At 52.3% G+C, this 57,671-nt stretch carries 48 protein-coding genes and 1 pseudogene (1 of these 49 only partly in view); 33 read left to right on the top strand and 16 right to left on the bottom strand.

All coding sequences use genetic code 11. The features are described from left to right. Positions 1-258: 258 nt before the first annotated feature. The gene (locus EK22_RS10040; protein ID WP_036250552.1) at positions 259-2,370 is read right to left on the bottom strand and encodes an AAA family ATPase; all 2,112 of its coding nucleotides are present in this window, start codon (positions 2,368-2,370) and stop codon (positions 259-261) included. 537 nt (positions 2,371-2,907) lie between these two features. On the opposite strand from EK22_RS10040, the gene EK22_RS10035 reads away from it, so the two are divergent. The 5 genes and pseudogenes from EK22_RS10035 to EK22_RS10015 all read left to right on the top strand — a co-directional run bounded on the left by EK22_RS10035 (position 2,908) and on the right by EK22_RS10015 (position 9,580). Beyond that, positions 2,908-3,936, top strand: coding sequence for an ABC transporter substrate-binding protein (locus EK22_RS10035; RefSeq protein WP_051961839.1), 1,029 nt, complete (start codon positions 2,908-2,910; stop codon positions 3,934-3,936). After that, entirely contained in the window at positions 3,920-5,884 is a 1,965-nt protein-coding gene (locus EK22_RS10030; protein WP_036250547.1) for a SpoIIE family protein phosphatase, read from the top strand. The genes EK22_RS10035 and EK22_RS10030 overlap by 17 nt, the downstream gene beginning before the upstream one ends. Continuing rightward, positions 5,877-8,138 (top strand): ABC transporter permease subunit, encoded by a 2,262-nt coding sequence (locus EK22_RS10025; protein ID WP_036250544.1) that lies wholly within the window; start codon positions 5,877-5,879, stop codon positions 8,136-8,138. Before EK22_RS10030 ends, EK22_RS10025 begins: the two co-directional genes overlap by 8 nt. Further along, positions 8,135-8,860: pseudogene (locus EK22_RS10020) on the top strand (amino acid ABC transporter ATP-binding protein); the annotation flags it as partial. The gene EK22_RS10025 and the pseudogene EK22_RS10020, both read left to right, overlap by 4 nt. A 384-nt stretch (positions 8,861-9,244) precedes the next feature. Next, positions 9,245-9,580, top strand: a complete 336-nt coding sequence (locus tag EK22_RS10015; RefSeq protein WP_036250538.1) for an STAS domain-containing protein — start codon at positions 9,245-9,247, stop codon at positions 9,578-9,580. Positions 9,581-9,593: 13 nt separating this feature from the next. Here EK22_RS10015 and EK22_RS10010 read toward each other — a convergent pair whose 3' ends face one another. From EK22_RS10010 to EK22_RS09995, 4 genes are all read right to left on the bottom strand, one after another. After that, positions 9,594-10,085 carry an ATP-binding protein gene (locus EK22_RS10010; protein WP_235209280.1) on the bottom strand — a complete coding sequence of 164 codons (492 nt, stop codon included), beginning with the start codon at positions 10,083-10,085 and terminating at the stop codon, positions 9,594-9,596. Positions 10,086-10,224: 139 nt separating this feature from the next. Next, the gene (locus EK22_RS10005) at positions 10,225-10,785 is read right to left on the bottom strand and encodes an REP-associated tyrosine transposase (protein WP_036250535.1); all 561 of its coding nucleotides are present in this window, start codon (positions 10,783-10,785) and stop codon (positions 10,225-10,227) included. 890 nt (positions 10,786-11,675) lie between these two features. Beyond that, on the bottom strand, positions 11,676-12,353 hold the full coding sequence (locus tag EK22_RS10000; protein WP_036250534.1) for a TSCPD domain-containing protein: 678 nt from the start codon (positions 12,351-12,353) through the stop codon (positions 11,676-11,678). A 14-nt stretch (positions 12,354-12,367) separates the two neighbouring features. Then, the gene (locus EK22_RS09995; RefSeq protein WP_036250532.1) at positions 12,368-15,643 is read right to left on the bottom strand and encodes an LAGLIDADG family homing endonuclease; all 3,276 of its coding nucleotides are present in this window, start codon (positions 15,641-15,643) and stop codon (positions 12,368-12,370) included. Between the two features lie 411 nt (positions 15,644-16,054). On the opposite strand from EK22_RS09995, the gene atpD reads away from it, so the two are divergent. From atpD to EK22_RS09945, 10 genes are all read left to right on the top strand, one after another. Then, a complete protein-coding gene (gene atpD / locus EK22_RS09990) occupies positions 16,055-17,449 on the top strand; it encodes a F0F1 ATP synthase subunit beta (protein ID WP_036250527.1) in 1,395 nt (464 codons plus the stop codon). Then, positions 17,446-17,844, top strand: a complete 399-nt coding sequence (locus tag EK22_RS09985; protein WP_020160340.1) for a F0F1 ATP synthase subunit delta/epsilon — start codon at positions 17,446-17,448, stop codon at positions 17,842-17,844. The genes atpD and EK22_RS09985 overlap by 4 nt, the downstream gene beginning before the upstream one ends. Then, positions 17,841-18,113, top strand: a complete 273-nt coding sequence (locus EK22_RS09980; protein ID WP_036250524.1) for an AtpZ/AtpI family protein — start codon at positions 17,841-17,843, stop codon at positions 18,111-18,113. Before EK22_RS09985 ends, EK22_RS09980 begins: the two co-directional genes overlap by 4 nt. Positions 18,114-18,255: 142 nt before the next feature. Beyond that, on the top strand, positions 18,256-18,921 hold the full coding sequence (locus EK22_RS09975) for a F0F1 ATP synthase subunit A (RefSeq protein WP_020160342.1): 666 nt from the start codon (positions 18,256-18,258) through the stop codon (positions 18,919-18,921). Between the two features lie 2 nt (positions 18,922-18,923). Continuing rightward, positions 18,924-19,190, top strand: a complete 267-nt coding sequence (locus tag EK22_RS09970) for an ATP synthase subunit c family protein (RefSeq protein WP_020160343.1) — start codon at positions 18,924-18,926, stop codon at positions 19,188-19,190. A gap of 15 nt (positions 19,191-19,205) precedes the next feature. Next, the gene (locus tag EK22_RS09965; protein ID WP_036250522.1) at positions 19,206-19,955 is read left to right on the top strand and encodes a F0F1 ATP synthase subunit delta; all 750 of its coding nucleotides are present in this window, start codon (positions 19,206-19,208) and stop codon (positions 19,953-19,955) included. Next, positions 19,942-21,438, top strand: coding sequence for a F0F1 ATP synthase subunit alpha (locus tag EK22_RS09960; RefSeq protein WP_036250520.1), 1,497 nt, complete (start codon positions 19,942-19,944; stop codon positions 21,436-21,438). Before EK22_RS09965 ends, EK22_RS09960 begins: the two co-directional genes overlap by 14 nt. Continuing rightward, on the top strand, positions 21,435-22,259 hold the full coding sequence (locus EK22_RS09955; protein ID WP_036250517.1) for a F0F1 ATP synthase subunit gamma: 825 nt from the start codon (positions 21,435-21,437) through the stop codon (positions 22,257-22,259). The genes EK22_RS09960 and EK22_RS09955 overlap by 4 nt, the downstream gene beginning before the upstream one ends. Positions 22,260-22,516: 257 nt before the next feature. Then, positions 22,517-23,689, top strand: a complete 1,173-nt coding sequence (locus tag EK22_RS09950; protein ID WP_036250515.1) for a zinc-dependent alcohol dehydrogenase — start codon at positions 22,517-22,519, stop codon at positions 23,687-23,689. Positions 23,690-23,701: 12 nt separating this feature from the next. Further along, positions 23,702-24,241, top strand: a complete 540-nt coding sequence (locus tag EK22_RS09945; RefSeq protein WP_036250512.1) for a DUF421 domain-containing protein — start codon at positions 23,702-23,704, stop codon at positions 24,239-24,241. A gap of 150 nt (positions 24,242-24,391) precedes the next feature. Here EK22_RS09945 and EK22_RS23625 read toward each other — a convergent pair whose 3' ends face one another. The 3 genes from EK22_RS23625 to EK22_RS09935 form a co-directional block, all read right to left on the bottom strand. After that, positions 24,392-24,658, bottom strand: coding sequence for an RNA recognition motif domain-containing protein (locus EK22_RS23625; RefSeq protein ID WP_081917838.1), 267 nt, complete (start codon positions 24,656-24,658; stop codon positions 24,392-24,394). 110 nt (positions 24,659-24,768) lie between these two features. After that, positions 24,769-24,972 carry a cold-shock protein gene (locus tag EK22_RS09940; RefSeq protein WP_020160348.1) on the bottom strand — a complete coding sequence of 68 codons (204 nt, stop codon included), beginning with the start codon at positions 24,970-24,972 and terminating at the stop codon, positions 24,769-24,771. 336 nt (positions 24,973-25,308) lie between these two features. Further along, on the bottom strand, positions 25,309-26,922 hold the full coding sequence (locus EK22_RS09935) for a LysM peptidoglycan-binding domain-containing protein (protein WP_020160349.1): 1,614 nt from the start codon (positions 26,920-26,922) through the stop codon (positions 25,309-25,311). Between the two features lie 97 nt (positions 26,923-27,019). Here EK22_RS09935 and EK22_RS09930 point away from each other — a divergent pair, with 97 nt between their 5' ends. Further along, entirely contained in the window at positions 27,020-27,739 is a 720-nt protein-coding gene (locus EK22_RS09930) for a class I SAM-dependent methyltransferase (protein WP_020160350.1), read from the top strand. Next, on the top strand, positions 27,726-28,178 hold the full coding sequence (rnhA, locus tag EK22_RS09925; RefSeq protein ID WP_198014716.1) for a ribonuclease HI: 453 nt from the start codon (positions 27,726-27,728) through the stop codon (positions 28,176-28,178). Before EK22_RS09930 ends, rnhA begins: the two co-directional genes overlap by 14 nt. Positions 28,179-28,297: 119 nt before the next feature. Here the strand turns inward: rnhA and EK22_RS09920 are convergent, their stop codons facing one another. Next, positions 28,298-28,678, bottom strand: a complete 381-nt coding sequence (locus EK22_RS09920) for a YajD family HNH nuclease (RefSeq protein WP_020160352.1) — start codon at positions 28,676-28,678, stop codon at positions 28,298-28,300. A 233-nt stretch (positions 28,679-28,911) separates the two neighbouring features. Between EK22_RS09920 and EK22_RS09915 the strand changes: the two genes are divergently transcribed. The 5 genes from EK22_RS09915 to EK22_RS09895 all read left to right on the top strand — a co-directional run bounded on the left by EK22_RS09915 (position 28,912) and on the right by EK22_RS09895 (position 36,339). Continuing rightward, positions 28,912-30,777 carry a hypothetical protein gene (locus EK22_RS09915; protein WP_020160353.1) on the top strand — a complete coding sequence of 622 codons (1,866 nt, stop codon included), beginning with the start codon at positions 28,912-28,914 and terminating at the stop codon, positions 30,775-30,777. A gap of 825 nt (positions 30,778-31,602) precedes the next feature. Continuing rightward, positions 31,603-33,036: a cytochrome c oxidase subunit II gene (coxB, locus tag EK22_RS09910; RefSeq protein WP_020160354.1), complete on the top strand. Its 1,434-nt coding sequence runs from the start codon at positions 31,603-31,605 to the stop codon at positions 33,034-33,036. Positions 33,037-33,091: 55 nt separating this feature from the next. After that, positions 33,092-34,705 (top strand): cytochrome c oxidase subunit I, encoded by a 1,614-nt coding sequence (gene ctaD, locus EK22_RS09905; RefSeq protein ID WP_020160355.1) that lies wholly within the window; start codon positions 33,092-33,094, stop codon positions 34,703-34,705. Positions 34,706-34,920: 215 nt separating this feature from the next. Continuing rightward, complete coding sequence (locus EK22_RS09900; protein WP_020160357.1) at positions 34,921-35,463, top strand: cytochrome c oxidase assembly protein; 543 nt, start codon at positions 34,921-34,923, stop codon at positions 35,461-35,463. Between the two features lie 12 nt (positions 35,464-35,475). Further along, positions 35,476-36,339 carry a cytochrome c oxidase subunit 3 gene (locus EK22_RS09895; protein ID WP_020160358.1) on the top strand — a complete coding sequence of 288 codons (864 nt, stop codon included), beginning with the start codon at positions 35,476-35,478 and terminating at the stop codon, positions 36,337-36,339. 71 nt (positions 36,340-36,410) lie between these two features. On the opposite strand, the gene EK22_RS09890 is transcribed toward EK22_RS09895, so the two are convergent. Continuing rightward, positions 36,411-36,662 (bottom strand): twin transmembrane helix small protein, encoded by a 252-nt coding sequence (locus EK22_RS09890; protein WP_020160359.1) that lies wholly within the window; start codon positions 36,660-36,662, stop codon positions 36,411-36,413. Between the two features lie 80 nt (positions 36,663-36,742). Here EK22_RS09890 and EK22_RS09885 point away from each other — a divergent pair, with 80 nt between their 5' ends. The 6 genes from EK22_RS09885 (at position 36,743) to rpoH (ending at position 42,801) form a co-directional block, all read left to right on the top strand. Then, positions 36,743-37,480 carry an SURF1 family protein gene (locus tag EK22_RS09885; protein WP_020160360.1) on the top strand — a complete coding sequence of 246 codons (738 nt, stop codon included), beginning with the start codon at positions 36,743-36,745 and terminating at the stop codon, positions 37,478-37,480. After that, positions 37,473-38,069, top strand: a complete 597-nt coding sequence (locus EK22_RS09880) for an SCO family protein (RefSeq protein ID WP_020160361.1) — start codon at positions 37,473-37,475, stop codon at positions 38,067-38,069. Before EK22_RS09885 ends, EK22_RS09880 begins: the two co-directional genes overlap by 8 nt. Before the next feature lie 20 nt (positions 38,070-38,089). Then, entirely contained in the window at positions 38,090-40,090 is a 2,001-nt protein-coding gene (ftsY, locus tag EK22_RS09875; protein WP_036250510.1) for a signal recognition particle-docking protein FtsY, read from the top strand. A 7-nt stretch (positions 40,091-40,097) separates the two neighbouring features. Beyond that, the gene (gene ftsE, locus EK22_RS09870) at positions 40,098-40,754 is read left to right on the top strand and encodes a cell division ATP-binding protein FtsE (protein ID WP_020160363.1); all 657 of its coding nucleotides are present in this window, start codon (positions 40,098-40,100) and stop codon (positions 40,752-40,754) included. Positions 40,755-40,841: 87 nt separating this feature from the next. Further along, positions 40,842-41,861 carry a permease-like cell division protein FtsX gene (gene ftsX / locus EK22_RS09865; protein ID WP_036250508.1) on the top strand — a complete coding sequence of 340 codons (1,020 nt, stop codon included), beginning with the start codon at positions 40,842-40,844 and terminating at the stop codon, positions 41,859-41,861. Between the two features lie 82 nt (positions 41,862-41,943). Next, the gene (rpoH, locus tag EK22_RS09860) at positions 41,944-42,801 is read left to right on the top strand and encodes an RNA polymerase sigma factor RpoH (protein ID WP_020160365.1); all 858 of its coding nucleotides are present in this window, start codon (positions 41,944-41,946) and stop codon (positions 42,799-42,801) included. A 277-nt stretch (positions 42,802-43,078) separates the two neighbouring features. Here rpoH and EK22_RS09855 read toward each other — a convergent pair whose 3' ends face one another. The 3 genes from EK22_RS09855 to EK22_RS09845 form a co-directional block, all read right to left on the bottom strand. Continuing rightward, on the bottom strand, positions 43,079-43,315 hold the full coding sequence (locus EK22_RS09855; protein ID WP_036250505.1) for a TIGR02647 family protein: 237 nt from the start codon (positions 43,313-43,315) through the stop codon (positions 43,079-43,081). A 100-nt stretch (positions 43,316-43,415) separates the two neighbouring features. Continuing rightward, positions 43,416-44,021: a DUF3313 domain-containing protein gene (locus EK22_RS09850; RefSeq protein WP_036250502.1), complete on the bottom strand. Its 606-nt coding sequence runs from the start codon at positions 44,019-44,021 to the stop codon at positions 43,416-43,418. 169 nt (positions 44,022-44,190) lie between these two features. Beyond that, complete coding sequence (locus EK22_RS09845; protein WP_036250500.1) at positions 44,191-44,568, bottom strand: hypothetical protein; 378 nt, start codon at positions 44,566-44,568, stop codon at positions 44,191-44,193. Positions 44,569-45,004: 436 nt separating this feature from the next. Here EK22_RS09845 and rapA point away from each other — a divergent pair, with 436 nt between their 5' ends. The 5 genes from rapA (at position 45,005) to EK22_RS09820 (ending at position 55,053) form a co-directional block, all read left to right on the top strand. After that, positions 45,005-47,776: an RNA polymerase-associated protein RapA gene (gene rapA / locus EK22_RS09840; protein ID WP_036250498.1), complete on the top strand. Its 2,772-nt coding sequence runs from the start codon at positions 45,005-45,007 to the stop codon at positions 47,774-47,776. Between the two features lie 162 nt (positions 47,777-47,938). Continuing rightward, on the top strand, positions 47,939-48,766 hold the full coding sequence (locus tag EK22_RS09835) for a CvfB family protein (protein WP_020160370.1): 828 nt from the start codon (positions 47,939-47,941) through the stop codon (positions 48,764-48,766). 467 nt (positions 48,767-49,233) lie between these two features. Next, positions 49,234-52,140, top strand: a complete 2,907-nt coding sequence (locus EK22_RS09830; protein WP_036250495.1) for a PAS domain S-box protein — start codon at positions 49,234-49,236, stop codon at positions 52,138-52,140. Then, positions 52,137-52,574 carry a response regulator gene (locus tag EK22_RS09825; RefSeq protein ID WP_020160372.1) on the top strand — a complete coding sequence of 146 codons (438 nt, stop codon included), beginning with the start codon at positions 52,137-52,139 and terminating at the stop codon, positions 52,572-52,574. Before EK22_RS09830 ends, EK22_RS09825 begins: the two co-directional genes overlap by 4 nt. A gap of 25 nt (positions 52,575-52,599) precedes the next feature. Beyond that, complete coding sequence (locus EK22_RS09820) at positions 52,600-55,053, top strand: EAL domain-containing protein (protein ID WP_235209276.1); 2,454 nt, start codon at positions 52,600-52,602, stop codon at positions 55,051-55,053. Positions 55,054-55,360: 307 nt separating this feature from the next. Here EK22_RS09820 and EK22_RS09815 read toward each other — a convergent pair whose 3' ends face one another. From EK22_RS09815 to EK22_RS09805, 3 genes are all read right to left on the bottom strand, one after another. Continuing rightward, positions 55,361-55,567 carry a hypothetical protein gene (locus tag EK22_RS09815; RefSeq protein ID WP_020160374.1) on the bottom strand — a complete coding sequence of 69 codons (207 nt, stop codon included), beginning with the start codon at positions 55,565-55,567 and terminating at the stop codon, positions 55,361-55,363. Positions 55,568-56,079: 512 nt separating this feature from the next. Beyond that, entirely contained in the window at positions 56,080-57,036 is a 957-nt protein-coding gene (locus EK22_RS09810) for a CobW family GTP-binding protein (protein ID WP_036250490.1), read from the bottom strand. A 14-nt stretch (positions 57,037-57,050) separates the two neighbouring features. Further along, positions 57,051-57,671, bottom strand: the 3' portion of a protein-coding gene (locus EK22_RS09805; protein ID WP_036250488.1) for a TonB-dependent receptor. The gene runs 1,479 nt beyond the window's last position; the window shows 621 of its 2,100 coding nt (coding positions 1,480-2,100); the start codon falls outside the window, past its right edge; its stop codon occupies positions 57,051-57,053.

The following is a 57,671-nucleotide window of genomic DNA, read 5'->3' as shown; positions in this document are numbered from 1 at the left end:
CCCCATCCATGGGATTATGGAGGCGGCTGAGTTGGTCTGGAACAGCAATCGAGAACACGAAGTCTTAAGTTATTGATTAACTCTTCGTGTCCTCGGAGATCTTCGCGGTAAATAGGCTTTTTATGACATTTTCGCTAACTCTTTCACGGTCTTGTTGCGATAGGCCATTTTCCGGGATTTTCCCGACATTCAAAGGATATCCGGAATCGTCCGCTTATGCCGTGAACGGTCAGTTTGTGATCCGGCCCAACGCCAGCGTCAAACACTTTTGATCTCAGACTCAATCTGAAATTCCTGACACATTCCTGACACAGTGCAGGCCGCATCGAAGCTGCGGATCTCGAACAGCGCCTCGCTCAGGCTCATTTCGCCGGCTTCCAGGAGCTTGCCGACCAGATGCTCGGTCAGCGGCATGAGCCTGGCCAGCACGGCCTTGGTTTCGCCATACAGGCGCTCGCTCTGCGCTTCCATGATGCTGCGCGTTTCCTCGTCGACCTCGCGGCTCTCGCTGGAGAGCGCGCCGAAGTTCAGGCGGGTCTTGCGGTACATGCCCATCTCGCCCACGGCGTGGTGCAGCAACTTCGTCACGCGGGTGATGTCGTTGTGCGCACCGTTGGTCGTGCCTTCCTCGCCAAAGAACAGTTCCTCATTGGCCATGCCCCCCAGCAGCACGCGCACATCATGTTCGATGTCGCCCTTGGTCTTGAGCAGGTTGGTCCCCTGTTTGTGGAAGACAAAGCCCAAGGCGTTGGTGCGCGGGTTGGCCTTGAGCGAAATCTTGATGGTCTTCATGTCGTCCAGGATCTGCTCCCAGTTGTCGTTGGTCAGCTGGCGCTCGCGCGCGAGATCCATCAGGAAGTGGCCCCATTCGTGCACGGCGATGATGCGGCGGTCGCGCTCGCGTTCCTTCGTGGCGTTGGCGTTGACGTTGCCCACCAGCACGCGCTCGGCGGCCTGCATCAGGGTATCGGCGCCGATCATCCCGCCCGTCTGCACGGCCGTGATGCCCGCCTGGTTGACAATGGTTTCCAGATCGGCCGGGCTGCGGCCTTCGGTCACTTCCACCAGATGGCGCAGGTCCAGATCGGGCAGCACCTTATCGGCCCGCTGGCCCAGGTAGTGGCCGATGATAGCCAGCCGCTCCGCCCGATTGGGCATGCGAAAGTCCACTTTCATCTGAAAGCGGCGCAGCATGGCCTCGTCCATCTCCATGGTTTCGCTGTTGAAGTTGCTGGCCACGATCCAGATGATTTCCGCTTCGTTCCTGCTGCGCACGCCATCCAGCACAGACAGAAACGTGTTCGCGGTGTCGTCGTCGAACTTGCGGCGGCCGCCGCGCTTCATGAACAGATCCTGCGCCTCGTCCAGGAAGATGATGCAGTGCTTGCGCCGCTTGGCCATGGCCACGATACGGCTGAGTGTGTTCGAGCCGCCGGACACGAAGCCCGTTTCCAGATTGGCCGCGGAATGAAACAGGATGGGCAGCCGCAGTTCCTTGGCCAGGTAGCTGGCCAGCTTGGTCTTGCCGGTACCCGCCGGGCCGCTGAACATCACATTGAAGGGCTTGAATATGCCGTACTCGGCATATTCCGCGCGGCGTTCATATTGATCCTTGATCTGGGCCACCTCGGCCTTGATGTCATCCATGCCCACCAGGTCGTCGATGGAGCCGTGCACCTGTGCCGGTTCGATGAACTTGAGCGACTTGTGCTGGCTCTTGAGCTGGAAGTACAGGAAGCCCAGCACGCCGAGCGTCAGTACGACCGTCAGTCCGCCGCTGACGCGGGCCTTCCAGTTGTCATTCTCGGACTGCGGGCGGGCACTGGCAAAGCGCTGATCCAGGAGTTCGAACAATTCAAGGCTGCCGGGGTCGAGCTCTGCGCGCGGGATGAAGGCCAGCTTGCTGCCCCAGGGCGCAGTGACGGCCTTATCGGCGAAGATCTTGGCCTCCATGTCGCTAGGGTAATAGGCATGCAGTTTGTCCTGCGATTCGACCAGGATGATGCGCTCCGATACGTTCCACAGCAGCGGTTCGTAGACCACGGTGATGCGCTCGACCGGGTTCGTTTCCAGGAAGCTCAGCACCGAGCCGGCACCGAACACCACGGGCAGCTTATCGTTGAGAGTCCACGCCTCCTCGCCCGCCGTCATGGACTTGACCTGCTCAGCCACGGCGGCCTGTTTCTGGATGAGTATGAACGAATAGATGCCGGTGACCGGAATCAGGAGGGCAACGGCCAGCACCGTCAGCTTGATGGTTATCGATTGGATCACAAACCAGTCCTGTAGCCGGCTGGCAGACTTCTTGATGGCGAGCCTAAGACGCGTTGCGGCCGGAGCCGCATCGCTGGGATTAGACAAATCTGACATGAAAGTTCCTCAAAGCGGGCGCTAGTCATATTCCGGAGCCGGAGCATGATCACGCTGAACAAAAGTCCTTTAGATCCTGATTCAAGCTCGAGGTTCCGTTGCTTTTGTGCGAATCCAGAGAAACCGGAGCAGCAAGGCTGGAAGAAGAGCTGGTGAATAAACCCGGATGTTTTATGAAATATCCGGGTTAGGTGCCGGAGTCAATTGTCAGCGTGACATCAGTCACTCATTCTTTCACAGTCTCGTATACCCTAACGGGTTCAACCCGGCGTTGAGCGATCAGGCCGATCAATGCTGCTGTGCAGTAGATAGAGCAGTAACGGTCATTGTTTTGTTTCTTGTGAAACAAACCTCAGCATTTCTTTATCTATGGTTTATGTACTGATGGGGCTTGCTGACGGTGAGGGCGGAATCAGGCAACAGATCGCTTTTATTGCCGGCGCATGGTGCGGAGATCACTGTAACTCAGCTGATTGGCCGGTTATGCAGCCGCTCCATGGGATATTACCTTTGTCCGAGTGTCAAACAGAAATGGTCATGAGCAAGATGCGGCATAAGAATTATCTTCAATGTTACAAGCGTTCACTCATCGCAGTGATGTCCGTACTGCTCATGACAGGTGTCGTTACGCTTCCTCTTGGCGCCGCCGAAGCGCCGCTGAAAAGCGCCTCCCTCATGCCGCTATGGAGTCCTCAGGCCCAGTTTGCCGGCTATTACGTGGCGCTGGACAAGGGCATCTATGCCCGGCATGGGATTGATCTCGAAATCCTCAGGGCCGGGCCCGGCTGTTCTCCTGCTGAAGAGCTCAAGAACGGCACGGCCGATTTTGCCATTCTTTGGTTGACAACCGCCCTGCAGCATCGCGCCGAGGGCGCTGAACTCGTTAACCTGGCCCAAATCATCCAGCGCTCGGCGATGATGCTGATCTCGAAAAAATCGGCCGGCATCGAAACCATCGAAGATATGAACGGCAAGAAAGTGGGGTTGTGGGAAGGCGACGTGTCGATACCGCCGCGCACGCTGTTCGCCAGGCACGGCATCAAGGTTCGGGAAGTGCGCCAGTCCCACACCGTCAATCTCTTCCTGCGCGGCGGCATCGATGTAGCTTCCGCCATGTGGTTCAACGAGTACCACACGCTGCTCAATTCGGGCATCGATCCCGAGGAATTGAACGTCATCTTTCTCAGGGACCAGGGCATGAATTTTCCGGAGGACGGGATCTACACGATGGAAAAGACGCTGCGCGACGCTCCTGTCATGGTGGAAGCCTTTGTCAACGCATCGCTGGAGGGATGGCGCTATGCCTTCGACCATCCCGACGAGACGCTGGATATCGTCATCAAACACATGCGCGAGGCGCATTTACCGGCCAACAGGATGCACCAGAAATGGATGCTGGAACGGATGCGGGACCTGATGAAGCCTGTCGATCCCCAGGCAACACCCGGCTATCTTGTCGAGCAGGACTATGAAGCCGTAGCCCGCGCCATGCAAAAACACGGCCTGATTCAAGGCTACCCCGACTACAGCGTCTTTGTCTGGAGGGCCGATGCCGGGCAAAGATAGCATTGTCATCAGGCTCGTTCTGGTTATCACGCTCTTCAGCGCCGTCATCTTTGCCGTCACGCTCGGCTATAACTATTACCGGTCCCGCGCCATTCTGCAAAACGAGCTGGAAAGCAATGCGCACAACCTTGCCATGTCACTGGTGCATCGGGTAGAGGCCCAGCTGACAGCGGTTGCCAAAGTGACGGCGGGAGTAGCCCTCTCGCTGGAAATCAGCCGGCATACGGAGCGGGAACTCCTCGATCTGATCAGAGCCACCGTCGAAAACAATCCCGAAATTTACGGATCGGCCGTCGCCTTTGAGCCCTATGCCTTCAGTGCAAGCAAGCGCCTGTATGCGCCTTATTATTACCGCGATAAGGGCAAGATCGCCTTTAGCCGCCTGGAAGACTCCTACCTCGACGTGCCTTATCTGTACTGGGACTGGTATCAGATTCCGCGCGAGCTGGGCAGACTCGAATGGAGCGAGCCGTACTTCGATGAAGGCGCCGGCAACATTCTGATGTCGACCTGTTCGGTCCCTTTCTACGAGGGCACCGGCGCTGCCCGGCAACTCAAGGGAATCGTGACCGCCGACGTTTCCCTTGAGGCGCTGACGAACTATATCTCCTCCGTCAAGATACTCAGGACCGGCTACGCGGCCCTGCTGTCCCGCAACGCGATGATACTGGCCCACCCGTTAAACGAGGCCATCATGAACGAAACGTTCTTCAGCATCGCGGAGGCGCGCAATAATCCTTACCTGCGGGCGCTCGGCAAGAAAATGGTCCGGGGCGAATCCGGCTTCGTACATTACACCAGCATAGTCGGATTCACGAGCTGGATGTATTACACGCCGATCCCCTCGACCGGCTGGACGCTGGCCGTCGTATTCCCCGAGGCGGAGCTGCTGGAGAATGTCAGAAAGTTAAGCATGACCATGGCGGCGATGGGATTGGGCGGGATATTGCTGCTGACCCTGGCGGTCATCTCCATTGCCCGCGCCATTACCAGGCCGCTGCGCTTGCTGACGGCGGCGACCGATGAGATCGCCGCCGGCAACTTCGACGTGCCGTTGCCGGCGGTGCGCTCGAATGACGAGGTCGGGATGCTCGCGCACAATTTTCAGCTCATGGAGCAGTCGCTCAAGGAATATATCCGGAACCTGACCGAGACCACCGCCGCCAAGGAACGGATCCAGAGCGAGCTCAAGGTGGCGACCCAGATTCAGGCGAGCCTGCTGCCGCGTATTTTTCCTCCCTTTCCCGAACATCCCGAGTTTGAGATTTACGCCTCCATGGTGCCGGCCAAAGAGGTGGGGGGCGACTTCTACGACTTTTTCTTCATCGATGAGAACAATCTGTGTTTCCTGATCGCGGACGTTTCCGACAAGGGGGTTCCCGCGGCGCTGTACATGATGGTGGCCAAAACCCTGCTGAAGACCGAAGGCCAGCGGCTTGGCGAGCCCGACCGGATGCTGGCCTCCGTCAACCGGATTCTCGCCTCGGACAATGACAGCTGCATGTTCACGACGGTGTTCTGCGCCATCCTGGACACCACGACCGGCCACGTGCGTTTCGCCAATGCCGGACACAATCCGCCGTTGCTTATTGACTCGCAAGGCGTGCGCTATCTGGCCTTGGAATCCGGTCTGATGCTGGGCGCGATGGCTGAAACCGTCTTTGTGACCGAGCGTCTGACCCTGGAACGGGAAGGCATTCTGTTTCTCTATACCGATGGCGTGACCGAAGCAAAAAGCGGGGAAGAGGCGTTGTATGGCGAGGAACGCCTGCTCAGGGCATTGCAAAGCGCGCCGCAAGCGGACCTCGCCAACCTGGTCCATTACATCGGCGCCGAGGTGGCGCATCATGCCGGAGACGCTCCTCAATCGGACGACATCACCATGCTGGCGATAAAAATGAAGACCAATAATGTCAATCGGCAACAGGCAGGGAAGGGACATGACTAAACCGACGCAGTTAACGCTGATTATTCTGGCGCTCATCGCTTTTGCCGCCGGCTGCGAAAAAACCGAAACGGTCATCGCCCGCCTGGATGATGCGGAAACGGCAAGAATCGGCGTGATGACCGGCTCAACCGGAGAAGCCATCACGACGGCCAGGTTCCCCAAGGCGCAGGTCAAAAGCTTCGACGATATCATGGACGCCGTTGCCGCGATGAGCTCCGGCCAGCTCGATGCCATCGTGACGGCATATCCGGCGGCGCTTCAGGTCACGAAGAAAAATCCGGCATTGGGCCTGCTGCCCGAGCCGCTGGCTTACGAAGACACCGCGATCGCGGTCAAAAAAGGCAATGACGAGCTGTTGGCCGCCTTGAACCGGATCATCTCCGAACTGAAGAGCGACGGGACCCTCGAGTCGATGAAGCGGCGCTGGTTCAAGCCGGATCTGGCGCCTTACGAAGAACTGGACATCGTGCTCCCCAAGGCAGGAACGCCGCTGAAAATAGGCGTCAGCGCCACACGCGAGCCGTTCAGTTTCGTGGACAAAGCCGGACGGGTCAGCGGCCATGACGGCGAGCTGGCGCGCATTATCGGCGCCAGACTCAACAGGCCGGTCGAGTTTTTCAACATGAAATTCATGGCGCTGATCCCGGCGCTGCAATCGGGCAAGGTGGACATGATCGTAACCGGCATGACCGCAACCGATGAACGCAAAAAATACGTCGATTTCACCCAACCCTATTACGCCAACGCGCAGGTCATGCTGGTCAGGCGGCTTCCGGCCGGCGGACGGGAACCGGCTGCCCGGCGCGCCGGACAGCTTGCCTCCGTTGAAGACCTGAAAGACAAGCGCATCGGCGTACTGGTCGGCTCCGCGCATGACACTTATGCGACCAAAAACTATCCGGATGCAACCCTTCTGCAATACAAGACGCCCGCCGATGTCGCCCTGGCGGTCAAGACCGGCAAGGTCGATGCCGCCCTGTTCGATGCCGAGCCCTTGCGCGAAATCCTGCGCCAGGACGACAGTCTGGGTGTTTTGGAGGCGTCCCTGTTTTCCTTTGACGTAGGCGTCGGCTTCAAAAAAGGCAATGAGGCACTGAGGGATCAGTTCAATCAGTTTCTGGCCCGGATCAAGCAAAACGGCATCCACGCCGACATGATCCGGCGCTGGATGGAAAAAGGCGACACGCGCATGCCGGTCATCGACAACCCCGGATCGAATGGCGTTCTGGTCGCCGGCGTCAGTGATGTCGGGCTGCCCTTTACCGCGGTCAAGGATAACCGGCTGGTCGGGTTCGATATCGAACTGGCGGAACGGTTCGCCGCGTCTCTCGGCAAAACGGTCGAATTTTCCAACATGGAGTTCGGCAGCCTGATCGTCGCCGTTTCGACCGGCAAGGTCGACATGATCGCCAGCTCCATTTATATAACGGACGAACGAAAACGGCAGATCAATTTTTCCGATCCGTATTATGAAATGGGCACCAGCGTCTTCGCCCTCAAAAAGAGTATTGCCGCTTATGACGCCGGACCCGGCGCGGCAACCGGGGCTCCCTCGTTCCTCGAAAGGACAGCCACCAGCTTTCGCAGCAACATCATGCAGGAAAACCGTTACCTGCTGATCTGGAACGGATTGAAAACCACACTGGTCATTTCCATTTTCTCGACGCTCCTGGGCACACTGCTGGGCGCGCTGGTCTGCTTCATGCGCATGTCGCCGCGGACCGTGCTCAATCTGCCGGCCAGGGTTTATATCAATATCATCCGTGGCATGCCGGTGCTGGTACTGTTGATGCTGATCTTTTATGTGGTCTTCGCGTCGGTCAATATCAGCCCGGTGCTGGTGGCGATTATCGCCTTCGGGATGAATTTTGCCGCTTACGTCTCCGAAATCTTCCGGTCCGGCATCGAAGGGGTAGGCAAAGGCCAGATCGAGGCCGGCATCGCCATGGGCTTCACCCGGGTCAAGACCTTCGTGTTCATTGTGCTGCCGCAGACCGTGCAGCGCATTTTGCCGGTCTACAAAGGGGAGTTCATCTCGCTGGTGAAGATGACGTCCATTGTCGGCTACATCGCGGTCCAGGACCTCACCAAGGCCAGCGACATCATTCGCAGTCGTACCTTCGACGCGTTCTTTCCGCTGGTCATGGTGGCGATTCTGTATTTCGTGATCGCCTGGATTCTGATGCTGTCACTGGAATACCTGGAACGGATGACCGACCCGAAATACAAACGGCGCAAGGCGGCCAGACCATGATCCGGATCGAGCACCTGTCAAAAAAATTCGGCGACCTGACCGTGCTGAAAGACATCACGACCGACATCAAAACCGGCGAAGTCGTTTCCATCATCGGCCCGTCCGGTACCGGCAAGAGCACCCTGCTGCGCTGCCTCAACCTGCTTGAAATGCCGAGCGGCGGGTCCATTTATATCAATGGCGTGGACATCCTGGACAAGAACACCGATGTCGCCAAAATACGCCAGAAGATGAATATGGTGTTCCAGTCATTCAATCTTTTTTCCCACCTGTCGGTGATGGAAAACCTGACCCTCGGGCCGATCAAGCTGAAGGGCATGAGCAAGCCGGCCGCGCAGGCCAAAGCGCTGGAACTGCTGCGTCTGGTCGGGCTGGCCGAGAAAGCCGGCAATTACCCGGACGAGCTTTCCGGCGGCCAGCAGCAGCGCGTGGCGATCGCCCGCTGCCTGGCCATGGAGCCGGAGATCATCCTGTTCGACGAGCCGACTTCGGCGCTGGACCCCACCATGATCAGGGAAGTGCTCGCGGTCATCCATCGCCTGGCCAGGGAGGGCATGACCATGGCGATCGTCACCCATGAAATGGATTTTGCCCGGAATGTATCGAACCGGGTGCTGTACATGGACGAAGGGCTGATCTACGAAGAGGGCACGCCGGAGCAGATTTTTGAGCACCCGCAAAAGGCCAGGACCCAGGCTTTCATCAACAGGATTCTCAGTTACACCCGGCGCATCAGCTCGCCGGACTACGACCTGTACGCCATGAATGCGGAAATCGAAGCCTTTTGCGAAAAGCAGATCCTGCCAAAGCAGACCCGAAACGACTTGCTGCTGGTGGTTGAGGAATTGCTGCAAATCTACAAGCCTTACCTGCGCACGGCAGTGCTGGACATGACCATCACCTATTCGGAAAAGACCGAACGCCTTGAGCTGGTCTGCGAAAGCACCGGGGAACAGGCCAATCCGCTGGAAAGCGAGCGCTTGACCGATGACCTGGGGCTGATGATTATCAGGAACTTGACCGAAAGCATCGACTACCGCTGGATCGACGGCAAAAACAGATTACAATTCCTGATCAAGACCAATCGTCCGTGAGGAATAGCATCCATGGATTTGCACACCAGAGTAGAAAGCCATGCCACCGTGGTAACAATCAGCGGCAGGCTGGACGCGGTTACGGCGCCCGAGTATGAAAAAAGAATCCGGGAAATGATCGACAGCGGCGCTGTTTCCTTTGTGGTTGACTTTGACCAGGTTGACTACATCAGCAGCGCCGGCCTGCGGGCGTTGCTGCTCATGACCAAATTGCTGAATGCCAAAGGGGGCAGGGTGTGTCTGGCGAATGTCGGAGGCAACGTCCGGTCGGTATTTGAAATGTGCGGTTTCTGCGCCGTGTTCAGGATGGAGAATTCCGTCGCCGAGGCGCTCGCCGCACTTGCCTGAACAGGGCAAGCCTCTACTGCGCAGTCTGATGAGGCAGGCGTTTGCGCAAAACAATCACATTGCCGGTACCGTCGTAATCGGCATGGACCTCGTCCATCAGCTTCTTCACCATATGCACCCCGAGCCCGCCGATCGGGCGATCATTAACATCCAGATCCAGATTGGGCTCAGGGGCCTGCATGAAAGGGTCGAACCGGGGCGCGTCATCCCGAAGCAGAATTTCCAGCCAGTCGTCCGATATAATCAGTTGGACCTGCATGAACCGGTCGGCGGCACCCTTGAGGCCGTGAACAATAACGTTGGTTATCAACTCTTCCAGACACAGGTTGACGGAGAAGGCCAGATCGCGATCGGGCAGAACCTCGTTGACCGCATCGGCCAGTGTTTCGATTGCTTCGAGTCGCGCAGGCACCCGGCAATCCAGCAACACCTGCTTGTCGTGCCCGCAAGGACGGGATTTCATGAATCTGGCTTCCTGAGTCTGGGTGGGTTTGTAGGATTCCATCACATTAAGACTCGAATCTCAAAAGAGTATTCTATTGGGACTCCGGTTTTTAGCGTTTTTGGTTCTTTCCAATAAAAACCTATCGTGTGGCATGATACAAAATGTAGGGTGCGCACCGCGTACCTTTAACAGCCGGGCATCACTCACCCGTACATTGAATGCTGTCGAGACCGGCATAGTCTTCAATTCTCGATCCCCAGCGTTCCGGGTAAAAGCCTTGTTCCAGCCAATGGTGAAACGACGAATAAGGCCAGTCAATGACATGTTTGACCAGCCCGTGCTTTACCGGATTGAAATGCAGGTAATCGAGGTGGTTCTGGTAATCGCGTTCATCGCGCAGCGCGTGTTCCCAAAAGCGCCGCTGCCAGATGCCACGCCGCCGGTAGCGCAGGCGCGAGGCGGTCACCGATTGTTCGGTGCCGCCCGCAGCCAGCCAGGTCTGAGTGAAGTATTTTTTGACGATGCCCCAGCGTTTGGAGTAATCGCAATCAACGACCGGCAATGTCCAGATGGCATGGATATGATCAGGCAGCATCACCAGCGCATCGACGCGGAACGGCAATTGTTGCCGGCAATGCCGAATCGCCTCCCGCAAGCAATTCCGTGCCACATCGTTCGCCAGAATACCCGCCCGGCGTTCCGTCACCACAGTAAAGAAATACGATCCTCCCGGCACGTAACAACGATGATAATCAGACATCCCAATCTCCGAAAAAACACGAGCAACCATATTACAACGCCAAATCCACCGTAGGGTACGCATTGCGTACCATTTTCAAAGCTTTTTCGGAGAACCAGACCTCAAAAGGTACGCGGTGCGTACCCTACGGGGCTAGAATGCCCGCCCGGCGTTCCGTCACCACAGTAAAGAAATACGATCCGCCCGGCACATAACAGCGACGATAATCAGACATCCCGATCTCCGAAACAATACGAACGACAATATTACAACGGTAAAACCATCGTAGGGTATGCATTGCGTACCATTTTCAAAGTTTTTTCGGTGAACCAAACCTCAAAAGGTACGCGGTGCGTACCCTACAGAGCTTTTGCGGCGTCCCGCTTGAGCGTAGGGTTAAAGGTTGTAGTTAAAGTGCTGAGATTCGCCATAGTCATAGATGCTTACTGATGAACCGTTAACAGTGCCGGTGTAATGATGACCGCTACCGTAGTCGTAACCCTTGAACTGAGTTCCAGAAACTTCGAGGGATACGTGGGCGCTAATTCCGTAGTCGTAGATCTGTGGTAGTGTTCCCGAAAAGTGGCAACTTCGATCATAGTCATACACATTGACACTTCCGCTGTTGACGGAGCCACCAATGCTTACATGCCGTGATTGAGAATAGTCATATACATGCGACCCGCCAGTCCCAGAGATGGTTTTGCAGGCTACGTAAGCGATGCATGCGCGAGTGTTCGGTGTCATGGAAACCTCTAACAAGTGTTATCTGAATCTGGATAACATGCAAATTAAGTATGTTATCCAGCATTATTTTTAAAAGTTGTTCTTTATTCGATTTAAGCTCAGCAGGGGCGATTCGACATTAAATAATCCACCTCATGCAGCGTCGCTACGAAGCCCAACCCTCATCAACCACATTTACTCTCCCCACAGTTCAAACAAGTCATACACCCATCCATCAACACCATGGCTTTGGTGCTGCATTTGGTGCAGAGTACGGCTTTCTCGGGAAACGTCTGGCCTTCCGATTCGCCATGCTGAGCTTCAAACTCGCGGCGTTTTTCTTGCAGAAACTGTTTCTGATGATCACTCATCACTTCCGGCTTGATCATGCCGATGTGTTTCAGGTGCGATTCGATGGCGTAGCCGATTTCGGCGACCAGTGATGGCATGAATACGCCGCCTTTCTTGAAGTAGCCGCCGCGCGGGTCGAATACGGCTTTCAGCTCTTCGACCAGGAAGCAGGCGTCGCCGCCTTTTCTGAACACGGCCGAGATAACGCGCGTCAATGCCAGTACCCACTGGAAATGCTCCATGTTTTTGGAGTTGATGAAGATTTCGTAAGGATGGCGCTCTTCGTGGGGCGTGCCCTGGTTTAGGATCATGTCGTTGATGGTGATGTACAAGGCATGTTCCGATTGCGGCGTTTTGATTTTGTAGGTGGAGCCTACCAATACTTCGGGCCGCTCGACATTTTCGTGCATGCGTTCCAGCGCCTGCTGTTCTTCTTCCTTCTTGGCCGCTTCGGTGGTGTCTTTGGTCAGTACTTTGTAGCCGACGATTTTTTTATTTATCTTATGTATCATGTCTGTAACCTCGATTAAAACTTGCCGTAGTAGCCTTCTTTCAAGGCATCAAACAGGTTGGCGGCGGTGTGGATTTCGCCGTCGTATTCCACTTCTTCGTTACCTTTCAGTTCGACCACATGGCCGTCTTCGAGCGTGAACTGGTAGGTGGTGTTTTCCAGATCCGATTCCTTGACCAGCACGCCCTGGAATACTTCCGGGTTAAAGCGGAACGTGGTGCAGCCTTTCAGGCCTTTGTCATAGGCGTATTCATAGATCGACTTGAAGTCTTCGTACGGATAATCGGTCGGTACGTTGGCGGTTTTGGAAATCGACGAGTCGATCCATTTCTGCGCGGCGGCCTGGATGTCGACATGCTGTTTGGGCGTGACGTCGTCGGCCGATATGAAATAGTCCGGCAGCTGCTGATCCGGCTCCTGGCTGTACGGCATTGCCTTGGGGTTGACCAGGGCGCGATAGGCCAGCAGTTCGAAGGAATAGACATCGACTTTTTCCTTGGATTTTTTGCCGGCGCGGATGATGTTGCGCGAGTAGTGGTGCGCAAAGCTCGGTTCGATGCCGTTGCTGGCGTTGTTGGCCAGTGACAGGGAGATCGTGCCGGTCGGTGCGATCGAGCTGTGGTGCGTGAAGCGCGCGCCGGTCTCGATCAGTTGCGCGACCAGTTCGGGCTCGACCTGGGCCAGTTGCTGCATGTAGCGGCTGTATTTGGCGTGCAGCAGCTTGCCCGGCACCTGATCGCCGACCTTGTAGCCGTCGGTGACCATTTCAGGGCGTTTGTGCAGCATTTCGCCGGTGACGCTGAACATCTGTTCCATGATCGGAGCCGGGCCTTTTTCCTTGGCCAGCTCAAGGCCTTCCTTCCAGCCTTCCACGGCCAGGATTTTGGTCACTTCCTCGGTAAATTGCAGTGAACGTTCGTCGCCGTATTTCATGCCCAGCATGGTGACGGTCGAGCCCAGGCCCAGGTAGCCCATGCCGTGGCGGCGCTTGCTGAGGATTTCGTGTTGTTGCTCGGGCAGGGGCAGGCCGTTGATTTCGACGACGTTGTCGAGCATGCGCGTGAAAACGCGGATGGCTTTGCGGAATGTGTCCCAGTCGAAATGGGCTTCGGTGGTGAACGGCTTCTTGACGAAACGGGTCAGGTTGATGGAGCCCAGCAGGCAGCTGCCATAGGGTGGCAAGGGCTGTTCGCCGCAGTTATGCGCATGCAGGCCATTGGCGTCGAATGTATTGATGCCGGGAACCTGTATGTCAAATACATCTTCGGTTCCATCGGGATCGACCGATTCAACGGTGGCGACGAAGCGCTCCCGGTTTAATGACCGGCGATAATTTTTTAAGGAGGTTTCAAGTTGAGCGGCTTTGCTGCTGTCGGTAAAGTTTATCAGTTCCCGATAAACGGCAAGATTGTCGCCACTGATAACGAGTTCATGCTGCGGGGAAATTTTGTAATCGGCGGCGCCGCCTTTACCGTCAGGCAGTTTTGTTATGCCGGCTGGACGACGGTGGCGATAGAGCGTGGAGTTGATGCCCAGGCGAAGCAACATGCGCTGTACCGCTTCTAAACGCGGAAGGTCCGATTGGGACAGGCGAACACTGACGCCTTGATTGCCTTGAACTGAGCCGTCAGCGTCAAAAAATCCTTGCAGGAAACCCCGGTAAAAATCGCTGGAGGCCATTTCGACTTGTGCGGTGATGCATTTATTGCCGGGCGACATGCCTAACTCTTCGGCCAGAGCCTTCAGGCCGGCAAAACTGAGTCTGAATTCGTTTCTGCCAGGTATTTCCGACCAGCCTTTAAAGTCGCTGCGCGTATTGAATTCGGTCGCGGCGATCATGACTTTATCCATAACTGCATTGGCGCCGCTATTCAGCATGCCGATATCGCTGTTTGTGACTTGCGCGCTTTTCCAGACAGACAGCACGGCTTTATCTTCTTTTAAGGTGCCGTCGCCGACTAATAATCCGATTAAATAGCCTTGGTTTCCGGTGTATTTGCCTTGCCAGCGGTTATACTGGCGATGGTTGTTCAGCAAGACCTGGTCGCCGGCTGCAAGCTGGCCTGCTTCGCACCATTCGGTTTCCAGGTTATGGCGGTCCAGGCGGGTGACTTTACGCACGCGGTGATCAGGGGTCAGACGCAAGCTGAAGCCTTCTTTTGTTCTCAAGCGGACTACATTTTTGGTCGCGGTTTTGAAGAAGCCGTCAGCGCCGGACAGGTGCAATTTGCCGTCGACTAAGACGTTGATTTGCTGGCCTAGAATAGAGCCAATCTGTCTTGGGCCTTGCTCGGTTTGAACCCAGGTGTCGCCTGTCACGCAAGGATTGGTCGCGCGGATTTTCTCGCAGAACCAGTTGTTGTTCATTTCGTTGACCTTGTCGATCAGGATGAATCCGGGTTCGGCGTAGTCGTAAGTGGAACTCATGATGATGTCCCACAGGCGGCGCGCGGGAATCGTTTTGGTGACCCGGCAGGCGAGCAGGCCGTCTTCGTTGACGATATAGCCGTCCTTGCCGGGCAGGTCGCGCCAGATGATTTGCTCGGGATTGTTCAGGTCGAGCTTGTCCAGTTTGAGCTCTTTTTCGGTAATAGGGAATGACAGCGGCCAGGGCTTGTCATTTTTGACGGCTTCGACGAATTCGGTGGTGATCAGCAGCGACAGATTGAACTGGCGCAGACGGCCGTCCTCGCGCTTGGCGCGGATGAATTCGACGACGTCCGGATGGCCGACATCGAAGGTCGCCATCTGGGCGCCGCGCCGGCCGCCGGCCGAGGAAACAGTGAAACACATCTTGTCATAGATATCCATGAACGACAGCGGACCGGAGGTGTAGGCGCCGGCGCCGGAGACGTAGGCGTTTTTGGGCCGGAGGGTCGAGAATTCGTAGCCGATGCCGCAGCCGGCCTTCAGGGTTAATCCGGCTTCGTGCACTTTGCCCAGGATGTCATCCATCGAATCGGCGATGGTGCCGGAAACGGTGCAGTTGATGGTCGAGGTGGCGGGCTTGTGTTCCAGGGCGCCGGCATTGGAAACAATGCGGCCCGCCGGGATCACGCCCTGACGCAGGGCCCACAAAAACTCCTTGTAGGACTGCTCTTGCCGGGTTTTGTTCTTTTCCACTTCGGACAGCGCCTTGGCCACGCGTTGATACGTTTCATCGATTGTGGCATCGATAGCGACACCTTCTTTGGTTTTTAAACGATATTTCGTATCCCAGATATCCATCGAGGCATCCTGGAACGGTATTTCGGTTACGGCATTGGCGACGACGCGGAGTTTGGCTGTCATGGATAAGTCCCTGCAATTGGTTGTGTAAGAGGATGAAAACAAGCCATTGCTTTTACGGGCAATTTATGCTTGTTCATCGATATGTAGTGATTTTTGCGTAGAATAACACAAGATATAGTGGTTAATCGAGAAAATAATGTATGCCGGCATGATTAAAAAATGCTTGCGAAAAGACCGGTTTTTAATGTAGAGGCTCGGTTTTTATGGGTTTTAAAGGGATTGGAGCCCAGTGCTTCGGCCCCGCGTTTTTTGCAAGGACCGCGATAAAACCGGATGTCGCCCGTTGCCGCGAGGTCGGGGTTTTGTAATACTAGCCATCAACACGCTTGACAGTTATCTTCCAGGCCGTTCCAGGCGCCGCCTGGCGATTTTCAAGGCAGAACATTCACATCAATCAGCGGGAGCGGACAATTGGACAGTTTGCCGGTGCAACAAGATGATCAACATCCGATCGGCGTCATTGCCGAGATTCATGGCCCCGTCGTCATTATCGACTGCGGCCGGCTGCCGCCATTGCGCCAGGCCTTGTGCACCCGTTTTGATCACACCGTTTATCTGTTCGAGGTGCATCAGCATCTTGATGAGCGGCGGGTCAGGGCGGTTACGCTGCATGGCACGGCCGGTCTGAGCCGGGGGCTGACCGTTTACGATACCGGCGCGCCGTTGCATGTCCCGGTCTCGAAGCTGTGCCTGGGGCGATTGCTGAATATTTTCGGCGAGCCGCTGGACGGCGGCAAGCCGCTGCCTCAAACCGAATTCCGCAATATCCACTCGAAACCGCTGGCGTTATCGGAAGCGACCGGCGTCAGTGGTATCCTGCAGACCGGCATCAAGGTCATCGACTTGCTGTGCCCGTTCGTCAAAGGCGGCAAAACCGGGCTGTTCGGCGGCGCCGGGGTCGGCAAGACGGTGCTGGTGATGGAGTTCATCCATGCGGTCTCGGCCATCCATCAGGGCGTTTCGGTGTTCGCCGGCGTCGGCGAGCGCATCCGCGAAGCGCATGAATTATGGCGGGAAATGGAACAGGCCGGGGTCATGGACGACACCCTGATGGTGTTCGGGCAAATGGACGAATCGCCCGGCGTGCGCTTCCGCATCGGCCTGTCGGCGCTGACTTATGCTGAATACCTGCGCGATACCCTGCATAAGGAAGTCCTGTTCGTGATGGACAATGTCTTCCGCTTCGTTCAGGCCGGCAGCGAGATCTCCAGCCTGCTCGGCCGCATGCCGGCCACGGTGGGTTACCAGCCGACCCTGATGACGGAAGTCGCCGAGCTGGAGGATCGCATTCTGTCCAGCCGCCAGGGCTCCATCACCTCGGTTCAGGCTGTCTACGTGCCGGCGGATGACATGACCGATCCGGCGGTCAGCGCTATCCTCAGCCATCTGGACACCACGGTCATCCTGTCCAGGGACCAGGCCAGCAAGGGCATTTATCCCGCGGTCGACCCGCTGCGTTCCGGCAGCCGCCTGATGGACCGCCATACCCTGGGCGACCGGCATTACAATGTGGCCGAGGGCGTGCGCGAGCATCTGGCGCGTTATCACGAACTGGAGGACATCATCGCCATGCTGGGCATCGAGGAATTGTCCGAGAGCGACCGGAAAATTGTCATGCGCGCGCGCAAATTACAGCGCTATCTGACCCAGCCGTTTGCGGTGCTGGCGCAGCATACCCGGCAGACCGGCGTTTCGGTGCCGCTGGAACAGACCCTGAGCGATTGCGAGGCGTTTCTGGCCGGGCAGTACGACGACTTGAGTGAAGCTCAGTGCTATATGCGCGGCAGCATGCAGGGACTGACATGAAAACATTCGTGCTGCAATTGTACGATGCCACCCATGAACAGCGCATAACGGGCGTGACCGCCTTCGTCGGCGAAGACGCCTCGGGCAGCTTCGGCATCCGTCCCAATCATGCCCGGTTTATGACGACGCTTGTTTTCGGGTTGGCGCGTTTTCGGCTGGGCGAGGGCTGGCAATACCTGGCGCTGCCCGGTGCGGTGCTGTATTTCAACGATAACGAACTGACGCTCAGCACGCGGCATTTCCTGGTGGACACGGACTTCGACCGCATCAGCACGTTATTGGAACAGCAGTTGATAGCCGAGGAGGAAAATCTGCGCGCAACCAAAACCAGTCTGCACAAAATGGAACAGGCCATGTTGACACGGCTGAGGGCGCTCAAGCGGGATATACTATGAATCACCGGTGGCGATTAAAGCAACAGATAGACAATCAGGTCAAACGCATCAAAAAAGCGGACCGCGAACGTCCGACCCTGTTTGCGCAAACGGTTTATATCGGAACACTCGGGCTGGTGATGGTATTGCCGATCATCGGCGGCGCCTATCTGGGCCACTGGCTGGACAGCATGATGCCGGGCTATTCGATGCGCTGGACGCTCAGCCTGCTGTTTGCCGGTGTCGTGGTCGGCGTTTTTAACGTTTATTTTCTTATTCAAAATAAATAAGGTTTGCAGGGCTTACAATAATAACTGTGGGGGCGACTTCGCCTAAAGCGCCTACTTTTGGCAGTCGCTTTCGATGTCTGAACGGGCGACTAAAGCCGCCCCCACAGGCTTGCAGGATGACCACATTAACCAAGATTAAATCATGGAAAACGAATTTTCTTTTATGCTCGGGCCTGTGTCCGTCAGCGCATCGGTCCTGACCACCTGGGGCATCATGCTGTTCATCGCGGCACTGGCCGGGCTTGCAACCCGGCATCTGGACATGCTGCCGGACCCGCTGCAAACCATGCTGGAAGGCATCGTTTCCACGCTGGAGGCGGCCGTGCTTTCGGTCGCGCCGGATCATGGCCGGCAAATCCTGCCTTTTATCTCGACCTTGTGGCTGTTTCTGATCGTCGGCAATCTGGTCGGCCTGATACCCGGCCTGCATTCGCCGACGCGCGACCTCTCGGTTACCTCGGCGCTGGCCGTGCTGGTGTTTCTTTCGGTGCACTGGTTCGGCATCAAGACGCAAGGATTCAAAAAATATCTGCATCATTACCTGATGCCCAGCCCGATTTTGCTGCCTTTTCACATCATCAGCGAGTTGACCCGCACGCTGGCGCTGGCGATTCGTCTGTTCGGCAACATCATGAGCCTGGAAATGGCGGCGATGTTGATTTTGCTGGTCGCGGGCTTTCTGGCGCCGGTGCCGATTTTGATGCTGCATATCATCGAGGCGCTGGTACAGGCGTATATTTTCGGCATGCTGGCGCTGATTTATCTGGCCGGTGCGATACAATCCCAACAACTTAATCGACAGGAATAGTTATGACAGACATCGCCTTAATCGTGCTCGGCTCCACCATCGCGGCCATAATCGGCATCGCCATTGGCGTCATGATGCCGGCTCTGTCCATGGGCAAGGCGATCGGCAGCGCTCTGGACGCCTTGGCCCGCCAGCCGGAATCGGAACAGTCGATCATGCGGACGCTGTTTATCGGACTGGCGATGATCGAATCGCTGGCGATCTATTGCCTGGTGATCATCTTAATCGTGCTGTTCAAGAATCCATTGCTTGAGTTCATCGCCAGATAAGCGGGCCAGGCAACCATGGAATTCAATTTCTCCACCTTTGTGCTTGAAATCATCAATTTCCTGATTCTGATCTGGATCTTGCAGCGGCTTTTTTATAAACCGGTACTGGCGGTCATTACCCGGCGTAAGCAGTATATCGACCAAACCCTGGCCGAAGCTCAAAGCATGAAGCAAGAGGCCGAGGATTTACGTCAACGCTATGAAAACCGGCAAAACCAATGGCAGCAGGAAAAACAGGCCGCGCTCAGCGCGCTGCACCGGGAAATCGATGCGGAAAGAAAAACGCAAATGGACAAACTGCGGGCCGACCTGGAACAGGAGCGGCAAAAAGCCAAGGTAACCCTGACCCGGTTGCAGCAGGATATCCAGCAACAGGCCGAAAAAAAAGCGCTGCAAAACGGCGCCCGCTTTGCCGGGCTGCTATTGCAACAAGCCGCCGGCCCGGAACTGGAACAACGCTTGTGCGCCATGCTGCTGGAACATTTCACGGATTTGCCGGAGGAGTGCAGGTTGTGCCTGCAAACACTGGACGCTGAAGCATTGGTCTCCATCGATGTTAGCAGCGCCTATCCTCTTCCAACCGGGCTGAGGCAAAAACTGGAGCAAAAGCTGGGGTCGCTCATCAAGCGGCCCGATGTCTTTCATTATCACCAGAACCCCGAACTGATCGCCGGTCTGCGCATCGATATCGGCGCCTGGGTCATGCATGCCAATCTGCAGCATGAACTGACCGGTTTTGCCGAGATAGCCCATGAGTCCGAATAACGCCGAAGCGCCCATGAGCTTGATAGACAAGCAAAGCGCCTGGCTGGACCGGTATCAGCCGGGATTTCGGGTTACCGAACAGGGCACGGTCGTGTCGGTCGGCGATGGCATTACCTGGATTAAGGGGCTGCCCTCGGCGGCCATCGAAGACATCCTGGTTTTTGCCGACGGCAGTCGGGCCATGGTGTTCGACCTCAACCGCGATCAGGTCGGCGCGATTCTGTTGTATGAAACCGAAGCGCTGACGGCCGGCACGCTGGTGCGTCTGTCTAAAAACGCGCCTAGCGTTCCCATCGGCGACGCTTTTATCGGCAGAGTGGTCGATCCTTTGGGCGCGCCGCTCGATGGCGGGGATATTCCGGTTCCCACCGGGCGCGGCAATCTGGAAAAAGCATCGCCGCCGATTATCGCCCGCGACTTTGTCCATAAGGCGCTGTATACCGGCATCAAAATCATCGACACGTTGATTCCGGTCGGCAAGGGCCAGCGGCAGTTGCTGATCGGCGATGAAGGCTTGGGCCGCAGTTCGATCGCGATCGACACCGTCATTAACCAGAAAGACAAAGAGGTGATCTGTGTTTATGTGCTGATCGGTCAGAAGCGTTCGGCGGTGGTGAAGACCCTGGAGACATTGAGAAGTCAGGGCGCGATGGACTATACCGTCTGCGTCGTGGCCGAAGCCAGCGCCTTGCCGGGTTTGCAATACATCGCGCCGTTCGCCGGCTGTGCGTTGGCCGAATACTGGATGGCGCAGGGGCGCGATACCCTGGTCATCTATGACGATTTGTCGACCCACGCCAGAACCTACCGGGAGTTGTCCCTGCTGCTGCGCCGCCCGCCCGGGCGCGAAGCCTATCCCGGCGACATCTTTTTCGTCCATTCCCGGCTGCTGGAGCGTTCTACCTGCCTGAATGCCGAAAACGGCGGCGGCAGCATGACGGCCCTGCCGATCGTCGAAACCCAGCAGGGCGAAATCGCCGCCTATATTCCCACGAACCTGATTTCCATCACCGACGGGCAGATCTATCTCGACGCCGACTTATTCGCATCGGGATTTCGCCCCGCCATCGATATCGCCAGGTCGGTATCGAGGATAGGCGGCAAGGCCCAGCATCCGGGCATCCGTCATCAGGCCGGGCAAATGAAGCTGGATTATCTGCAGTTTCTGGAACTGGAGGCCTTCTCCCGGTTCGGCCAGCGCCTGGAGCCTTCGATGGAAGCACGGATTCGGCGCGGACGATTGCTGCGGGAGATTCTCAAACAAGACCGGCTGGCGCCGCTCAGCAGCCTTTTTCAGCTGGCCTGGCTCATCGCCTTCAATGAAAATCTGTTCGATCCAATCAGGCCTGAGGACATCAAGGGTTTTCTGGCCCGGATCGAACAGGGCGTCAGCGGCACGACGCTGACACTGAACAGCAGTCCCGAGCAATGGCTGCAAGCTCTCGGTGACTGGCTGGGCATCGAAACGAAGCGGCAGCCATGAGTAAAAGTCGGCGGCTGCGTCAGCACATCGGCCAGATGGAGGAGATCCGGGGCATTCTGAATTCGATGAAAAATCTCGCGTTTACGGAAACCCATAAATTGCTCCGCTTTCAAGCCGCGCAGAACAAAGCGGTCGAGTCCCTTGAAAAGGCGGCCGGGGACTTTTTGGCTTTTTACCCGTATTCGCTGGATACTGATGCCCAGGCTCCACCTATCGCTATTTTGTTCGGGGCGGAACGCGGCTTTTGCGGCGACTTCAATGACAGCCTGATCAATGAAATAGCGACGAAAGCCTACTATCCCGATGTCATTATCATCGGTAGCAGGCTGGCTGGCAGATGGCCAGACGCTTATCCCGAGCCCGTGGCCACGCTGGAAGGGGCCAATGTCGCCGAAGAGGCGCCCGCTATCGTCAGTCGTTTGCTGGACGTGATTGCCGCGCTGCAGGAACAGCGCGGTTTTTTTGAATTAACGGCCGTATATCACGATGACACGTTGAGCGGGCTTACGCACGACTCTCTATTGCCGCCTTTTCAGCAAACCGTTCAGGATCGCCCCGCGTTCACTTTTCCGCCGGTGCTGAATCTCGATCCGGCCGATTTTTTTGCGGACATGGCAGGCCACTATTTATTCGCTGTGCTGCATAACCTTTGTTACACGTCGCTGTTGGCGGAAAATCACCGGCGCTTGCGGCATCTGGAAGGCGCGGTGCAGCATCTCGACAATGAAACGGTAAAACTGCGCCGAAAATCCCAGATTTACCGGCAAGAGGAAATCACCGAGGAAATCGAGGTCATCTTGTTGAATGCGGAAAATTTGTGAGGGACGGGATATTAGGGATGCCGATTTTTACGGATAACCTGCATACCGCGTGCTGTCTTTCGCTTTCTGCGGCATAAATCCGGTGGTGCAGCAGATCAGGCACGGACCGGAAAGAGTAAGTGCGTTGTCTTTTCAGTGACCCGACAGGATCACTTATGTACGTCATCGTACCGACAGGAAGGGCCGATCAAACTAAGCTTTCTTCACGTTCATATGAGGCAGGTCGCCTTGCAACCCGACTATTCAGGAGCGTTGTTATGAAAGCACTTTGTTGGCATGGCAAATATGATGTACGCGTTGATACGGTTCCCGATCCGATCATTGTCGATCCAACCGATGCCATTGTGAAGATTACAGCCACCGCGATTTGCGGTTCTGATCTGCATCTTTACGATGGCTATATACCGACCATGGAGTCAGGCGATATATTGGGGCATGAGCCCATGGGCGAGGTGGTTGAAGTTGGCAGTGAGGTTACAAGCCTGAAAACAGGCGACCGCGTCGTCGTGCCTTTCACGATTTCGTGCGGACACTGCTTCTTCTGCGAAAAAACGCTTTACTCATGTTGCGACACCTCCAACCCGAATGCCGATATGGCGCGCAAGGCGATGGGACATTCTCCAGCCGGTATTTTCGGATATTCCCACATGCTGGGCGGCTTTGCGGGCGGCCAGGCCGAGTATCTGCGCGTACCTTATGCCGATGTCGGGCCGATCAAGATCACGTCGGACTTGCCGGATGATAAGGTGCTGTTTCTGTCCGATATTTTTCCGACCGGCTATATGGCCGCCGAAAATGCCCAAATTGAGCCGGGGGATACAGTGGCGGTCTGGGGTTGTGGGCCAGTGGCGCAATTCGTGATCCAGAGTTGCTGGATGCTGGGGGCGGGGCGCGTCATCGCCATTGACCGGGTACCGGAGCGCCTGACCATGGCGCAAGAACATGGCAAGGCTGAAATTATCGATTTTGAGGAAGAAGATGTCTACGATCGGTTGATGGCGATGACAAACGGCCGCGGCCCTGATTGCTGCATCGACGCGGTGGGCTGCGAGGCTCATGGGGCCGGCAGCTTCGATGCGGTGCTCGATAAGGCGAAAGCGGCCCTCTATTTAGGCACCGATCGCCCGCATGTCTTGCGCGAGGCGATTATGTGCTGTCGCAAGGGAGGCACTGTCTCGATTCCCGGCGTTTATGTCGGCCTGCTCGATCAACTGCCGATGGGGGCCGCGATGAACAAAGGCCTGACCTTGAAAATGGGGCAGACTCATGTGCAACGCTATCTTGAGCCCTTGCTGGAGAAGATAGAAGAGGACCAGATCGATCCCTCTTTTGTTATCACCCATAGCCTGGGGCTGGATGAGGGCCCTCAGGCTTACAAGACGTTCCGCGACAAGGAAGACGGCTGCATTAAAGTGGTATTGAAACCGTGAACAGGCAAACGGATGGATATTTTCTTTCAAATTGATTGGAAATCGGTTTTTATTCCGTCTGTCGGTATTTTAGAGATTGTTCTGCGAGGCACGATCATCTATCTGGTGTTGTTCGTTTTATTGCGTTTGCTAAGGCGTGGGACCGGCGCTGTGGCTGTTACCGATATTTTGCTGATTGTGCTTATTGCCGACGCGTCCCAGAATGGCATGGCCGGCGAGTATAAATCCGTTACCGGAGGTCTTGTTTTAGTCGCAACCATTTTTTTTTGGGATTATGCGCTTGACTGGCTAGCCAGTGAGATTCCGGTTTTTCGAAAACTTATTTCTCCTGCGCCTTTGTTGTTGATCAAGAATGGGCATATGTTGCGCGGGAACATGCGTCGGGAAATGATTACCCAGGAAGAACTGATGAGCCTGATCCGTGAACAAGGAGCGGAGTGTGTGGACGAGATCAAGGCCTGCTATTTGGAGGGTGACGGCAGCGTCAGCGTAATAAAACAAGAGCCGGAGGATAATGATGCCCAAAGCCCAACAAAGAAAGGACCGTTATGAGTTTCCGGTGAGCATTGCTTCTGCGCAATCCCTCTCATGGATGATGTGACTGCAGGGAAATGACGGAATCATTTTAGCCCATGCAGTCTTTCATGAATTGATATGGCAATCTAACAGATGTAATCAGATAGAAAATCGCCTTAAAGTGGATTAATGGCGTCTGCCATTTCTTCCTGTGCTGGAATCTTCAAATTTTACTTTTAAAGGTTTACCACAGTACAGGTTGCCGTCTAGCCCGGCTATCGCGGCTCTGGCTTCATGGCCTTCCATGCCGATAAAGCCGAAACCCCGGCATTTACCGCTAAATATATCCGAAACCAGTTGAATGGAGCGGACTCTCCCATATTGGGAAAATAAAGCTTGTACAGTTTCTTCAGTGGCGTCGCTAGGTAAGTTTCCTACAAAAATTCGTTTCAAAAGACATGTCCTAAGTTCAGGGGTGAGTTGATTGGCCGGTCCGGCCGACATTTGCCACAACCCCAGACGTTTATGCCGATCGAGGTTGTGAGTCAGAAAGTATCGTAAGATCAGGCTGCGGATACTTGGGATGCTTGCAGGCCTTTAGGCCCTGTTTCTACTTCATATTTGACCGGTTGACCTTCAGTCAGTGTGCGGTAGCCGTCACCGGAAATTGCGGAAAAATGCACAAACACATCTGCACTGCCGTCGCTAGGCGCAATGAAGCCAAAACCTTTAGATTCGTTAAACCATTTAACAGTACCTGATGCCATATAAATTACCTCAATAAATAATAGATGTTCAATTGCAAATCATATCGGGCAATTTAAAGGAAAAAATGCGAATAGAATCTCTGAAAAATGCTGATTAATATGCAAAATTTAAATAGTAACAATGTATTAGTTACTAACTTCTACATTATAGAGACTAATCCTTGCTGTGGCCATCAATATTATTTTGAAGGCCGCCCCTGAACAGTTTAATACTCAGGAGCCATGAAAAATAACTTCAGCATCTTGTCTGCTTGGCAAGGTCTCCAGTATCCCGGCTAAGGTTGGGCGGGGGATAATGCTCAAGCATGTTTCATGCGCGTTTTTATGCCGCCATGCTCAGGTTGTGGGCTGGCTGTTGTCAATCAGGATTTTCAGTTTTTGCCCCGGACGCAGAACCTTTCCCATCGTTTCTGAATTCCATTTACGAATATCTGAAAGCGACACACTGAATTTTCGGGAGATTCGTATTAGCGAATCGCCTGATTTGACGGTGTAATGAATCAGGCGGAACGGATTCGGTGAAGCGGAAGAGGCGGTGGCAAGCTGTTGCTCTCCGGCTTTAATGACAAGCTTTTGGCCAGGTATCAATGCACTCGATAAAGTGAGTTTGTTCCAGCTTGCGATATCTTTATCGCTAACTGAAAAGTCCTGACCAATTTTCCAGAGGGTATCGCCTTTTTTAACAGTATAGGTCTGCTTGTGATGAGGTTGGCTTTTAGATGCTTTAGCAATAATCGGAAAGTTGGCTGATTTTTTCGATGACGGAACTTTTAAAATCATGCCGGTGCGGATAGTGTTGCCGGCCAGATGGTTGGCCTGACGGATAGCTTTGACTGTTGTGTGGTTTCTGTTGGCAATTAATGAAAGCGTTTCTCCCGCGCGGACCTTGTGCTTGTTCTGAGCTAAACGCTCTTCATAATAGCGATGTTGAGCAACGCGATCTTCAACGGGCAGGCGCGCCAGGTTTCTTTTGAACGACTGGACCTCTTTGACGGGCACCAGCAAGCGATGCGGCCCTTCAGGGGCGGTGCTCCAGCGATTGAAGCCAGGATTTAGCTTTAGAAACTCTTTCAAGGGGGTATTCGCGAGTTGAGCCGCTTTATCTAAATCCAGTTGGGATTTGATATCCACGACTTCAACATAAGGCTTATTCGGGATAGGCCGCAAGGGAATATTGTATTCATCGGCATGGGCAAACAATTTGGCGATCGCCAATAGCCTGGGAACATAGTTGGTAGTCTCTTCCGGAAGGCTTAAGGACCAGTAGTCCGTCGGCAGGGACAGGCTTTCATTTTTTTCGATGGCTTTACCTACATTGCCTTTTCCGTAATTATAGGAAGCCAGGGCCAGCAGCCAGTCTCCGTCAAACGTCTCACTCAGCTGCTTAAGAAATGTAGTGGCGGCCTTGGTCGATGCATAGACATCACGACGGCCATCGTACCAGGAGTCTTGCTTAAGACCGAAGAGGCGGCCGGTGGCCGGTATAAATTGCCAAAGCCCTGAAGCATCGCTTTTTGAATAGGCGTTCGGTAAGAAAGCACTTTCAACTACAGGCAACAGCGCTAATTCTCCGGGAAGATTTTTAGCTTCGATCTCATTGAGGATAAGGTGCATGTAGGGTTCTGCACGCTGCTGAACCCGGGCGATATAATCGGGATGTTGCAGGTACCAGTTTAATTCACGATCAATGCGCTCGTTCTCAATTTCAGGTAATGCGTATAAAGACAGTAGTCGATCCCAAACGGTTTTGTGAGGGGTTAAGGGTGCTTTAAATTTTTTCTTGGAGAATATATTGTGCTGAATAAATGAATAGGTGTTGCTTTCCTTGGTAATAACAGGCGGTTTTTGACTAACGTTCAGGGGGGATTTAGTATTTTTCGAGCAACCGGATATTATTAAAAGGCTCAAAATAAATAAAAAATTAGCTGACCTGTTAAAATTGATATGCATCATCCAACCCTGAGGTGAAGTTCATTATGTTGATTATTATTGTACAGCTTGTTCTCGCTGAAAACCATTCAAAGTCATGTATTGTTGAGTTGAATCAATGAAACGCAATTTTTTATTTGCCTTCTACGAAACGCCCAGAGGCAAGTTGTTGAGGCAGCTTGAAGAGGATTATTTACAGCGAGCCATTACCGTTAGCTGTAAGCAGACAGTTTTACAGGTCGGCGGATTAGGCTGGGAGAATCAATTTATTGACTGCACTTTGTATAAAAATTATACGATACTCGATGCGAAAAATTTGGGCAGCGATGAGGCGCGGAAAATTCAGGCAAAATCTTACAGTCTGCCGCTGCAAAGCAGCAGTATCGATATGATCATACTGCCGCATTTGCTGGAATTTGATGCCAATCGTTTTCAGACCATGAGAGAAGTCGAGCGCGTTTTGAAACCCGAAGGCTTGTTGGTGGTGCTAAATTTTAATCCTTGGAGTTTGTGGGTTAGATATCAGTATGTCTGGGACAAGAAAATGGCCGATAACTGGCGCGGACATTTCATTTCCAGGTCCAGGATATTGGATTGGCTGAAATTGCTGAATTTTGAAGTAACGCTTTCATCGGATTTTAATCTTAATTCCATAAAATCAACGAATGGCAGAGCGAATGCCAACAGGCATGCGTTTTCGGCGACGGCCTACGCGGTTAAAGCAATAAAGCGCCGATATCATTTAATTCCGCTGACACCCGCCGAAAGGACAAAGCCCCAGTTGGTTTTTGCCAATTCGATGACTTCACCATCAACAGAATCAAATCAACATGACTGAGACCGTCATTATTTACACCGATGGCGCCTGCCGTGGTAATCCAGGGCCAGGCGGATGGGGGGCTGTGCTCAGCTATAAAGGCAAAAGCAGGGAGTTGTACGGAGGGGAGCTGGAAACGACCAATAATCGCATGGAACTGATGGCCGCCATCCAGGCTTTGGAAACACTGACAAGATCTTGTACGGTGCTGATCCATACCGATTCGAAATATGTGCTGCAAGGCATTACCGAATGGATGAGCAATTGGAAAAAGCGTGGCTGGAAAACCGCGGCGAGAACACCAGTTAAAAATGAAGATTTGTGGCGCAGGCTGGATGCCGCTATTGAAAGGCACGATATCGAATGGCGGTGGATAAAAGGTCATTCAGGGAATGACGGCAATGAGCGGGCAGATGCTCTGGCGAACTTGGGCATTGATTCCTTGCTGGCGGCAAATTGACCTTACTGATTGGATTAACCGAGTTGATCGAAACCCGGATGCCTGGAGTCAAGTGATAATTTTCTCGGTTGCCGGATTTAATGGCGCAATCTGCCCGCGTTTTAAGCCGGTCTTTTTGATTATTTTTTATTGTTCAGCAAGGTTTTGAGGTTGGCAAAAGGGCTGTGTGTGGCGACCGGTTCCGAGGCAGCATGGGATTGAGCGTTGCCGAAGCGGGTTTCCTCGTACCGCGAATGTTCATTGTCATGACAATACAGGCATAACAGTTCCCAGTTGCTGCCATCGGAAGGATTATTGTCGTGGTTATGGTCTCTATGATGAACCGTGAGTTCATTCAGATTCTTATGTGTGAATTCGCGTGCGCAACGGCCGCATATCCAGGGATACATTTTCAGGGCTTGGCCGCGATAGGATTGCTCCCGGAGTTCCTGATTGCGTCGCGCTTCAATAACGATCTGGTTTAATTTGTCTTTGTCGAGATGGGGCTTTTTCTGGGGCATATGAATACCTCGTCAGGTTGCTATGGTCTGCTTTTAATTGTGATTTGGCTAAAGGTATCGCTAAATAAGCGTCTTGTATAGACTTGAAGGCGATTTGTTGTAATATTTCATGTCGTTTTCATGGCCGGAATGGCGGATGAAAATTAAGAGTCCGGCAAAGCTTCAGGGAAGGCCTTGTCATTTTCCCCTTTTTTGCTTGAGTCGCATTTCAGCTAGCGATACAAGGTTAATACATGTCTATTCGTTATATATCCACTCTTGTCTTTTTTGCCGGCACTCTGGTGTCCGGATGCGCGTCTACCCGTCAAATTGCCATTGATCCCCCTGAGATCAAGCCGCATCCTTTTCAGCCCCTGCAAGGTTTCTCGGTTATCGATGGCGATGATTATTATGTGCGGCTGATTTCAGAGTTTGATTCCAAGGCGGATAATGCGCTAAAAGGCGGGTGCGTTGATATCGCGCCATCCTATAGCAAAGGCGATCAGTCGGCGGCGTTGATTTTTTATGTTCGTAACAATGTGCTGAAATTCAACAGTGAAGCCGCCGGTTTTTTGTATCAAGCCAGGTCGGGAAAGTGCAATTTCAAGTTCGATGCCAAAAAACAGTATCTGACGCCCTGGATACGACTGGATTCGGGTAAAGAAACCATGATTGATTATGATTTCCATACCAATGCCAATAATGACATGGATTTCTCCAGATTGGCCGGCGATGTGAATACGGCCGGCAATCTGCTGGCATTGACCGGTGTCGGCATGGGGGTTGCCGTTATGGGACAGTTTGCCGGCGAATGGATAAGAAACAGTCAGCAAGCGGCCCCGGCTGTTGTTCAAGCGGCGCCGGCTGCCAGTCCGGCATCAGCCAAGCATAGTTCGGAGTCGCATTCGCTGCCGGCCGCGACTGCTTTCTCAGGTAAAACCGGTACGCTCAATCATTCTCTATTCAAGGTCTATGAAGTGGCCGAGGGCGGTGTTAATCCGTTCGGTTCGGATGTCAAACCGTTGGGAGAGTTAAAGATATACCCTGAAATTCTGCCGGCATTATTGTTGAAAATGACGGTTGACGGGATACCCGATGCGCGTGACTTGTCGCTGGAAGAAATGTGGTACTCGCCTATAAAATCAACAACCGGCGACATTACGCTGCAGCAGATGATCGAGCAATCGCAGCATCCCGCCAAGCCGAATTTAAACCCTGATTGGGATAATTACGTTGACGTCGAGAGCAATTGCCGGAAGTTGAAACTGGTTATGAAGGAGCTTGGTTTTAATAAATTCGATCGTAATGCCGTGCTTTACTATTTTCTGAATAAAAATGGCGATTGGAAAAACTACAATATATCCCGGCAAATGGCCATGGCTGACGACATTCGGCCTAAGGATCTGAAGATGTATCGCAATAAGGGGTTCGGCAATTGCCTGGCAGATGATGATTATACCGTCATGAAAACCATGGGGTTGTCCGTCAATGCGCCATCGGACTGGGAACTGATCGGAGAGACCAGGCAGAAAAAAGAGCGGGTTTTTTCAGCGCTCCAATCAATAGAAAGACAACTGTTTTCGGTGCTTAAAAACCCTAATCCGGCGGAAATGGCGCGTCAGATATTTCCTTTGTTGACCACCGAAAAAAAGGGCGATGGTACTGTGTTGCTACAAAATCATTTAGGTGATTTGGGACTGGAAGCCTTGTTGAGTCAGTCTGTTGCGTCGGCCTCTCCATCCCCGGGTACCTCAGGGGGTCCGGCAGTGCTGCCGGAATCATCCGCTCCCATGGTCATCCCCGGCGAAGGTGTGGTAGTTGATGCGCGTCAACTGGCGCAATTCATGTCAGGACTTTCCATAAGCGAGCTCAGTTGTGCCCGTCCCGCGCCTGGACCGCAAGGTAAACCGGGAGGGGAGGTGGGCATTTTCTTGTTTGCTACCAAAGAGGGCAGTCCACGCGCTAAAGGTGGCGCCATGGAGTTTGAATTTTCCGGAGGCAAAATCAATCGTATCGCTTTACAATTGCCTACCGTCAGGGATTTCGAACAAGATGTGCTGGATCATCCCGAAATTGGCGGCTGTCGAATTGATGCCGCTTTTCTAAATAAATTGCGCTAAGGAAGGGGAATTTTAGCTCCCGAAACTGACTTGTCTTTCGGCTCAATTTCAGTATCGATTTTTAATCGGCCTGTTCATTTTCTTTGATTCCCAGGCGTTTTAATCGGGCAATTCCTACGGATTGATGCCCTGAGACCGTAAAATGAACAGACACGTAGGGGCGAACCTGTGTGTTCGCCCTTGCCCAACGGCTCTTCGATAACCCTTTGTCCACCCAAAAAGGGCGGACACGTAGGTCCGCCTTTATATTGGCTGCGAAATGTCGGACATAGGATGCGCCTCACCACGTCGTCTGGAGCGCCTGCTTTGGGTCAGCGCATCCTGTGCAGGATTATAATTTCAGGAAGTCATTTTTAGCCAAATCCTAAACCCGAACTTGATACGCCCCGTCTCTGCCTTTGGCGGGCAATCTTAAAGATAGGTCAGACTTATGAGAGACAGTCGGTCCTCCTTCCTATTTTTTAGCGCTTGATTTAATGCCGTCAGCTTTATGTAAGCTGAATATTCATGGACTTTCCGGATAGATCTCAATGCGCTGAATATAAGGTAATTAACGCGCTGCTGTAGTTTTAATTCTACAGACTTCTAGCTTAGAAAAGCTTCATAGGTTAAAATTACGCAGTTTATTTGTGAGAATTCTTATGGAAAAGGCATAGAGCGAAATTTGGCGTGTCTTGGAAATTACGAAACGATATAAAGCATACAAGAGTTTACAACTACTAACGAGGGGGCTGCTCCGTGAACAAAACAAAGCAACTGCTCGCAGGTCTGATCTTAATGGCTTTTGGCCTAGGGACAGCGCAAGCGGCATATACGCTCAATTTAATGAAAGGGGTTACAGAGATCAGTAATGATATTTATGACCTGCATATGCTGATTTTATGGATATGCGTATTCATAGGTATCGTCGTATTTGGTACCATGTTTTATTCGATTTACCATCATCGTAAATCAAAAGGACATAAAGCGGAGCAGTTTCATGAAAATACAACTGTCGAGATTATCTGGACAATTATTCCGACGCTGATTCTCGTCGGCATGGCTATTCCGGCAACAAAAGCCATGCTGGAATTGGATGATGTGCAAGAATCAGAAATGTCCATCAAAGTCACCGGGTGGCAATGGAAATGGGAATATGAATATCTGGACAACGGTATTCATTTTTTCAGTAATCTTGATGAAGCCAGCAATAAAGCACGGCAAATCGATTCCGGCATAGATCCTCGTACCGTTCCACATTATCTGTTGAACGTAGACAAACCTTTAGTTATTCCCGTTAAAAAGAAAATTCGTTTCGTATTTACAGCGGCTGACGTCATTCATTCGTGGTGGGTGCCTGACCTGGGGTGGAAAAAAGACACAATTCCCGGCTTTATTAATGAAGCCTGGACTTCTGTAGATGAGCCCGGAACCTATCGCGGTCAATGTACAGAGCTCTGCGGTAAGGATCATGCCTTTATGCCTATCGTGGTCGTTGCAATGGAACAGGCGGACTATGATGCCTGGGTGAAAAAGACTCAGGAAGAAGCCGCGAAAGGCCCGGATCTGAACGATCAAAGTCATGATGAGTTGGTGTCAAAAGGCGCCGGCGTCTATGCGAAAAACTGCGCATCCTGCCATATGGCTGGCGGCGAAGGTGTGCCGGGAACATTCCCTGCTATTACCGGCAGCTCTATTGTGACAGGCGATGTTAAAGCTCAGGCTGAGCTGGTATTGAACGGTAAAGGCATGATGCCTGCTTTCGGAAAAATGTTGGATGCCTCTGAACTGGCTCAGGTCATTACTTATACCAGAAATGCATTAGGCAATTCGGTCGGTGATGAAATACAGCCAAAAGCTATACAAGAGTTGCTGCCTGAGGGAGCAGCTCCCGCCGCTTCCACTGAAAAAGCGGAGCCGCAAGAGCAAGTGGATGCGAGTGCGGAAATGTCACTTGATGATTTAGTGGCTCGAGGGGAGTCTGTTTACGCCCAAAACTGTGCATCTTGCCATATGGCGGATGGTTCCGGAATGCCCGGTACTTTTCCGGCCTTAACGGCGAGTCCCGTGGTAACGGGAGATATTGATGCCCAGGTTGATTTAATGTTGAACGGAAAAGGCATGATGCCGGCTTTCGGAAATACGTTAAATGCGGTTGATTTTGCCGCGGTCGTAGCATATACCCGTAACAAACTGGGTAATTCGGTAGGGGATTTTATACAGCCTTCAGCGATTCAGTCTCTGCAATCGGCTATGCCTGCTGAGGATGATGATGAGTAAGTCATTGACTTTATTATCTGTAAAATCTTTTCATATATTCATAGAGGTATAAAATATGTCTGCTGTAGTAGCTGAACATGAGCATGATGAGCATCATGATCACGGCCCTCAGAAGGGGCTTTTAAGATGGGTTATCACGACTAACCACAAAGATATCGGCACCTTATATCTGGTGTTCTCGCTGGCGATGTTTTTTATCGGTGGCGCGATGGCAATGATCATTCGTGCCGAGCTGTTCGAACCGGGTATGCAGTTTGTTGATCCCCAGTTTTTTAATTCAATGACTACCATGCATGCGCTGGTTATGGTATTTGGTGCGGTTATGCCTGCATTTGTGGGTCTGGCCAACTGGATGATCCCCATGATGATCGGTGCGCCGGATATGGCCTTGCCTCGCATGAATAACATGAGTTTCTGGATGCTGGTGGCAGGTGTTCTGTTGCTGGCCAGCACTTTGTTCATGGAAGGCGGCGCGCCTGCATCCGGTTGGACTTTGTATCCGCCGTTAGTGCTGCAGACTGGCGCGGCCTTGCCTTTTGCGATTTTCTCGGTGCATTTGCTGGGTATTTCATCCATCATGGGGGCGATCAACATTATCGCGACTATTTTCAATATGCGCGCTCCAGCCATGACACTGATGAAAATGCCGCTGTTCGTCTGGACCTGGCTGATTACCGCTTTCCTGCTGATTGCCATCATGCCGGTTTTCGCTGGCGCGGTAACCATGCTGTTGACAGACCGCTTCTTTGACACCAGCTTCTTTGACGCGGCTGGCGGCGGTGACCCGGTTCTTTATCAACATATTTTCTGGTTCTTCGGTCACCCTGAAGTTTATGTCATGATTCTGCCTACTTTCGGCGTGGCTTCCACCATCATTCCGGTATTTGCCCGTAAACCTTTGTTCGGTTATAGCTCAATGGTTTATGCAACCGCATCGATTGCCTTTCTGTCATTTATCGTATGGGCTCACCATATGTTTACAGTCGGCATGCCGGTGGCGGGCGAGTTGTACTTCATGTATGCAACCATGCTGATTGCTATCCCTACTGGCGTTAAGGTCTTCAACTGGACTGCCACCATGTGGAAAGGATCGATGACTTTTGAAACGCCCATGCTGTTCTCGATCGCTTTCGTCGTATTGTTTACCATAGGCGGCTTTACCGGTTTGATGATGTCTATAGCGCCTTCTGATTTCCAGTATCACGATACTTATTTTATCGTGGCGCACTTTCATTACACGCTGGTGCCTGCTTCTGTCTTTATTTTGATGGCGGCCGGTTACTATTGGCTGCCTAAATGGACTGGCAACATGTATAACGAAAGAATCGGCAAGTTGCATTTCTGGTTGTCCGCGGTATCTGTCAACATCCTGTTCTTCCCGCAGCATTTCCTGGGATTGGCCGGCATGCCACGCAGAATTCCTGATTATGCGGTTCAATTTGCTGACTGGAACATGATTTCAAGTATTGGCGGCTTCATCTTCGGCATAAGCCAGTTGCTGTTCTTGTACATCGTTATCGATACCATTAAGGGCGGAACCGGCGAAAAGGCAACGGATGAAGTGTGGGAAGATGCACATAAACATGGTCTGGAGTGGACCTTGCCATCACCCCCTCCGTATCATACGTTTACAACACCTCCAGCCACCGTGCCGACTGAACATATCTGATGCATTGGACGCCGCTGCTGCTTTCACATAAAGCAGCAGCGCCAGATCATGTTTATGAAGGTATAAATAATTTATTTAAGATACGTTGTCTGAACAACGGGCAACGTATCAGGTGAAATTATGGATACAAAAAAGAAAAATATTTTGACAGCCGTGGTTTTAATTATCGTTGCGGTCATTATTTATGTTTTTGCGGTATTAAGAGCAGTTTCTCAATGAAAGAAAACGTTACACAAAAAAACACTAGGTTGGTTCGCATATTAGTGTTTGTTGTATTGGGTATGTTTGGGTTTGGCTATGCGCTGGTTCCTCTTTATGATGTGCTGTGTGATATCACGGGCCTCAATGGCAAAGTCGAAGCAGCAGTCAAGGAAGAGAGCTATGAGGTCGATAAGAGCCGGGAAATTACTGTAGAGTTCATGACTGCGCTGAATGAATCGACACCGATGGTATTTCGTTCAGAAACAAAAAAAATAAAAGTTCATCCAGGCGAATACCATACGGTGAATTTTTATGCCGAAAATAAGACCGACAAAGCGATGGTGGCTCGGGCAATTCCAAGTATTTCGCCTGGGCCGGCTGCAGAATATTTAAAAAAAATAGAGTGTTTTTGTTTTTCAGAACAAACATTTAAAGCTCGAGAAGGCAAAACCATGCCCGTGCGTTTTGTCGTGAATCCTGAGTTACCTGAAAAATACAAGACAATTACACTCGCATATACGTTTTTCGATAATACTGAAACATCAGTGAAAAAATAATAGGGGATGGTTATGTCTACAAATAATGCTTACTACGTACCGCATAAGGCTACCTGGCCGGTTGTGGGCACTGCCGGCCTGGTGATTATGCTGGCCGGTTTTGCAAATCATCTAAATGGTTCACCCATGGGGTCAGCCTGGATGATTCTTGGGTTGGTCGTTTTTATTATCATGCTGACCGGTTGGTTTACCTTGCAGGCCGGTGAAAGTGAATCTGGTATGTACAATACTCAGGTAGGCATTTCCTATCGCATGGGTATGATGTGGTTTATCTTTTCAGAGATTATGTTTTTCGGTGTGTTCTTCGGCACACTTTGGTATACCCGTAATTTATCAGTGCCATGGCTGGGCGGTGAAGGAATCGGCCAGGCGACTAAGGAACTTCTGTGGCCATCATTTGACGCTGTCTGGCCTACTAACGGTCCTGCTAATGTCGGTGGCGAGTTCGAACCGATGGGCGCATGGGGCTTGCCTTTCCTGAACACCCTGATTCTGTTAACCAGCGGTGTAACCTGTACCTGGGCTCATCACGGTTTATTAGCCAAAAAACGTGATCAGTTGATCAAAGGTTTGGTCGCGACAGTCGCATTGGGCTTTTTGTTCGTGGCCTGTCAGGCCTATGAATATCATGAAGCTTATTCCGAAATGGGCTTGACTTTAGGCTCTGGCATTTATGGTTCTACTTTCTTTATGCTGACCGGTTTTCACGGTTTCCATGTCTGCGTAGGCGCCATTATTCTAAGTGTTGTGCTGTTTAGGAGTTGGAGAGGTCATTTCAAACCGGAAAATCATTTCGCTTTTGAAGCGGCCGCCTGGTATTGGCATTTTGTTGACGTAGTCTGGTTAGGCTTGTTTGTCTTCGTTTACTTGATGTAATCAGAAAATAAGTCTGAAAAAAGCGCTGCCTAAACCGGTAGCGCTTTTTTTTTGTCGGAAAGACGGCGATATTATTTTTCGGTTTGTGCCGGTTTCTGGCCGTGTATTTGAACGCCCAACCCATGGGGTTTGAAGAGACCAGTTGCAACAGCTATAAAAATAAAAATAAATAAAATAACGGAAAGAGTAATGCGAAAAGTCAGTGCCCGGACTGTTTTTTCGGATTGTTCCTGATCTTTATATTTCACCAGATAAAAAAGGGCGGAGCCAAGACTGATGATAATCAGGATAAAGGCAATAATAATGAAGGTTTTTATAATCATATTGTAGTCATACGGGCAAGTAAGGTTTTTTGTATTCTCGGTTATTCAGGCGTCCGTGCCAAGAGGTTAAAGCAAAAAGTATGAATATTAAAATTGGTAGCAGGTCATTGACGTTCGAAATAGTGCCTACTGTCGCTTACCTATGCCTGTTATCGTTATTGTTGACATTAGGTGCGTGGCAATTGAGGAGATCGGATGAGAAACAGGCGTTTATCAAGCTGGAAGAACAAAGATTGGCTTCAGAAACTTTGGACTTGTCGGCAAATGTCACAGACGATGTGGACGAACTGAGATACAGGCATGTGACGGTGGCCGGCAGTTACGATCACGCTCATCAGTTCTTGATAGATAATCAAATCAGCGATGGCAAAGCCGGTTATTATGTGTTGACACCATTTATATTGCAGGGAGAATCCAAAGCGGTATTGGTAAACCGGGGATGGGTGCCTTTAAATGAGGATCGATCAATCTTGCCCGAAATAGCAGTCGAAAAACGGCAAACAATTATCGAAGGGCGGATTAATAGTTTCCCCAGTGTCGGTATAAAACTGGCCGGCGCCGAGATTCCGACTGACAGTTGGCCCTCGGTGGTTCAATGGGTCGATAGCGAGATTCTGGCAAAAAAGTTAGGTTATTCATTATTCCCGTTTCAGGTTGAACTGGATAAAGATCAACCCGACGGCTTTAAACGGGAATGGCGCACGACAACGGTTATGCCGCCTGAGCAACATATAGGTTACGCGGTTCAGTGGTTCGGGTTGGCTTTGACGCTGACGATTATATTTATTTGGTACAGTATTAAAAAAGACAATGAATAATCAGCAGAAAAAAAATCGGTTATTGATTCTGGCAATTTTTGGCATGTCTATCATTCCTTTCCTGATCGCCTGGGTGCTCAAGGAAAACCCCGGATTTTTAAAGGGCAGGACCAATTACGGGCAGTTGATAACCCCTGTTGTGACCACCGAGCGCAGCGAGTTAATTGGGTTTGACGCATTTTCAGCGCAAAATATGGATCAACTGCCGGGGCGTTGGCTGATTGTCAATGTGATTCCGCATGATGATTGCAATGACGTCTGCCTTGAGGCCATGTACAAGACCAAACAATTACAGTTAATGATGAGCAAGGATTTGGTCCGCACGCGCCGTGTCGCCATGATTTTTAAGGATGTGGCGCCCGAAGTCGCGGCACAATGGTGGAAGGAGGATACACGCCTGTTAAGAGTCAAGCCCGATCCAGCCATCATTGAAAAAATAACAGCCATCAGACAAGGCGAGGTACCCGATGGCATGCTTTTATTAATGGATCCGCTAGGCAATTTAATGATGCAGTACGAGCCTGGATTCGATCCTTATAAAGTAAAAAGTGATCTGACGCATCTTCTGAAAATTTCACAAATCGGCTAATTAGAAATAGAAAAATAACAATGTTTAGAAAAATAACTCTCTTTAGCGCCGTTTTAGCGTTAATAGTGATTCTGTTGGAAGCGTATGTTCGTTTATCCGGGGCAGGGCTTGGCTGTCCTGACTGGCCAGGTTGCTATGGTCAATTCTTGGTGAGCGATGATGCGGATTTTAAATCACGGGCCGCACAGGCCTTTCCCGATAAGCCGCTCGATACCGTAAAAGCATGGAAGCAAATGGGTTACCGCTATCTGGCCGGGTCTTTGGGCGTGTTTATTATTTTGCTGGCTTTGACGTCCTGGCGTCAGAAACAAGCGCGCCTGGCCGCCATGACAACTTCATGGGTTCTGGTATTGCTGTTCGGGGTGCAGGCGGCTTTAGCTCTGGGGATTGTCAAAACGCAAGCCATGCCGATTGCAGTAACCGGTCATCTGTTATCGGGAATGCTGATTTTCTGGCTGCTTTCCTGGCTGTATTTACGGTTAAATCCTCGAGTTTCTACATCAAAATCGCGTACGGGTCCGGGAAATTTTGCCCGCTTCGCCATGCTGGTTTTGTTCCTGCAAATTGTTTTAGGCGCATGGACCAGTACGAATTACGGTGCGATGGCCTGTACCGGTTTTCCGCAGTGCAATGGCTCCTGGTGGCCTGAGGCCGATTACCAGGGAGCGTTGAATCTGTTTAAAGGCTTAATCACAGGTTATAGCGGCGTTATCTCTTATGACGCGCAAGTCGCGGCGCACTGGTTGCACAGGGTTGGTGCGCTGATCAGCTTTATCCTGCTGAGTCTGGTGATGCTGAGCGCTACTTCGGCAAGCTATCCGAAGCCGGTAAGAAAAGCCGGTTTGCTGCTGAGTCTGTTGCTGTTTGTGCAGATCGCCCTGGGCATTGTCATCGTCAAGTTGACCATGCCTTTATGGGGAGTAGTGGCACATAATGCTTTTTCGTCGCTACTGATGCTGCCGCTGATCGCTATCAGTTTTTACAGCCGCTATGCTTATGCGGAAGCGCCTCAACCCGCTGTTGAGCTTGAGGCGCCGCCTCAGCCGGCCGTGGTCGCTCCACCGGCGGTCGCTGAGGAAGTCTATGTCGAGCCTGAGCCCGAGTCGCTTTATTTGCGCCTGAAATCACAGCTAAAGCGTACGCGCTCCGGGCTTAACGGGGTTCTGGCCACAATTCCTCTGGGCCACAAAGAAATCAATGAGGATTTGCTGGAAGAAATTGAAGCCCGCTTGTTAATGGCGGACATCGGCATGGATGCAACGACGGAAATCATCAGGCGCTTGACTGAGCGTGTCGAGCGCCATCAGTTGAATGACAGTGCCGCGTTGTCCTCGGTACTCAAGCAGGAGCTGCTTTCGATGCTCAAACCGTGCAGCCTGCCATTGCAAATTCCGAAACAGGATAATCCTTTCGTCATTCTGGTGGTCGGCGTTAATGGAGCGGGGAAAACCACGACCATCGGTAAATTGGCCAAGCGCCTGCAAGCCCAGGGTTATAGCGTCATGCTGGCGGCCGGCGATACCTTTAGAGCGGCGGCTGTCGAGCAGCTGCAAACTTGGGGCGAGCGCAATAATATCCATGTCGTAGCCCAGCATACCGGCGCTGATTCGGCATCGGTTATTTATGATGGCGTCCAGTCCGCGCAGGCGAAAGGTATTGATGTGTTGATTGCCGATACCGCCGGCCGATTGCACACGAAATCAAATTTGATGGATGAATTGAAAAAAGTAAAAAGGATTATGGGCAAACTGGATCCTGAGGCGCCCCATGAAGTATTGTTGGTACTGGATGCTGGCACTGGACAAAACGCATTATCCCAGGCCAAGCTGTTTAATGAGACCGTCGCCTTGACAGGGCTGGTTTTGACCAAACTGGATGGCACGGCAAAAGGCGGCGTCATTTTTGCCTTGGCCAAACAATTCGGCATTCCCATCCGGTATATAGGCATAGGCGAAGGCATTGATGATCTGCAGGACTTCAATGCGGAAACCTTTGTCGACGCATTATTCGTCAACGACTGAAAATGTTATGTTAAAGTTCGATAGAGTCAGCAAACGTTATCCTGAAACCGGGGATGTATTGCGTAATATCAGTTTCCATTTGCAGCACGGGGAAATGGCTTTTCTTACCGGTCATTCAGGCGCCGGGAAAAGCACCTTGCTGAAATTGATTGCGGTCATCGAGCGCAGCAGTCGTGGACAAATTTTGTTGGATGGCCACAATCTCAATCATGCCAAGGACAGACAGATTCCCTACCTAAGAAGAAAAATAGGGCTGATTTTTCAGGATTATAAGCTGCTGCAGGACCGGACGGTTTTCGATAATGTGGCGCTGCCGCTGTTGATTGCCGGTTATGGTCGTCACGAAGTTTCTCGAAGAGTGCGCGCGTCACTGGATAAAGTGGGTTTATTAGGCAAGGAAAGAAAATATCCGTTGGCTTTGTCCGGCGGCGAACAGCAGCGAGTCGGGATTGCCCGGGCGGTAGTCAACAAGCCGCCGATGATTTTAGCCGATGAGCCAACCGGTAACCTGGATCCGGAACTGTCAGCGGAAATCATGCATTTATTCGAACAGTTTCAACAGGTAGGCGTCACTGTATTGATTGCCTCGCATGATATTTCGTTGATTTCCCAAATGAACTATCGCGTTTTAAAGTTGGATCATGGGCAACTGGTGGCGAGTTAAATGATGAAAGGCAGAAAAAACACAGCTAGCTTTCCAAATATCTTGGCGATGATTTTCAGAAGTCTATATGGCGAGCGAGAAAAACGAATGCCTGCAAGACATCAACGTCATCACCCAAAGAACAAAAAAACAGCGCAAACCAGACCGGATGGTCCGCAAACCCGGGTTTCGGGGGGGGATTTCAGCGATAAATTACATGCCTATTTTGATCTGCATGCACACGCCCTTTTTTCCAGCCTCGGACGCCTGGTTGATTCCCCGTATACATCCATTATGACTATAACCGTGCTGGCTATTGCTATTTCGCTGGCCAGCGGTTTTTATATTGTGGTAGCGAATCTTCAGCAGCTGGCCGGTAATTTGGAGGCAAGCAATCAAATATCACTGTTCCTGCGCGATGATATCTCCGATGCAAACGCCAGAAAATTTGCAGCGAGCATCAAGCGGAATCCATCTGTCCAGGAAGTCAAATTAATTACCAAGAGCGAGGCAATGGAAGAATTTCAGACATACAGCGGCTTTGGCGAGGCAGTTAAATCGCTGGGTAAAAATCCGCTGCCTAATGTTGTACAGGTTCTGCCTGAAAATGCCCTGGAAGACAGGCAGGAACTCGAAAACCTGCTTAATACGTTTAAACAGGCTTTTGAAGTCGATTTTGCCCAAATGGATATGGACTGGGTCAGGCGCCTGCAGTCATTCATGGAATTGGCACGGCGTGCCGGTATTTTGTTAAGCCTGCTGTTGGGAGTCGCTGTGCTGTTCGTTACCGGCAATACCATACGCCTGGAATTGCATAATCGTCGCGAAGAAGTGGTTATTGCCAAGCTGGTTGGCGCCACCAACAGCTTTATTCAACGACCGTTCCTGTACAGTGGGTTTTGGATCGGTTTTTTTTCCGGTGTGGCGGCATGGTTTATCGTTGCTGTAATGATGCTGATATTGAAGCGGCCTATAGAAGAGCTCTCCGGTTTATACGAAGGCGATTTTCATTTATTGTTTTTAAGCTATTCGGAAACATTGGTACTGTTGTTTATTTCCTCTCTGCTCGGCGTATTAGGATCGTGGGCTGTGCTCAGCTACCAGCTTCAACAACTGAAACCCGAGTAGAACAAGTGAACTTAGAAAATTATTAGCACTCTTAGGAATGGAGTGCTAGAATTCGAACAAAGATTTTTACTAAGGGGATATCATGAGTAATGCATTAGCTTTACCCGCGGATTTATCAATCGGTACATTTGATGCCTATTTGAATGTTGTCAGGCAGATGCCTAGATTGACTGCCGAACAAGAACGCGAGTTAGCCTTGAGATTCAGAGATCATGGCGATCTGGAAGCGGCTCGGGAATTGGTGATGTCCAACTTGCGTTTCGTCGTTCATGTTGCCAGAGGCTACAGCGGTTATGGCCTGCCCATGCCGGATATTATTCAGGAAGGTAATATCGGGTTAATGAAGGCGGTGAAGCGCTTTGATCCTGATGTCGGCGTACGATTGGTTTCATTTGCCGTGCATTGGATCAAAGCCGAGATTCACGAGTACGTCATCAAAAACTGGCGTATTGTAAAAGTCGCGACAACAAAGGCGCAGCGCAAGCTGTTCTTTAATTTGCGCAAATCCAAAGCGAATCTGGGCTGGTTGTCCAATGACGAAGCCACGGCTATTGCCAAGGACCTCGATGTCGATGTCAATACCGTTTATGAAATGGAAAAACGCCTGGATAGCCGGGACATGGCGTTCGATATGCCCACCGATGACTCGGCGGACGAAAGTTATGCCGCCCCTGTCAATTATCTTCAGCAGCACGGTACTGATCCGGCTGTATTGCTTGAAAATGAAGATTGGGGAGGGCACGAGCAGAGTTTATTATCCGAGGCTTTGTCGGAACTGGATGAACGCAGTCTCGATATTCTTTCCAGTCGCTGGTTGGCAGATAAAAAAGCGACCTTGCATGAACTTGCCGAGCGCTATAGCGTGTCAGCGGAGAGAATCAGGCAATTGGAACAAAATGCCATGAAGAAATTACGCGCGGCGGTTGTGCTTGAAGCCTGATCAATAGATAGATAGCTTGAACAAAAAGGCCTGACGGTTAAAACCGCAGGCCTTTTTTATTTGGTTCGCCGTTGGATCGGCGAAATAGCGAGCCTGAGGCGTTGTTTAGGATGCGGCAATTAATAGCATCCTTGAACCTTGATGAACAAATGCCTTTGTAGGAGCGACTTAAGTCGCCTGGGCGAATACTCTAAAAGGTACAAGTGAATTTACCCTACATAACCGTTAATTGCATCCGCAAACCGGGAAATTATTTACGGCCAAATCCTTGGGTTTTTTAAGCTGGTTTGAGTATATCAAGAATAGCCTGGGCCTGTTCTGCAACTTCACGGCCCAGACTGGTCAGATAGCCGCCGTCTTTCTGCGAAATAAGCCCCTTATCATATAAACGCTGGGTAGCGTTGATAATTTCCGGTGTCGCTGTCTTATGAACCTTAATGCCCTCTTGAGTGGTCGTCAGGTTGTAACGGACCAGTATGTTAAGCTCCTCTACAATATCTTGGGTATAGGGCATGGCAAATCCTCATGATTATTAAATGAAACGATAGCATAATGCTTTTCGGGAAGAGGCGTTGAATTTTTACAGTTACCATTGCGCGACGGTGCGGCAGGCATTACTCCGGTTTTTGACACGGATAATGACCTTGTTTTTCACAAAGCTGATAGCTTAATTGGGTAGCCCAATATTGATAGGATTGCTCGATATCCTCCCAACTATGGAATGTGTTAGGCAGTATTTTATTGCTGCCTGCCCGGCAGTCGGCCGAAGCCATAAGCAGTTCGCCGGTGCGTGAGTCGGTTATTTTACCTTCGACACTGGCTTTTCCGATAGCGGATTCCGCGTCGGTAATGGCGAATTGAACGCGCAATGTATCAGAGCCGGGTTTGGTGACTAATTTATGATCCTTTTTCAAGGCTTCGCGGATTCTATACTCGAACAGTTCCTTTAGCCGGTAATTCTCGGCATGGGGCAATTCATTAAGTTCGGAATCGGGGACTTTACGGATAATGACAGGGGCGACAATAATTTTTTTATAGGTTGTCCAGTCCGTCCCGCTGTTCCAGTAACTTAGCAGGGCATCATTTTGCGAGCCTTTCTTAAGCAAGGAATAGTCGTCAAGGAAATCGGATGTCACTACCGATTCTGCCTGATGGATTTTTGCACACCCCGCATTCAATACGATAAAAATGCTGAGCGCGATACGATTAAAGAAGAACATAAAATACAGTTACCTGGGCTGAGTTTTGGGATTCAGTTTATAAGTGTAATGTATTTTCATTGGTTGAATAGGGCAGCTGGGAACGTTTTGGAGCTGGTGTTTTGATGATAAAAAAACCTGCCTGAATTTCGCCGGGCAGGTTTTCTTTTTGTTGAAAGGGAATATTTTGTTAGCGGCCGCTCATGCCATTGCCGATATAAGCACCTGCGGCTGCGCCCAGGCCGGAAGCGACAGGATCTCCCTTGCCCATTTCATAGCCTAAGGCACTGCCTAAGGCACCGCCCACCAGACCTTGTGTGGAGCGTTGATCGACCGGGCGCGAATACTGGGGCGGTGGCGGCGCGGGATGATATCGCACTTCAGGTTGAGGATAATGCCTTACCTCCTCATGATAATAGTGTTTCTCTATCACCACCGGGCGATGCTTATGTTTGTGTTTATAGTGTCCCAGTGCACGGCCCTTGCCATGGCCTCCGGACGCGTATGTGGGCGAGGAATATACTGCGACAAGCGCAGCCAATTGAATGATAAAAAGCAACTTTTTCATAGGAATCCTTCTCAATTAAGTAATTTAGTTCCGAGCAGGTTTTTAATCAAAACGATTGATAACCATGAGTTTGGATAAATGGTAAGCGGTCAAACCTTAATGACTGCTTAACAGATTCTGCTAAAACGCAAACTCATGCTTAAGTAGATGAAAATTAAGCACTGATATTAAAGAGCTATATCTTATTGTCGTATTTTTCAAGGACCGCTTCCGCTTCATCAAACCGGAGATAAACTCAGGAAGTATAGTTGCTCTTGTTTATTATTCAATCAGTCCACCCCGGCAATCCATAACGACTGACAGAAGCAATTATCAAGTCTGTTCAAATAAAACTAATAGGGGCAGAAAAGCAAATAATTAATTGCCGTAACAATTTATGTAACGCTTATAATGACAGCGTTTTTTGACTAAATTTTTTTTAATGGCATAGCAATAAATGGAAAATTTCATTCCCGGCCAGCGCTGGATAAGTAATACCGAGTCAGAACTCGGTTTAGGTCTTATTCTTGAGGTAACAGGCAATCGTGTCACCGTGCTTTTTCTGGCCAGTGACGAGCGGCGTATATATGCTCGTGACAACGCGCCATTAACGCGTGTCCGTTTTTCGCCAGGCGACCAGATTGAATCGATCGACGAGATCAAGCTGAAGGTAATCAGGACGGTTGAGCAAGAGGGCTTGATTACTTATATCGCCCAAAATGAGGCTGGCGGGGAAGTCCATTTGGATGAAGTCGAATTGAATCACCACATTCAATTTAACAAACCTCAGGACCGGTTATTCACCGGGCAAATCGACCCCAGCGCCTGGTTCCAGTTGCGGTTCGAGACCTGGCGCCGTCTACGGCAACATCAGCAATCACCCGTTAAAGGCTTGCTCGGCGGGCGGACTTCATTGATTCCTCATCAGCTATTTATTGCCCAGGAGGCGGCTAACCGCTCCGCGCCCAGAATCATGCTGGCTGACGAAGTGGGCTTAGGCAAAACCATCGAGGCCGGCCTGATCCTGCACCACCGACTGATCAACGGGCTGAGTACCCGTGTCCTGATCATCGTGCCTGAAAGTCTGCTGCATCAATGGCTGGTGGAAATGCTCAGGCGATTCAATCTGCGGTTCAGTATCTTCGATGAGGAACGCTGTCTCGAAACGCACGGCGACAACCCGTTCTCGACCGAGCAGCTGGTGCTGTGTAGCCAGAACTTCTTCGCCGCCTATCCGCGCCGGCAGCAGCAGGCGTTACAGGTATCGTGGAATATGGTCATTGTCGATGAAGCCCATCATCTTGAATGGCGCGAGCAAGCGCCAAGCCCCGACTACCTGTTTGTCGAGAGACTGGCTCAGTCAACGCCCGGCTTGATTCTGTTGACCGCTACGCCGGAGCAGTTAGGCAAGGAGAGCCATTTCGCCCGGTTAAGACTATTGGACCCCGATCGCTTCTACAGTTTTGCCGCGTTCCTGGAAGAAGAGCGGCTTTTTGAACCGGTAGCCGATGCGGCCAAGGTATTACTGGCCGGAAAACCGCTTGATGAAGTTGCGACAGAATCGTTAAGGACACTGCTTAAAAACGACAACGTGGAAGCCTTGCTGCAAAATCTGAACGATGCCGCCAAAGCCCCGGCCGCGCGCGATGAGTTGATCAGGATCTTGCTGGATCATCACGGCACCGGCCGCATCCTGTTCAGAAATTCTCGGCAAACGGTGCAGGGTTTCCCTGAACGGGAGCGTTACGGTTATGCGTTAACCGGACAGACCAATACCGAGGATCTGCAACAAGATCCGCGCTATATCTGGCTGGTCGATAAGATCAAGCAACTGGCCGGCCAGAAGGCCCTGCTGATCTGCAAGCACGCGCAAACGGCGATCGACCTTGAGCAGGCACTGAAAAATCGTGCCGGCATCGCGGCGGCGGTTTTCCACGAAGGCATGTCGATTATCGAGCGCGACCGCGCCGCTGCCTATTTTGCCGACCAGGAAAGCGCGGCACGTTTGCTGATCTGCTCCGAAATCGGCAGCGAAGGTCGCAACTTTCAGTTTGTCCATCACCTGATTCTGTTCGATTTGCCAACCAATCCCGACTTGCTGCAACAACGTATCGGGCGGCTTGACCGTATCGGTCAGAAGCATGTGATCCAGATTCATGTGCCTTATCTGGAGAATACCGAGCAGCACCGGTTGTATCGCTGGTATGACGAAGGGCTGAACGCCTTCCGCAGCAATTGTTCGGCCGCCCAGCCGGTCGCCGACCGACTGTACGACGATCTGGCCGCTTTTCTGCAAACCGAAGATCAGGCCGGGATAGACGCTTTTATCGATAAGACGAAGACCCTGACGGCGGAAATCGAAATCGAACTGCATAACGGCCGCGACCAATTGCTGGAATTGAATTCCTGCCGCAAAGAACAGGCCAATGCCATTATCGACCAGCTCAAGTCCTACGAGAACGAAGGCGTGCTCTGGCCCTACATGGAAGATGTGTTTGAGTGTTACGGCGTCGATACCGAGTTTCATTCGCCGGACTGCTTCATCCTCAGGCCCAGCGAACATTTGCGGCTCGCCCATTTTCCGGGACTGCTTGAAGACGGCGTCACCGTAACCGTTGACCGGGCCTGTGCGCTGGCGCGTGAAGACATGCTGTTCATGACCTGGGAGCACCCGATGGTCACGGGGGCCATGGATATGGTGCTGTCCAGCGAAACCGGCAACGCCGCGGTCAGCGTGGTCAAACACAGCGATCTTAAAGCCGGGCAGTTTCTGCTGGAATGTCTGTTCATTGTCGAGTGCAGCGCCCCTGCCGAATTGCAGATCGGCCGTTTTCTGCCGCCTACGCCTATCAGGGTCCTGATTGACCAAAATATCAAAGACCTGAGCGAAACCGTAGAGCACCGCAGTCTGGTCGAAACAGGAACGACCTTCGACAAGCAGAAAATAGTGGCGTTTATGAACGGCCAGCGCCAGCACCTTGTCAAGATGCTGGACAAAGCCGAGCAAAAAGCCAATGCCGACATGCAGGTGCTGATCGCCGATGCGACCAAGGCCATGCTGGACTCATTGACCAGCGAGATAAAACGCCTGGCCAGACTGAAGAAGGTCAATCCGACTATCAAAGAGGAAGAGATCGAACTGCTGAAGGACAGGGCGATGCTGTTGCATGAAAACATTCAGGTGGCGCAATTGCGGCTCGATGCCGTGCGATTCGTCATCACCAGCTAAGGAATGTGCATGAAATAACTTGAGCATGTGGGGGCGACTTCAGTCGCCCTGCTGATGGCAATCGCCCTGGGCGACTGAAGTCGCCCCCACATATTAAAGCTGATTTATGCGAATGTTTCGTATGAATCAGCTATTCTCCAAAGACTAAGCGAGTATTTATTCATGATTCATATCGGCAAAATCAACAAGCTGAAAGTCGCCAAACAGCTGGGCTATGAGATTTATCTCGATAGCGGAACCACCCGGAAAATCCTGCTGGCCGATAAAAAACTGCCGGCCAATTGCCAGGCGGGCGATACGTTGGACGTGTTCGTCTATGTCGATTCGGAAGGTCATCTGGCCGCGACGACGCAAAAGCCTCTGGCTCAGGTGGATGATGTGGCCTGGCTGAAAGTGGTGTCGGTCAGCTATGTCGGCGTTTTTCTGGACTGGGGACTGCCCAAGAATCTGCTGGTGCCGTTCAGTGAACAGCATCATGAAATGGAGGTCGGCAAGTCTTATCTGGTCAAATTGTTTCTGGATGACAAAGGCCGCATTGCCGCATCGACCAAACTGGACGAATGGCTGGAAGAAGAATCGGACGATTTTAAGGCGGGCCAGAAAGTGTCGCTGATCATCGCCGATAAAACCGATCTGGGCTATAAGGCTGTCGTCAACAACAGCCATTGGGGACTGCTGTATAACAACGAAATATTCCAGCCGCTCAGAAAGGGGCAGAAGCTGGACGGTTACATCAAGCAGATCAGGGACGATAAGAAGATCGATCTGATGCTGCATGAGCCCGGTTACGGCAAAGTCGAATCACTCACCGATAAAATTCTCGCCAGTCTGAAGCAGAATGACGGCTATTTGATGCTGAGCGACAAAAGTCCGCCCGAAGCTATTTATGCGGCGTTCGGCGTCAGCAAGAAAGTGTTCAAGCAGGCCATTGGCGCCTTGTACAAGAAGCAACTTATCCTTATAGAAAAAGACGGAATCAGGCTGGTTTGATCCGTCTTTCAGCGCGCGGTGTTCCCCTGGCAGTCGAAATACGATTACCAGGGGCGAGGCAAGTTCAAATGTTTCGAATTTTCAACACCAATATTGGTCAGATTTTCATAACAATAGCTGATGTTACGCAGTTTGTTGGATTTAGATCAGATTCCAGATGTCAATAACGGCATACTTTATTTCAATCGGGCTCTGGGACTGGGGCGGCTATCGATAAATGCAGACACTGTATAAATGCGGACACTGTGAATCCCCGCCAGCCAACTGAATATGGTGAGACTCAAGGGGCGGCACGCTTGTGCAATATAAATAATCATGAGGATAAATTTAACGTAACTTTCTGAAAATAACGCACTGATTCAGCACGATATTAAAAACGACAAACAAAAATGGTGGTAGCCATTATGAATGGAAGGTTTTTTAATGCAAACAAGGATCATCGGGGTTGGTTGATAGCACGCCAGTGTATGTTGATATGGGCGCTACTGACACTGGTGCTGGCCGCCGTTTTCTGGGCCATTCATACAACCCATCAAAATTCGACGCTGGCTTTCATGCGCGATGAAGGCCAACAGAGTTTAAACAGTGCAAGCCAGGCCATTGCCGAAGAATTGGGCATGCTGCACGGCGACATACTGTACTTGAGAGACCAGCCGGTGCTGAATGACTGGCTCAGGCGGGAAGCGCCCCAAATCCTGGAACGCCTGGGCGCCGATCTGCTCGCCTTTGTCAAATATCGCCAGCTCTATGATCAGATCCGGTTTCTGGATGAACAGGGGCGGGAAAAAATACGCATCAACTGGAACCAGGGACAGCCGATGATCGTGCCGGCGCAGGAATTGCAGGACCGGTCCGAACTCTATTTTGTCGAGCGCACGCTGGCCCTGAACAAGGACGAAATCTACATTTCCTCATTCGATCTCAGTATCGAGCGCGGTCAAATCGATCAGCCGATCAAGCCCGTGATCAGGTTCGGCACGCCGGTGTTCGACCGGCGCGGCCAAAAACGCGGCATCATCTTGTTGAATTATCGGGGACAACGACTGATTGACCGGTTTCGGGCCATTTCCGAACAAAGCATCGGCAGCCTGTGGCTGCTCAATAACCAGGGATATTGGCTGAGCGGTGCCCGCCCTGAAGATGAATGGGGCTTCATGTATCCGGACCGCCAGGACAGAACGTTCGCCAACGAGTACAAAGCCGCCTGGTCATCTATTATCGAGCACCCCGAACGGCAACAATTCATGGCTGACGGCGATTTTTTCAGTTACAGAGCCATTATTCCGAAAAGCATGTTTGGAGAAGACCGCGATGGTGTTATTGCCGGCGATGAACGTTGGTTATTGGTCGCCCGTGTATCGTCCGAGATGCTTGCAGAGAGGTCGGTAGCCCAAGCCCGATGGCTTGCATTCTCCGCCTTGACCTTGCTTCTGGGGGTCGTCAGCTGGTTTATTGCCCATTACCGTGTCAAGCGGCGGCAGGTTGAAGAAGAGAAACGCGCCAGCGAAACCCGCTTCCGAGGACTGGTCGAATCGGCGCCCGATGCCATTGTCATCGTCAATGAAGCAGGACATATCGTACTGGTCAATGCCCAGGCCGAGAAGTGGTTCGGCTATACGCGCGACGAACTGCTCGGGCAGCCGGTCGAACACTTAATGCCCGAGCGTTATCGCGAACAGCACCAGCACTACCGGAAAGACTATACCGCTCATCCTGCTGTCCGCCCGATGGGGAGCGGTCTTGATCTGCATGGCCTGCGTAAGGATGGCAGCGAATTTCCGGTGGAGATCAACCTGAGTCCATTAGAGACCCAGCGGGAAAAACTCATCACCAGCATTATTCGCGATATTACCGAGCGCAAGCGTGCCGAGGAAGAACTCCGCGCCAGCGAAACCCGCTTTCGGGGTTTGCTCGAATCGGCGCCCGATGCCATCGTCATGACCAATCGCGATGGGACGATCGTACTGGTCAATGCCCAGGCCGAGAAGTGGTTCGGCTATACGCGCGATGAACTGCTAGGGCAAAAGGTTGAAATGTTGGTGCCCAAGCGCTTCCGTGAAGATTACCTGCGGTATCGTCAAGCTTATATGGCCAACCCGGTGGTCCGTCCCGTGGGAATCGGCCTCGATCTGTACGGCCTGTGCAAGGACGGCAGCGAATTGCCGGTGGAGATCAACCTGAGCCCGATGGAAATAGAACAGGAACTGTTCGTTATCAGTATTATTCGTGATGTGACGGCGCGCAAACGAGCGGAACAGGCTCAGCGCGAGGCGCAAGCCAAGTATCAAGAGTTGGTTAATAATCTGCCGGTCGGCGTTTATCGCCAGACGCCGGCGGCGAATGGCCGGTTCCTGGAAGTCAATCAGGCCATAGTCGCCATGTTCGAGGCCGAATCGGCCGGACAGTTACAGGCGCATCCGGTCAGTGATTTGTGCCGGGACAAGGACTGCTGGAAAGAGTTTACGGACAAAATCATGCAGCAAGGTTTTGTCGGTAACGAAGAGATAGAACTGGTCACTCTGCAAGGGCGCGAGTTTTATGGGGCCGTTAGCGCCGCCATGAAAAAAGACAGCGCCGGCAATTTTTATTTTGACGGCATCATCGAGGATATCAGCGAACGCAAGGAAATCGAGCAGCGCATCCGGCAATTGAACACGGCCTTGCGCGACCGGGCCATGGTACTGGAATCGGTCAATCACGAACTCGAGGCCTTCAGTTATTCCGTTTCCCATGACCTGCGTGCGCCGTTACGTGCCGTGGATGGTTTCAGTCGTATTTTGCTGGATGAGTATGCCGATCGCCTCGACGACACCGGCCGGGACCGCCTGAGAAGGGTACGTGCCGCCGCCCAGCACATGGCGGCACTGATCGATGACCTGCTCAAGCTGTCACGCATTACCCGCGCTGAGCTGAAACGCGAAAACGTCGATTTGAGCGCGCTTGCCGGCGAGGTGATCGAGGAACTGAGCAAGCAGGAGCCGCACCGCACTGTGCAGTATACGATACAGCCGGATATGACTGCCTGGGGCGATGCCCGGCTGTTGCGCATCGTGCTGGATAACCTGTTGGGCAATGCCTGGAAATTTACCAGCAAGCAAGCCGATGCAAGGATCGAGTTCGGCGTGCGGAGTCAGGATGGCGAGCCGGTTTATTTCGTGCGCGATAATGGCGCCGGCTTCGATATGGCATATGCCGAAAAACTGTTCGGCGCCTTTCAGCGACTGCACGATACCAATGAATTCCCCGGCACGGGTATCGGACTGGCGACCGCGCAACGCATTATTCACAAACACGGCGGACGTATTTGGGCCGAGAGTGAGGTCGAACATGGAGCGGTATTTTATTTTACGCTGGAAGCCCGGGAGGATTTATGAATAAAAAGGTCATTCTTCTAGTAGAAGATAATCCTGATGATGAGGCGCTTACTTTGCATGCCCTCGAGAAGAATAATGTACAACACGACATAGTCGTGGCGCACAATGGCGCTGAAGCGCTGGATTACCTGTTTGGTACGGGGGCTTATGCCGGGCGGGATCCTCATGATTTGCCGCTGGTTGTGCTGCTGGATCTGAAATTGCCCAAGATAGATGGTCTGGAAGTGCTGCGCCGCATTCGGGATGATGAACGTACGCAATTGCTGCCGGTTGTCCTGCTGACTTCCTCGAATGAGGAAGAAGACCGGCTCAAGGGATATATGCTGGGCGCCAACAGTTATGTGCGCAAGCCGGTCGATTTCGACGAATTCGTTCGGGCGGCCGGCCAGCTTGGGTTGTACTGGATACTGCTCAATGAGCCACCACCAGACTGATCGTATGGAAGAGAAAGGTAATGTTATGTTGAAGCGTGTAGATTCCGCACAACCCTTGCGCACACTGATTGTTGAAGATTCCGAAGACGATACGCTGCTGCTGGTGGATCAATTGGAGCTGGAGGGCGGCCGGTCGGTCGATTGGCGACGGGTCGAGACGGAGCCGGCTTTAACCGAGGCCCTGAAACAGCAGTGGGATATCGTATTGTCCGATTATACGATGCCGCATTTTAGCGGCATGCGGGCGCTCGAAGTCGTCAGGCAGCACGACCTCGATCTGCCTTTCATCTTTGTGTCGGGCACGATCGGCGAGAATACGGCCGTACAAGCGATGAAGTCCGGCGCTCAGGACTATGTCATGAAAGATAACCTGACTCGCCTGGTGCCGGCCGTGGAGCGCGAACTTGAAGAAGCGAAGCTGCGGCGCGAACGCCGCCAGGCCGAGGAGATGCTGCGCAAACTGTCCCTGGCCGTGGAGCAGGCGGCCGACAGTGTCATCATTACCGATCCGCGCGGCTGCATCGAATACGTCAATCCGGCGTTCGAACGCCTGACCGGTTATGCGCAAGACGAAGCCGTGGGCGGTAAACCTTCGCTGCTGAAATCCGGCCGGCACGATAAGGCTTTTTATCAGGTGATATGGCAAACAGTGCTCAAGGGCGAGATATTCAGGGGCACCCTGGTCAATCGAAAAAAGAACGGCGAGCTGTTCTATGAGGAGAAAGTCATCACGCCCTTAACGGACGATCAGGGACGTATTACCCACCTGGTTTCCACAGGGCGTGATATCACCGCACGGGTAAAGGCCGAAGAAGCGAGAGCCCAATTGGTCACCATTCTGGAGGCGACTACCGACCTGGTTGCGATTCTCGACCCGGCCGGCTGTCTGCGGTACCTTAATAATGCCGGTTATCGTTTGCTCGGCCTTGACCCGAAGGTGGATATCAGCAAGTTCTGTCTGAAAGAACTGTTTCCCGAACGCATAGCGCACCTGTTACAGAGCGAAGCGCTGCCTATCGCTCACCGTGTCGGCACCTGGTCCGGGGAGACCGCCTTGCGGCGTATGGACGAGATAGAAGTACCGGTCTCTCAAGTACTGCTGGCGCATCATGATGCGTCCGGCAAGGTCGAATACCTGTCCACGATTGCCCGTGATATTTCCGAACGCAAGCGTTTCGAGGCCGAATTGCAGCATCAGGCGACCCATGATCTGCTGACCGGCCTGCCGAACCGGTTTCTGTTGATGGACCGTCTGGCCGCGGAATTGGAACGAGCCCGGTCCAGCGATAAATTCGTGGCCGTGTTATTTCTGGATATAGACAACTTCAAAAGGATCAATGACAGCATGGGACACGCGGTCGGCGATGCCTTGCTCCAGCAAATATCCGATCGGCTGCAGGCCGCGCTGCGTCCTAATGACACCATCGCGCGCCATGGCGGTGACGAGTTTGCGGTGGTGGCTGGCGATCTGCCGCGTTCGGAGAATATATTAGATGTGCTCCGCAAAATTTATGCCGCTTTCGAGCGTCCGATGTCATTAGGCGCCCAGGAAACTTACATCACCTTCTGTACCGGTATCGCTATCTATCCGCATGACGGAATCGATGCCGAAGATTTGTTGCGCAATGCCGGCACGGCCATGTATCAGGCCATTGCGGCGGGCCATAATCAATACCGTTTTTACGCCCCGGATATGAATACCCGCAGCCATGAACTGCTGACCCTGGAAACTGATCTGCGCCTGGCGCTGAAGCGCAACGAGTTTGTGGTTTATTACCAGCCGCAGGTAGAGCTTGGTGCCGGGCATATCGTTGCCATGGAAGGATTGATCCGCTGGCGGCATCCGCAACGCGGCCTGGTAGCGCCGGCCGGTTTTGTCGCCATGCTGGAAGAGTCCGGGTTGATCATGCCGGTCGGGGAGTGGGTCCTGAGCCAGGCCTGCGCCGAGTTTAGAGAAATGGGGCTTCACGGTATGCGTATTTCCGTCAACGTATCGGCTTCCCAGTTCAACGACCCGGAGTTGCTGCACACGGTGTGCCGCATCATGAAGGAAGAATGCATCCCGCCGAATGCGCTGGAATTGGAAATGACCGAGAACATCATCATGCAGGACCCGGCGGCCACCATCGCGATTTTGAAGAAATTACGGGCACTGGGGATTCGGATCGCCATCGACGATTTCGGCACGGGCTATTCATCGCTGTCCTATCTCAAGCGTTTTCCGCTGGATGCGCTTAAGATCGATCAGAGTTTCGTGCGCGACCTGACCCTCGATACCAACGATGCGGCCATTGTCGAGGCCAGCATCACGCTGGGTAAAAAACTCGGCCTCGAAGTCATTGCCGAAGGCGTGGAAACCAAAGAGCAATTCGACTTCCTTCGCGCCCATGATTGCGATCTGGTACAGGGGTACTATGTCAGTCGTCCCTTGCGTAATAACGACCTGGTCGACCTGCTGCGGGAGGGCCGACACTGGTGACGCGCGCAATAGCTTAATCTTCCCTTGAAAAGTCCTCATTTGAAGGGGCCGAGGCGCCGCCTCGGCTTTTTGCCTTAAGTGCCCGTGCCATGTCCGGTCACATAGACCGAACATTCATTCCGCAACTTGAACAGCGCTTCTGACACGGCAATAAAAGGTGTCAGGTCAGTAGCAAACGCTGATCAGATTGAAGCAGAATGAATGTTCAAACCGTCCGTCATCAGCATGCGGCAAGATGAGCGGATGCTCCGCAGGCTGTCGCCAGGCGACTGGCATCCCGTTCGGCTTTGCCGGATCAGTTTTTTACTCAGGCTGTATGACAGGTCGCCGCGCAATGCGTGCACCCGTTAACCTGCCTGAATAATTGAGCGGCTTTTTTCAGGGCGCTGTTGCAATTGCTGATGGCTCCCAGGTATTGAATCGCTTCCTTGCCGGGAAGATGATCGCAATCCGCTTTATGAACCACATGATCCCCATTGCTTTGAGCATTAACCTCAACGTAAAACTCTGCCATTGTTGATACCTCTCACGGTTTTGTGTTGTCGGAAGGTGGGCTTAAAAATGCAACTCACCTGATCGGTCCGGTTTCTGTCGAACTTCGAACATTCAATTTGCAATATGTTGGAAAAATGACAGAAATAAGGCCGAATCCTGGATATTTTCGAGCTCATTTAACAATGAAGCAGAATTTGTACCAGCACAAATCAGCGGTTTAACCCGGATATTTCATGGAACCACAGAGAACACGAAGAACACGAAGAAAATCATGGCATTATCATTTCTCACAGATAACTTCATGAGCTCATTATGAAATATTTGCAAGTAATTGAATTGAAAAGCCTTCGTGTACTTCGTGTCGTTCGTGGTGAAATATTCAGGTTAAAGTAATTAGGCTACGAACGATGCGAGGTAAAACTCAGGTAAAAACTGAAAGTTCAGAATGGCTGTGCGCCCCGTGATTAATCAGGGCTGATGGAAATGTGTGAATTCTTGGGAATGAGTCCGCATTTATGGCATGTCCGTTGTTTACAGGGCTGCCGTTACGGATTCGAGCAGGCCTTTTATCTCGCCGGCAGTGATGAACACCAAGCGGCTGCGGTTATCTTCGGAAGTCCTGGCAGGCAATAGTGTCGGCGGGAACAGCCGGCCGGCCGAGCCTTGCACGCATACGGGGCGACGGTGTTCAGTGGTATAAACCACGCCTTTCAGGCGCAGCAACCGGTCGGCATGCCGCATCATCAGGTTCTCCAGCGCGGCCTGCAGGCGCGGCCAGGAAACAGGTTGGTCGAATTGCAGCGTAGTGCTGCCAAAGCGGTGCTCAGGTATAGGCGGATCGGATATTAATCGATAGCGGTGCTGTTTCTGGAAAGTGAGCAAGGTATCAGGATCGATGGCGCCATGCACGGCGTGAAGCTTTGCCGCCGCCGGGGCCAATTGGTCCAGGCGCGCCGTCAGGCTATCGATTTGCCGGTCTTCCGCCAGATCAGTATGGGTAATAATCAATGTATCGGCCCAGACAATCTGGGCCTGGGCTTCGGGATACCGATTCAAGGCATCCTCGCCGGCAGCGGCCGAAACCGTTACGATCAGGCCATCCAGACGATAGCGCGATGCCAGCCATCGCTCCCTTAACAAGGTGTCCAGTATCGGTTCGGGGGTGGCGATGCCGCTGGTCTCGATCAACACGCGGTCGAACGGCTTCTCGGCCTGCGCCTGCCAGGCCATGCGCAGGTTTTTCAGCAGCGGCGTCAATGCTCCGTGTACCTGACAGCACAGGCAGCCGCCTGACAGGACGCTCAACGGCACGTTGTGTTGCCTGAGCAACTGCTGATCGACAGGTGTGGCGCCGAATTCATTGATCACAACGGCCGAGCGCGGGGCATGGTTTAACAGCTGGTTCAATAATGTGGTTTTGCCGCTGCCGAGGAAGCCGCTCAGGACGATGACGGGAATACGGTTGTCTGGTTCAGGGGAAAATGTCATGCGTGATGCCTGTTTTAAAAATCAACCCGCAGACCTACCTCAAAACCTCGGCCCGCTTCCGGGGCGAAGTTGCGCAGGAACGAGACGGAATTGCGTATTTCCTGGTTCAGCAGATTGTTGCCTTTGACGTACAGCATTAAGTCGGTATTTTCGGCCACGCCCAGGCGGTAGTTGGCACTGGTGTTCAGCAGCCAGTAATCGGGCGTTTCGGTTTCGTTCTCGCCGGGCCGGTTTTGCCGTTCGGCGCGGGTCAGGCGGATGTTGGCCTGCCAGTCCATATCGGACCAGGTCAGCTGCGTGCCGTAGCGCAGCGGCGGCAGGCGCGGGACATCTGTGCCATCGGTAAAGCGGCCGCGCACGTAATCGCCGAACCAGGTACTGTCGAGCTTGCCGTAGCGGGTTTCGAGCAAGGGAAAGGTGAAATTGGCTTCAAAGCCCTGGAACTCGGCGTCGCGCTGCTGTGCTCGGACGACCGGCGTGCAGTCGCCGGCGGGGCATGCGTCGACAAAGGCGTCGGCGTCACGATCGAAGAATGTGCCGTCGTAAATCTGCGCGATATAGTCATTAGCCCAATTGTAGTAAAAGCTGACGTCGGCCTGTATCCAGTTCCTATCGACATGAAAGCCCAGATCGAG

Source organism: Methylobacter sp. BBA5.1, from assembly GCF_000746145.1.
Classification (GTDB): domain Bacteria; phylum Pseudomonadota; class Gammaproteobacteria; order Methylococcales; family Methylomonadaceae; genus Methylobacter; species Methylobacter marinus.
This window is presented reverse-complemented; position numbering and strand designations above follow the sequence as displayed.

What these genes read in the sequence shown, in the direction of transcription:
- EK22_RS10040 (WP_036250552.1), bottom strand. Translation starts at nt 2,370, where the DNA reads ATGTCAGATTTGTCTAATCCCAGCGATGCGGCTCCGGCCGCAACGCGT.
- EK22_RS10035 (WP_051961839.1), top strand. Translation starts at nt 2,908, where the DNA reads ATGAGCAAGATGCGGCATAAGAATTATCTTCAATGTTACAAGCGTTCA.
- EK22_RS10030 (WP_036250547.1), top strand. Translation starts at nt 3,920, where the DNA reads ATGCCGGGCAAAGATAGCATTGTCATCAGGCTCGTTCTGGTTATCACG.
- EK22_RS10025 (WP_036250544.1), top strand. Translation starts at nt 5,877, where the DNA reads ATGACTAAACCGACGCAGTTAACGCTGATTATTCTGGCGCTCATCGCT.
- EK22_RS10015 (WP_036250538.1), top strand. Translation starts at nt 9,245, where the DNA reads ATGGATTTGCACACCAGAGTAGAAAGCCATGCCACCGTGGTAACAATC.
- EK22_RS10010 (WP_235209280.1), bottom strand. Translation starts at nt 10,085, where the DNA reads ATGGAATCCTACAAACCCACCCAGACTCAGGAAGCCAGATTCATGAAA.
- EK22_RS10005 (WP_036250535.1), bottom strand. Translation starts at nt 10,785, where the DNA reads ATGTCTGATTATCATCGTTGTTACGTGCCGGGAGGATCGTATTTCTTT.
- EK22_RS10000 (WP_036250534.1), bottom strand. Translation starts at nt 12,353, where the DNA reads ATGATACATAAGATAAATAAAAAAATCGTCGGCTACAAAGTACTGACC.
- EK22_RS09995 (WP_036250532.1), bottom strand. Translation starts at nt 15,643, where the DNA reads ATGACAGCCAAACTCCGCGTCGTCGCCAATGCCGTAACCGAAATACCG.
- EK22_RS09985 (WP_020160340.1), top strand. Translation starts at nt 17,446, where the DNA reads ATGAAAACATTCGTGCTGCAATTGTACGATGCCACCCATGAACAGCGC.
- EK22_RS09980 (WP_036250524.1), top strand. Translation starts at nt 17,841, where the DNA reads ATGAATCACCGGTGGCGATTAAAGCAACAGATAGACAATCAGGTCAAA.
- EK22_RS09975 (WP_020160342.1), top strand. Translation starts at nt 18,256, where the DNA reads ATGGAAAACGAATTTTCTTTTATGCTCGGGCCTGTGTCCGTCAGCGCA.
- EK22_RS09970 (WP_020160343.1), top strand. Translation starts at nt 18,924, where the DNA reads ATGACAGACATCGCCTTAATCGTGCTCGGCTCCACCATCGCGGCCATA.
- EK22_RS09965 (WP_036250522.1), top strand. Translation starts at nt 19,206, where the DNA reads ATGGAATTCAATTTCTCCACCTTTGTGCTTGAAATCATCAATTTCCTG.
- EK22_RS09960 (WP_036250520.1), top strand. Translation starts at nt 19,942, where the DNA reads ATGAGTCCGAATAACGCCGAAGCGCCCATGAGCTTGATAGACAAGCAA.
- EK22_RS09955 (WP_036250517.1), top strand. Translation starts at nt 21,435, where the DNA reads ATGAGTAAAAGTCGGCGGCTGCGTCAGCACATCGGCCAGATGGAGGAG.
- EK22_RS09950 (WP_036250515.1), top strand. Translation starts at nt 22,517, where the DNA reads ATGAAAGCACTTTGTTGGCATGGCAAATATGATGTACGCGTTGATACG.
- EK22_RS09945 (WP_036250512.1), top strand. Translation starts at nt 23,702, where the DNA reads ATGGATATTTTCTTTCAAATTGATTGGAAATCGGTTTTTATTCCGTCT.
- EK22_RS09940 (WP_020160348.1), bottom strand. Translation starts at nt 24,972, where the DNA reads ATGGCATCAGGTACTGTTAAATGGTTTAACGAATCTAAAGGTTTTGGC.
- EK22_RS09935 (WP_020160349.1), bottom strand. Translation starts at nt 26,922, where the DNA reads ATGCATATCAATTTTAACAGGTCAGCTAATTTTTTATTTATTTTGAGC.
- EK22_RS09930 (WP_020160350.1), top strand. Translation starts at nt 27,020, where the DNA reads ATGAAACGCAATTTTTTATTTGCCTTCTACGAAACGCCCAGAGGCAAG.
- EK22_RS09920 (WP_020160352.1), bottom strand. Translation starts at nt 28,678, where the DNA reads ATGCCCCAGAAAAAGCCCCATCTCGACAAAGACAAATTAAACCAGATC.
- EK22_RS09915 (WP_020160353.1), top strand. Translation starts at nt 28,912, where the DNA reads ATGTCTATTCGTTATATATCCACTCTTGTCTTTTTTGCCGGCACTCTG.
- coxB (WP_020160354.1), top strand. Translation starts at nt 31,603, where the DNA reads ATGAAAGGGGTTACAGAGATCAGTAATGATATTTATGACCTGCATATG.
- ctaD (WP_020160355.1), top strand. Translation starts at nt 33,092, where the DNA reads ATGTCTGCTGTAGTAGCTGAACATGAGCATGATGAGCATCATGATCAC.
- EK22_RS09900 (WP_020160357.1), top strand. Translation starts at nt 34,921, where the DNA reads ATGAAAGAAAACGTTACACAAAAAAACACTAGGTTGGTTCGCATATTA.
- EK22_RS09895 (WP_020160358.1), top strand. Translation starts at nt 35,476, where the DNA reads ATGTCTACAAATAATGCTTACTACGTACCGCATAAGGCTACCTGGCCG.
- EK22_RS09890 (WP_020160359.1), bottom strand. Translation starts at nt 36,662, where the DNA reads ATGATTATAAAAACCTTCATTATTATTGCCTTTATCCTGATTATCATC.
- EK22_RS09885 (WP_020160360.1), top strand. Translation starts at nt 36,743, where the DNA reads ATGAATATTAAAATTGGTAGCAGGTCATTGACGTTCGAAATAGTGCCT.
- EK22_RS09880 (WP_020160361.1), top strand. Translation starts at nt 37,473, where the DNA reads ATGAATAATCAGCAGAAAAAAAATCGGTTATTGATTCTGGCAATTTTT.
- ftsY (WP_036250510.1), top strand. Translation starts at nt 38,090, where the DNA reads ATGTTTAGAAAAATAACTCTCTTTAGCGCCGTTTTAGCGTTAATAGTG.
- ftsE (WP_020160363.1), top strand. Translation starts at nt 40,098, where the DNA reads ATGTTAAAGTTCGATAGAGTCAGCAAACGTTATCCTGAAACCGGGGAT.
- ftsX (WP_036250508.1), top strand. Translation starts at nt 40,842, where the DNA reads ATGCCTGCAAGACATCAACGTCATCACCCAAAGAACAAAAAAACAGCG.
- rpoH (WP_020160365.1), top strand. Translation starts at nt 41,944, where the DNA reads ATGAGTAATGCATTAGCTTTACCCGCGGATTTATCAATCGGTACATTT.
- EK22_RS09855 (WP_036250505.1), bottom strand. Translation starts at nt 43,315, where the DNA reads ATGCCCTATACCCAAGATATTGTAGAGGAGCTTAACATACTGGTCCGT.
- EK22_RS09850 (WP_036250502.1), bottom strand. Translation starts at nt 44,021, where the DNA reads ATGTTCTTCTTTAATCGTATCGCGCTCAGCATTTTTATCGTATTGAAT.
- EK22_RS09845 (WP_036250500.1), bottom strand. Translation starts at nt 44,568, where the DNA reads ATGAAAAAGTTGCTTTTTATCATTCAATTGGCTGCGCTTGTCGCAGTA.
- rapA (WP_036250498.1), top strand. Translation starts at nt 45,005, where the DNA reads ATGGAAAATTTCATTCCCGGCCAGCGCTGGATAAGTAATACCGAGTCA.
- EK22_RS09835 (WP_020160370.1), top strand. Translation starts at nt 47,939, where the DNA reads ATGATTCATATCGGCAAAATCAACAAGCTGAAAGTCGCCAAACAGCTG.
- EK22_RS09830 (WP_036250495.1), top strand. Translation starts at nt 49,234, where the DNA reads ATGTTGATATGGGCGCTACTGACACTGGTGCTGGCCGCCGTTTTCTGG.
- EK22_RS09825 (WP_020160372.1), top strand. Translation starts at nt 52,137, where the DNA reads ATGAATAAAAAGGTCATTCTTCTAGTAGAAGATAATCCTGATGATGAG.
- EK22_RS09820 (WP_235209276.1), top strand. Translation starts at nt 52,600, where the DNA reads ATGTTGAAGCGTGTAGATTCCGCACAACCCTTGCGCACACTGATTGTT.
- EK22_RS09815 (WP_020160374.1), bottom strand. Translation starts at nt 55,567, where the DNA reads ATGGCAGAGTTTTACGTTGAGGTTAATGCTCAAAGCAATGGGGATCAT.
- EK22_RS09810 (WP_036250490.1), bottom strand. Translation starts at nt 57,036, where the DNA reads ATGACATTTTCCCCTGAACCAGACAACCGTATTCCCGTCATCGTCCTG.